Consider the following 56,233-nt stretch of genomic DNA (forward strand, 5'->3'; position numbering starts at 1 on the left):
ATGGATGCTTGGTCCCGTAGTCTCGAGCGCCTCGAAGCGGAGTTCCCGCCGGAAGACGTTCATACCTGGTTGAAGCCGCTGCAGGCCGATCTGCGCGTGGACAGCCTGGTGCTGTATGCACCGAATGCCTTCATCGTCGACCAGGTCCGCGAGCTGTACCTGGCCCGGATCCGCGAACTGCTGGCCCATTTCGCCGGTTTCAGCGACGTTTTTCTTGAAATCGGCTCGCGCCCGCGTCCCGTGGAGGCGCAGAACGCGCCGGTTTCCACGCCGTCGGCGCATGTGTCCAGCGAACCGCAGGTGCCGTTTGCCGGCAACCTGGACAATCACTACACGTTCGCCAACTTCGTCGAAGGCCGCAGCAACCAGCTGGGCCTGGCCGCCGCCTTCCAGGCAGCGCAGAAGCCGGGCGACCGCGCGCACAACCCGCTGCTGCTGTACGGAGGCACGGGCCTGGGCAAGACCCACCTGATGTTCGCCGCCGGCAATGCCATGCGCCAGGCCAATCCGGGTGCGAAGGTGCTGTACCTGCGTTCGGAACAGTTCTTCAGCGCGATGATCCGGGCTCTGCAGGAAAAGACCATGGATCAGTTCAAGCGCCAGTTCCAGCAGGTGGACGCGCTGCTGATCGATGACATCCAGTTCTTCGCCGGCAAGGACCGCACCCAGGAAGAGTTCTTCCACACCTTCAACGCGTTGTTCGATGGCAAGCAGCAGATCATCCTGACCTGCGACCGCTATCCGCGCGAGGTTGAAGGCCTGGAAGCACGCCTGAAGTCGCGGCTTGCCTGGGGCCTGTCGGTCGCGATCGAACCGCCGGACTTCGAGACCCGCGCTGCGATCGTGCTGGCCAAGGCACGCGAACGCGGTGCAGAGATTCCCGATGATGTTGCGTTCCTGATCGCCAAGAAGATGCGCTCCAACGTGCGCGACCTCGAAGGTGCGCTCAATACCCTGACCGCCCGCGCCAATTTCACCGGCCGCGCGATCACCACCGAATTCGCCCAGGAAACCCTGCGCGATCTGCTGCGCGCCCAGCAGCAGGCGATCAGCATTCCCAACATCCAGAAAACCGTTGCCGACTACTACGGCCTGCAGATCAAGGATCTGCTGTCGAAGCGTCGGACCCGCTCGCTGGCCCGCCCCCGCCAGGTCGCCATGGCCCTGACCAAGGAACTGACCGAGCACAGCCTGCCCGAGATCGGCGACGCCTTTGCCGGTCGCGACCACACCACGGTGCTGCATGCCTGCCGCCAGATCCGGACCCTGATGGAAACCGACGGCAAGCTCCGCGAGGACTGGGACAAGCTGATCCGGAAGCTGAGCGAATGATGCACGGATGCCGATGAGGCGTCATCGCACAAAACGGTGCAGAATCCGGTAGCAAGCGCGGGACACGTTGTGGATAAAAATGGCGTCTGAAATCGCGCTGGATTTATCCACAGCTTTCCCCACCCCCTGGGGGTCGGTAATACAGAGGGTTTCGAGGTCTGAAATTCCTTTATTTACAAAGACTTAGCGTTTTTTTCCAGCGATTCTGTCTCTACCAGCACCACCAAGCTTTTGATTTATTCCACATTTTTTAAAGCATAGGGGCACGGAACCACATGCGTTTCACACTGCAGCGCGAAGCCTTTCTCAAGCCGTTGGCACAGGTCGTCAACGTGGTCGAACGCCGCCAGACCCTTCCGGTTCTGGCCAATTTCCTGGTCCAGGTGCAGAACGGCCAGCTGTCGCTGACCGGTACCGACCTGGAAGTGGAGATGGTGTCGCGGATCGCGGTTGAAGATGCCCAGGACGGCGAAACCACCATCCCCGCCCGCAAGCTGTTCGAGATCATCCGCGCCCTGCCCGACGGCAGCCGGATCACCGTCTCGCAGACCGGTGACAAGATCACCGTGCAGGCCGGCCGCAGCCGCTTCACCCTGGCCACCCTGCCCTCCAACGACTTCCCGTCGGTTGACGAAGTGGAAGCCACCGAGCGCGTGGCCATCGGCGAAGCGACCCTGAAGGAACTGATCGAACGCACCGCGTTCGCGATGGCCCAGCAGGACGTGCGCTACTACCTCAACGGTCTGCTGTTCGATCTGCGCGGCGATGCGCTGCGTACCGTCGCCACCGACGGCCACCGCCTGGCGCTGTGTGAAACCGACCTGGCCAAGCCCAGTGGTTCCAAGCGCCAGATCATCGTGCCGCGCAAGGGCGTGACCGAACTGCAGCGCCTGCTGGAGAGCGGCGATCGCGAGATCGAGCTGGAAGTCGGCCGCAGCCACGTCCGCGTCAAGCGCGACGATGTCACCTTCACCTCCAAGCTGATCGACGGCCGTTTCCCGGATTACGAAGCGGTGATTCCGATCGGTGCCGACCGCGAAGTGAAGGTTGATCGCGAAGCACTGCGTGCCTCGCTGCAGCGTGCCGCAATCCTGTCCAACGAGAAGTACCGCGGCATCCGCGTGGAAGTCTCGCCGGGCAACCTGAAGATCAGCGCGCACAACCCGGAACAGGAAGAAGCCCAGGAAGAGATCGAAGCCGACACCACGGTCAGCGATCTGGCCATTGGCTTCAACGTGAACTACCTGCTGGATGCCCTGTCTGCCCTGCGCGACGAGGAAGTCATCATCCAGCTGCGCGACTCCAACTCCTCGGCGCTGGTGCGTGAATCCAGCAGCGAGAAGTCGCGCCATGTGGTGATGCCGCTGCGTCTCTGACAGCAGGCTGTTCCACGTGGAACCGAACGACGCCCGGGATCTTCCCGGGCGTTTTTTTTGCAGGTTCCACGTGGAGCATCGCGATGGCCGGATCTCCTGGTATGGGTGAATGGCTTCCTTGAGATTGCTGGTTGCCGATTGATCCTGGCTGCCCTTCCGATGCAATCGGTGCTGAGCGATTGGAATCAAGGTTGTGAGCGTGAGCGCTGTCCAGCCGCTTTCGATCGAGTATGTCGTTCTGGGTCTTCAGACTGATGCACGTTCCCCGAACTTGCCGGAGGGGTGAAGCAGATCGTGGGTCGCAGCGCTGCGGTTGCTTCATCTGCAGACGCCACTGTCCACAGGTCTCGTTGGGGTCGGATCGGGGCCGGCCTAGCTTCTAAATCTGGGTATAAATCTAAAGCATGGTGGTGATGGTAGGCCCAGATTTCGTGGAGAAATGCATTATCTATTTGATTTTGAAGAGATTTATGCACCTGAAACCCCCTGTATAGAGGCCCCTCAGGCTGGGGGGGAACCTGTGGATAGTTTCGCAGGTCGGGCAAAAGGGCTTTTTTATCCACAGCTTGCCCATACATTGTGTATAAGTCATACAGACCTGCTGTGGACAGCGTGAAACGGCGGGCTCGAATTCCTTGAAATCTGTGGAACCCTACAGGGCATCGCATCCCAGATTTCAAGAAATCTGCGCGGTGTTCGCGCAAACCACCGTCGGGGCACCTGGCGATGCTCGCGGAATGGGGCTGAAATCGCTGAAATCTGAGGGACGGTACCCTGCGCCGCCGCTCAGAATTCAAGGATTCCCGGGCGTATCCAGACCCAGGCGAGCCCAGATGAGGGAGCGCCACCACGTGGGACACGCGTAGGGTTGCCAGGCGGAGGCTTCAGCACAGTGGCGATGTCTGGCGCGGCACGGCTGGCTTGACCGATGCAGTAAGCTGATGGATTCCCTGCCCCTCTACCGCCTTGTGCGGATGGTCTTTCGCGCCCCATGCAGATCCGCCGCCTCGCCTTGCATCAACTGCGTCGTTTCAGTGCGGTGGACCTGTCGCCCCAGCCGGGATTGAACCTGCTGACCGGCGACAACGGTGCCGGCAAGACCAGCGTGCTCGAAGCCCTGCACTTGATGGCCTATGGCCGCAGCTTCCGTGGCCGGGTGCGCGACGGTCTGGTACGCCAGGGCCAGGAAGCTGTGGAAATCTTCGTGGAATGGGACGAACAGCGTGCCCATCACCCGCCCCACCGCCGAAAAGCCGGCCTGCGCCACAGTGGTCAGGACTGGAAGGGGCGACTGGACGGCGAGGATGTCGCACAGCTGGGTAATCTCTGCGCAGCGCTGGCCGTGGTGACGTTCGAGCCCGGGAGCCATGCACTGGTCAGTGGTGGTGGTGAACCCCGCCGCCGCTTCCTCGATTGGGGCTTGTTCCACGTGGAACCGGATTTTCTGTCCCTGTGGCGTCGCTACTCCCGGGCGCTGAAGCAGCGCAATGCCCTGCTCAAGCAGGGCGGGCCGTCGCGGATGCTCGATACCTGGGATCACGAGCTGGCCGAGGCAGGAGAACCACTGACCAGCCGCCGCCAGCACTACCTGGAGCGTCTGCAGCAGCGCACGGTCGCCTTGGCCGCCAGCCTCGCTCCACAGCTCGGTATCCAGGGATTGGAGCTGAGCCCCGGTTGGCGGCGGCACGAGCTTCCCTTGGCCGATGCCCTGCTTCTGGCCCGGGAACGTGACCGGCAGGCCGGGTATACCTCGGTGGGCCCGCACCGCGCGGACTGGAGTGTGGATTTCCACAGCATTCCAGGTCGTGATGCGCTGTCCCGCGGCCAGGCCAAGCTGACGGCGTTGGCGTGCCTGTTGGCACAGGCGGAGGACTATGCGGAACAGCGAGGCGAATGGCCGGTGATCGCATTGGACGATCTGGCCTCGGAGCTGGATCGCACCCATCAGGCGCGGGTACTGGAGCGCCTGCTCAATGGGCCGGCACAGATCTTCATCACCGCCACCGAAACCCCGGCGGCGCTGCAGGAACTGACCCACATCGCCCGGTTCCACGTGGAACATGCACAGATCGTGGCTGTGCCATAGTGGGCACACCAGGGCCGCTCGACCCCGGCTGGTATAATTCGGGTTGGAATCCTTTCATTCTCGGCGCATCGCCCCAAGCGGTGCCCGACCTGCGGAGCCTACGGCAAGCGCAATGAGCGACGAACAGAACACCCCGGCAAACAACGGCAATTACGACGCCAACAGCATTACCGCCCTGGAAGGCCTGGAGGCTGTCCGCAAGCGTCCCGGCATGTACATCGGCGACGTGCATGACGGTACCGGTCTGCACCACATGGTGTTCGAGGTCGTCGACAACTCGATCGACGAAGCGTTGGCCGGCCACGCCGACCACGTTGCAGTGACGATCCACGCCGACGGCTCGGTCTCGGTGTCCGACAACGGCCGTGGTATTCCGACCGGCAAGCACGAGCAGATGAGCGCCAAGCTCGGTCGCGAAGTGTCTGCGGCCGAAGTCGTCATGACCGTCCTGCACGCAGGCGGCAAGTTCGACGACAACAGCTACAAGGTTTCGGGCGGCCTGCACGGCGTCGGCGTCAGCGTGGTCAACGCGCTGTCGCAGAAGCTGCTGGTGGACGTGTTCCAGAATGGCTCCCACTACCAGCAGGAATTCAGCAACGGCGCAGCCGTGACTGCGCTGGCCAAGCTGGAAGCCACCACCAAGCGCGGTACCACCGTGCGCTTCTGGCCGTCGACCGTCGCCTTCCACGACAACGTGGAATTCCACTACGACATCCTGGCCCGCCGCCTGCGCGAGCTGTCGTTCCTGAACTCCGGCGTCAAGATCGTCCTTGCCGACGAGCGTGGCGATGGCCGTCGCGATGACTTCCACTACGAAGGCGGCATCCGCAGCTTCGTGGAGCATCTGGCCCAGCTGAAGACCCCGCTGCACCCGAACGTCATTTCAGTCACCGGCGAGCACAACGGCATCGTCGTCGACGTGGCGCTGCAGTGGACCGACTCCTACCAGGAGACGATGTACTGCTTCACCAACAACATTCCGCAGAAGGACGGCGGTACCCACCTGGCCGGTTTCCGCGGTGCGCTGACCCGTGTGCTCAACAACTACATCGAGCAGAACGGCATCGCCAAGCAGGCCAAGATCAACCTGACCGGCGATGACATGCGCGAAGGCATGATCGCAGTGCTGTCGGTGAAGGTGCCGGATCCGAGCTTCTCCAGCCAGACCAAGGAAAAGCTGGTCAGCTCCGACGTGCGCCCGGCGGTGGAAAACGCCTTCGGTGCGCGCCTGGAAGAGTTCCTGCAGGAAAACCCGAACGAAGCCAAGGCGATCGCCGGCAAGATCGTCGATGCCGCACGTGCACGTGAAGCCGCGCGCAAGGCCCGCGACCTGACCCGCCGCAAGGGCGCGCTGGACATCGCGGGCCTGCCGGGCAAGCTGGCCGACTGCCAGGAAAAGGATCCGGCGCTGTCCGAACTGTTCATCGTCGAGGGTGACTCGGCAGGTGGTTCGGCCAAGCAGGGCCGCAACCGCAAGAACCAGGCGGTGCTGCCGCTGCGCGGCAAGATCCTCAACGTGGAACGCGCGCGTTTCGATCGCATGCTGTCCTCCGACCAGGTGGGTACGCTGATCACCGCGCTGGGCACCGGCATCGGCCGTGACGAGTACAACCCGGACAAGCTGCGTTACCACAAGATCATCATCATGACCGACGCCGACGTCGACGGCGCCCACATCCGCACCCTGCTGCTGACGTTCTTCTACCGCCAGATGCCGGAGCTGATCGAGCGCGGTTACGTCTACATCGGCCTGCCGCCGCTGTACAAGATCAAGCAGGGCAAGCAGGAGCTGTACCTGAAGGACGACCCGGCGCTGGACAGCTACCTGGCCAGCAGCGCAGTGGAAAACGCTGCACTGGTGCCGGCCACCGGCGAGCCCGGCATCGAAGGCCTGGCGCTGGAGAAGCTGCTGCTGGCCTACGCGGCGGCGCTGGATTCGATCGAGCGCAACGCACACCGCTACGACCGCAACCTGCTTGAAGCGCTGGTCGACTTCGTCCCGATGGACCTGGAAAGCCTGCGCGCTGCCGGCGAAGGCGAGGGCCTGGATGCACTGGCCAAGCGTCTCAACCAGGGCAGCCTGGGCAGCCCGCGTTTCACGCTGGAACTGCAGGACGCCAACGATGAGCGCCCGGCCGCTGTGCTGGTGACCCGTCGCCACATGGGCGAACAGCACATCCAGGTGCTGCCGATGTCGGCCTTCGAAAGCGGCGAACTGCGCGCGATCCACCAGGCATCGAAGCTGCTGCACGGTCTGGTCCGCGAAGGCGCGACCATTTCCCGCGGTGCCAAGTCGATCGAAGTCGACAGCTTTGCCAAGGCACAGAACTGGCTGCTCGAGGAGGCCAAGCGCGGCCGCCAGATCCAGCGATTCAAGGGTCTGGGTGAAATGAATCCGGAGCAGTTGTGGGACACCACGGTGAATCCGGAAACCCGTCGACTGCTGCAGGTGCGCATCGAAGATGCTGTCGCTGCCGACCAGATTTTCAGCACGCTGATGGGCGATGTCGTCGAACCGCGTCGCGACTTCATCGAAGACAACGCGCTAAAGGTCGCAAACCTGGATATCTGACACAATCGGGACACGGCCGGTGCGCGGGGAGGCGCGCCGGCCTTCGACTCTTGAACGCAGGTACCTGATGTCCGCATCCGCCCCGGTTTCCGCTCCGCCCCCGGTTCCGCCGGCTTCTGCCGCGCCGCGTGCCGTTTCGCCGTTGGCGGGGTTTTTCATCGACCTGGGTATCGCCGCTGTCACCCTGTTTGGCCTGAGCCTGATCAGCGGCCTGCTATGGGGCCTGTACCGTGGCGTGGTGGTCGGTTACGCGAACGCGCAGGCCGGCGCTGGTGCCCCCGACGCCAGTTCGGTAGCGGCGTCACTGGGCCAGCCGGGCGCGCTTGCGCAGATTCTCATGGCGCTGTTTGCCACCGGCGGCGCCGCGCTGCTGCTGTACTTCTGGCGACGGCCGGCCAATGCCGCCGAGCGCCACGCGTCGCGCCAGGCGCTGCGCCGTCCCTCCACCTGGGGCTGGACCCTGCTGGTGGCGACCCTGATCGTGCTCGGCAGCAATGGCATCGCCTTCCTGGCCAAGCAGTTCGGCATCGAGCCGGTTCCCACCAATCTGGCGCTGATGCAGAGTGCGATCGCGCGCTTCCCGTTGTTCCTGGTGCTGTTCGCGGTGGTACTGGCACCGGCCTACGAGGAGCTGCTGTTCCGCCGCGTGCTGTTTGGCCGCCTGTGGAAGGCCGGGCGCCCGTGGCTGGGCGTGGTACTGAGCAGCCTTGCTTTCGCCCTGATCCATGAAATCCCTGGCACCAGTGCCAACGGCCCGGCCGAGATCGCGCAGCTGTGGCTGGTCTATGGCGGCATGGGTGCCGCGTTCTGCTGGCTGTACCAGCGCACCGGCACACTCTGGGCCGCGATCACCGCGCACGCGCTGAACAACGGCGTGGCGCTTGCCGCGCTTGTGTTCTTCGGGGCAACGTAACGCCGTGTCCGCTTGACGAAAGATTAAGCCGCTACGCTACACACTGCGCATATGAACACGGGGGTGGATCCATGAAACAACTGCTGCTGGCCCTTGTCATCACCACCCTGGTCAGTGCCTGCGCGACCACGACCTCTCCTACCGGCCGTCGGCAGATGGTGGGCGGGGTGTCGCAGGCGCAGCTGGACCAGCTCGGCGCACAGGCGTTCGCCGAAACCAAGCAGAAGGAAAAGATCAGCACCGACGGCCGCCAGAACGGTTACGTGCAGTGCGTGGTCAACGCCCTGGTCGCGCAGCTGCCGCCTCAATACCGTGGCGTACGGTGGGAGACGGCCGTGTTCGTCGACAAGGAGCCCAACGCCTTCGCCCTGCCCGGTGGCAAGGTCGGCGTGAACACCGGCATCTTCACCGTCGCCAAAAACCAGGATCAGCTGGCTGCCGTAATCGGCCATGAAATCGGCCACGTCATCGCCCGCCACCACGAAGAGCGCATCACCCGGCAGATGGGTGCGCAGACCGGGCTGGCCGTGCTTGGTGCGCTGGCCGGCGCGGCCTACGGAGAAGGCGCTGCCAGCACCGTCAACCAGCTCGGGGGCATGGGCGCGCAGACCGCCTTCCTGCTGCCCGGTTCACGCACCCAGGAAAGCGAGGCCGACGTGATCGGCCAGCGACTGATGGCCCAGGCCGGTTTCAACCCGGCGCAGGCGGTCGACCTGTGGCAGAACATGATGGCCGCCAGTGGCGGCCGCAGCCCGCAATGGCTGTCCACCCACCCCGATCCAGCCAACCGTATCCAGGAACTGCGACGCGATGCACCGGGACTGACGCCGGTCTATCAGCAGGCGCAGGCGGCCGGGCTGCGGCCAAAGTGCGGATGAGTGCGCAGTTCTATGCTGTATTGCAGCACATAAAACGATTTCTCACGCCATCTGTTTCTGATACGTTTGGCGGCTCAGATTTTTCTGACAGTCCGACTTTGCCGCTATCCGGCGGTTCGATCGAGGTGAACGATGATTTTCCGTAACCACAAAGCTGTGCTTTCCGTCCTCGTCGCGACCGCCCTGACCGGCGCCGTGGTCACCGATGCCTTCGCGCAGTCCTCGCGTTCCTCCGAGCGTGGCAACCGCGGCGGCAAGCAGGCCAAGGCCGAAGCGCTGTACCCGAACGCGACCCGCGAGGAGCCGACCGTCAAGGCATCGGCCAAGCTGGGCAGCAAGCTGCAGAAGATGATCGACAGCTACAACAAGGAAAAGTTCCCGGAGACGCGCACGCAGGCCGACGCGATCCTGGCTGACAGCGCCGCGAACGAGTACGACAAGTCGCTGGCCGCGCAGCTGGCCTCGCAGGCCGCCTACCAGACCGACGACACCCCGGCTGCCGTGGCCTACCTGAAGCAGGTCCTGCAGTTCAACGGCCTGGACAACAACGGGCACTTCCAGTCGATGCTGATGCTGGGCCAGCTGCAGCTGCAGGAAGACCAGACCGCCGAAGGCCTGGCGACCCTGGACAAGTACTTCGCCGAGAGCAAGTCGACCAAGCCGGAAGAGCTGATCGCCAAGGGCCAGGCGCTGTACCAGCTGGAGCGCTACCAGGAAGCGATCCCGGTGCTGAAGCAGGCCATCGCCGGTTCGACCGAACCGAAGGACAACTGGAACCAGCTGCTGATGGCGGCTCTGTCCGAAGCCGGCCAGTCCGGTGAAGCGGTCAAGGAAGCCGAGGCCCTGGCTGCCAAGAACCCGAACGACAAGAAGGCCCAGCTGAACCTGGCCAGCATGTACATGCAGGCCGACCAGATGGACAAGGCGGCTGCGGTGATGGACAAGCTGCGCAGCAGCGGCCAGCTCACCGAAGAGCGCGAGTACAAGCAGCTGTACTCGATCTATGCCAACACCGAACACAAGGAAAAGGACGTCATCGCGGTCATCAACGAAGGGTTGCAGAAGGGCATCCTGAAGCCGGATTACCAGGTCTACCTGGCGCTGGCCCAGTCCTACTACTACTCCGACCAGGTGCCGCAGGCGATCGATGCGTGGCAGAAGGCTGCCCCGCTGTCCAAGGACGGTGAGACCTACCTGAACCTGGCACGCGTCCTGCATGCCGAAGGTCGCATCCCGGAGGCCAAGCAGGCCGCCCAGCAGGCGCTGGCGAAGGGTGTGAAGAACCAGGCTGATGCAAAAAAAATCATCAACCTGAAGTAAGTAGGAATAACGCCTGAATGCCTGCTCAGTTGATGCGCAGGCGCTCAGGATTGGTATAAGCTTGGAGGTTCCTGCGGTGTCATGCACCGCTGATCAGGGATTCCGCCCCCGGCATCCCGGCCCCACTATTGAGCTCTTGGCGCATGACGGAACAACTAGTCGTTCACCGGTACGAACAACCCGATGACAAGGGGCTGAGCTGGCCTCGCATCGTCGGCATCGCGTTTGTAATTGCCCTGCATCTGGCCGCGTTCATGATGCTCCTGATCCCCGCCGTGGCTCCCAAGGCCGTGGCTGAGAAGGAGCGCAACGTCATGGTGACCATCGTCGACGCGCCGCCGCCGCCCCCACCGCCGCCGCCGCCGCCGCCGCCGCAGGATACTCCGCCACCGCCGGTGAAGAATCTGTCGCCGCCGAAGCCGTCGCCGGTCCCGCCGCCGCCGCAGGCGCCGGTCGTGGACGTGCCGGAACCGCGTCCGAACGATATCGTCACCCCGCCGTCGCCGCCCGCGCCGCCGGCTCCGCCGACCTCGATCGAGGCCAGCGTGGATATCTCCTCGAAGGCCATGAATCCGCCGCGTTACCCGCCGGCAGCCTTCCGCGCGGGTATCCAGGGCGAAGTGATCCTGATCATTGATGTCGATGCCAACGGCAACGTCACCAATGTCACGGTGGAAAAGTCCAGCCGTAACCGCGACCTGGACCGTGCTGCGATGGAAGCAGCTCGCAAGTGGCGCTTCAACGCCGCTGAATCTGGCGGTAAGAAGGCGGCAGGTCGCGTTCGCGTCCCGGTCAACTTTGCGCTGAACTGATGCGTCCGGGTGGCCACCTGGCCACCCCCGCTCCCAGTTCGATTGTTTAGCTTAGCTACACCCTTTATCACCACACACAACAAAGGTAAGCGTCATGCTGCAGGAAATTTTCATCGCCGCTGCTGCCGGGGGCAATCCGTCCAACGCCCTGTCGCAGATGGGCTTCGAGCACCTGATCCACGAAATGACCACCAAGCCGGGTGATTTCGCGGTTTCCTGGGTCGTGCTGCTGACCCTGGTCGTCATGTCGGCCATGTCCTGGTACTGGACCGTCATCAACATCTTCCGCGCCACCCGCCTGAAGAGCGCCGCTGATCGCGTCGTCAGCCTGTTCTGGGATACCCCGAACGCGCAGGACGCCATCCGTGCGATGGAAGAACAGCCGGCTTCCGAGCCGTTCTCCAAGATCGCCCTGGACGCTGCCCAGGCGGCTGCCCACCACCAGCGCGCTGAAGGCGGCGCCACCGGCGGCGTGGGTGAGAACCTGAGCCGTTCGGAGTTCGTCGACCGCGCTCTGCGTCAGGCCGTGACCCGCGAAAGCAACAAGCTGCAGTCGGGCATGACCCTGCTGGCCACCGTCGGCGCGACCGCTCCGTTCGTCGGTCTGCTGGGTACCGTGTGGGGCATCTACGGCGCGCTGATCAAGATCGGTGCCACCGGCTCCGCTTCGATCGACGCCGTTGCAGGCCCGGTGGGTGAAGCGCTGATCATGACCGCGATCGGTCTGTTCGTCGCGATCCCGGCCGTGTTCGCCTTCAACTTCTTCAGCAAGATCAACAGCGCGACCATCAGCAAGTTCGATACCTTCGCGCACGACCTGCACGACTTCTTCGCCACCGGCTCGCGCGTCCGCTAATTGCGGCGCGCGTCACCCAGCGACGAACGTAAGTAGTCACCAAGATCTAGACGGAGCCCGTTATGGCTTTCAGTAGTGGTAACAGCGGCGGCCCCATGGCCGACATCAACGTTACGCCCCTCGTGGACGTGATGCTGGTGCTGCTGATCATCTTCATCATCACGGCGCCCCTGATGTCCCACAAGGTCAAGGTGGATCTGCCGGAAGCCAACCTGATCCAGAAGCCGGAAGATGCTGAAAAGCGTTCCGGACCGATCACCCTGGCAGTCAAGGAAGACGGCTCGATCTACTGGAACGACGAAGAAATCAACAAGCAGACTCTCGAGTCGCGCTTGGCGACCGCCGCCCAGCAGACCCCGCAGCCGCCGCTGAACCTGCGTGGTGACCGCACCACCAAGATGCGCGTCATCAACGACCTGACCAAGGTCGCGCAGGAGCAGGGCATGCTGGACGTCGGCTTCGTCGCGACCAAAGAAAAGGGGCAATAAGCCATGGCATTCAGTAGTGGTGGTGGCAAGGGCCCCATGGCAGACATCAACGTCACGCCCCTCGTGGACGTGATGCTGGTTCTGCTGATCATCTTCATCGTGACCGCGCCGATCATGACGTACCCGATCGCCGTGGACCTGCCGCAGCGCGTGCTCAACCCACCGCCGCAGCTGGTCGAACCGCCGCCGCCGATCGAACTGAAGATCGACGCCAGCAACCAGGTCTCGTGGAACAACAGCCCGATCAATACCAGCGAGCTGCAGCAGCGGATGGAGCAGGAGGTCCAGCGTGACCCGACCAACCAGCCGGAACTGCGCATCGACGCCAGCCCGGATTCCGAGTACGACGTGATGGCCAAGGTTCTGGCCGCCGCGAAGAATGCTCAGATGAAGAAGATCGGTTTTGTGCAGCAGTAAACGCTACACCGCAACACAACAGTCATGACGCGACTGCAGACGCCCCTGGAAACAGGGGCGTCTTTTTTATGCCTGACGGTCTGGACCGTTATGATCGGCGGATGCTCGCCCTCTTCGACTCCCTGCGCCATTGGCTCGACGGCATCGCCCACCTTGGCACGATCCTGGCGGTCGCCTATCTGCTGTACCTGTTCGCGCTGGCGGGCTGGATCATGCTGCAGAAGCGCGAGCCGGTGGCCACGCTGAGCTGGATCCTGTCGCTGGCGCTGCTGCCCTACCTGGGTCTCTTCATCTACTACCTGCTGGGCCCGCAGAAGGTGAAGCGGCAGCGCCTGCGCCGTGGCCGTGCCCGCTCGGGGATGGAGCACTACAGCGATGTCTGCCCACCCGACGCCGACTGCACCGAGCTGGCCAAGATCGCGCAGGCCACCACGGGCCTGGCGCCGAGCAGCGCGACCGAAGTGACCTGGCTGGTGGATGGTGCCGCTACCTACGCCGCTCTGTTGGAAGCGGTGGCGCAGGCTCGCGATCACGTGCACCTGGAGTACTACATCTTCAATCCGGACCATGCCGGCACCGCCCTGCGCGACGCCCTGGTCGAGCGCGCCCGTGCCGGCGTGCAGGTGCGCCTGCTGCTGGATGCAGTGGGTTCTTCCGCCTTGCCTCGCCGCTTCCTGCAGCCGCTGATCGATGCCGGTGGCGAGGCGGTCTGGTTCCATCCGCGGCAGCTGCTGAAGCCGTTCAAGCGGCCGTGGTTGAACCTGCGTACGCACCGCAAGCTGGTGATCGTCGATGGCCGGCTGGCCTTCACCGGTGGCATCAATATCACCGACGATGAAGACGAGAGCCGCAAGCCGAACGCCTACCGCGACCTGCACATGCGCATCCGCGGCCACGTCGTGCGCAGCCTGCAGCTGGTGTTCGCCGAGGACTGGCTCTATGCCAGTGGCCAGGATCCCTCGCGCATGGACATTGCCCGTCTGTGGCCGGCTGACATGCCGCTGCGCGGCGATGGTGCGATCAACGCCCAGGTGCTGGTCTCCGGCCCGGACTCCGGGTGGGAAACGATCCACCGCCTGCACGTGGCGGCCATCCAGGAAGCACACGAGCGCGTGTGGCTGGTGACGCCCTACTTCGTGCCGGGCGAAGCGGCGCGGATGGCGCTGACTTCGGCGGCACTGGGTGGACTGGACGTGCGCCTGCTGGTGCCGAAGATGAGCGACTCCTGGTTTGTCACCCAGGCCGCGCGCTCCTATTTCGACGAACTGCTGCACGCCGGGGTGAAGATCTACGAGTACGGCCCGCGCATGCTGCATACCAAGGCTTTCATCGCCGACGACGATGTCTGCATCGTTGGCAGCGCCAACTTCGACCACCGCAGCTTCCGCCTGAACTTCGAGCTGTCGATGATGATCAGCGACCGTGACCGCGTCGCCGCTCTGGCCGGGCTGCTGCAGGGAGAGTTCGACCGCGCCACCCGCGTGCACGACCAGGCTGGCCGTTCGCTGTGGCTGCACCGCCTGCCCGAGGCCTTCGCCCGGCTGGCCTCGCCGCTGCTCTGACGCAGCGCTACACTGCGGCGATCATCCGGGGAGCCCGACTATGTACTGGTTGTACCTGCTGCTGGCGCTGGGCTGTTTCGCCTTCGCCCTGAAGACCCCCAGCGCCGCATTGATGACCCTGTGCCTGCTGGCCGCCCTCGCCTTCCTGCTGGCCTGGGTGCGCGGTCGCTACGTGGCCCGCTTCGGCGACCTTCAGCGGGACCCTGCCACCCTTGTCGATGCCGAGGAGCTGCGCCGCCTGCGCGAGCAGGCCCAGGCCCGCCGCGATGCCGACGCCAACGACCACGATCCGTCCCCTCTTTCCAAGTAGTTCCGTTCCATGACCCAGCTCAGCGTCAACGTCAACAAGATCGCCGTCCTGCGCAATTCGCGCGGCGGCGCCGAACCGGACGTGGTGCGCGCCGCCCAGGCCTGCCTGGATGCCGGTGCACATGGCATCACCGTGCACCCGCGGCCGGACCGCCGCCATATCACCGCCGAGGACGTGCTGGCGCTGTCCACGCTGACCCGCGCGCGTGGTGTCGAGTTCAACATCGAAGGCAACCCGTTCGCACCGCCGCGCGAGGGCTACCCAGGCCTGCTGCCGCTGTGCGCGCAGACCCGCCCGGCGCAGGCGACGCTGGTGCCGGATGGCGATGGACAGATCACCTCCGACCATGGCTTCGACTTCGAGCGGGATGCCGAGCGGCTGCGACCACTGGTCGCCGAACTGAAGGCGATGGGCTGCCGGGTCAGCCTGTTCGTCGATGCTGGCAACCCACTGCTGGAGCAGGCGGCCGAAGTCGGTGCAGATCGTGTCGAGCTGTATACCGGCCCCTACGCCGAAGCACACGCGGCCGGAGACGCTGCGGCGATGCTGGAACTGTTCGCCACTGCGGCGCGGCGGGCGCAGGCGGTGGGCCTCGGCGTCAACGCCGGGCACGACCTGTCGCAGGACAACCTGCGCGATTTCCTGGCTCACGTGCCAGACGTGCTGGAGGTGTCGATCGGCCACGCGCTGATCGGCGAGGCGCTGTACGACGGCCTGGATGCCACCGTGCGCGGGTACCTGGCGTTGCTCTGACCGCTCCCCTGTAGCGTTGAGCCATGCTCGACGCAGCACCGCGCTGAACCCTTCAGGCAGCCGTCGCAGCCATTGAGACGGCTGCGGCGTAACCTGCCGCAATGGGTATCGCGATCAAGGGCCGAGGTTCCACGTCCCACCTTGCCGGGCGCTTTGAAAGCACCGTCAGCGAGGCGGTGGACGACGGCTGGGCGGTCGATGAGAGCGAGGAATTCCTCGCCCCACGTCTGCGCACTGAAGTACGTGCCGAGACCGCACGCAGCATCATCAGCCGCAACACCTCACCGGACGTCGGCTTCAGCCAATCGGTGAATCCGTACCGCGGTTGTGAGCATGGCTGCTCCTACTGCTTCGCGCGCCCCTCGCACGCCTATCTGAACCTGTCGCCAGGCCTGGACTTCGAGACCAAGCTGTTCGCCAAGACCAATGCGCCGCAGCTGCTGCGCAAGGAGTTGTCGAAGCCGGGCTACGTTCCGCAACCGATCGCGCTGGGCATCAACACCGATGCGTACCAGCCGATCGAACGCAAGTTCAAGCTCACCCGCCAGCTGATCGAAGTGATGCTGGAAACCAAGCATCCGTTCTCGCTGATCACCAAGAACGCACTGGTCGAACGTGACATCGATCTGCTCGCACCGCTGGCGGCGGAGAACCTGGTCAGCGTGCATTTCTCGGTGACCTCGCTGGACCCGCATCTCTCCGCAAAGCTGGAGCCACGCGCGTCGGCGCCGCATGCACGGCTGCGTGCGATGAAGCGCCTGCATGAAGCGGGTATTCCGGTGGGTGTGATGGTGGCGCCGGTGATCCCGTGGATCAACGACAGCGAACTGGAAGCCGTGCTGGAGGCCGCGCACGATGCTGGCGCCAGCACCGCAGGCTACGTGCTGCTGCGCCTGCCGCTGGAAGTGGCCCCGCTGTTCCGCGATTGGTTGGACACCCATCATCCCGATCGCGCCGCGCACGTGATGAGCACCATCCAGCAGCTGCGCGGCGGCAAGGATTACGACAGCCAGTTCGGCACCCGCATGCGTGGCCAGGGCGTGTATGCCGATCTGTTGAACAACCGCTTCAAGCTGGCGCGAAAGCGTCTCGGCTTCAATGCGCAGAACAGCCATTGGCCGAAGCTGGATTGCAGCCGGTTCCAGAAGCCGCTGCCGCCGAAGAAGGATTCGCCGCAGGGAAGTCTGTTCTAGAACGCTGGACCGCTGCCCGGCTTACCGGCAACAATCTGCGCTTGGCCGGATGGCCTGCAAGCCAGGGAGGGATGCAGATGGATGACCCAGGATCCGTGACAGTGCGATGCCGTTCGCTTGACGACGAATCGGTTCGCACATGAAGCGCTCACATGCCTTCAGCTGTGGTGCGTTTCTGCTTTTCTGTGGTACCGATGCAGAGGCTGCCCGTGCGTTTGTGGTTGAAGACGCTGCCATGCGCGACCCCACCTGCCTTACGGTCGAGCCGCGCCAGCGGCTCTTCGCTTGTCACCAGATCGTTGCCGGGGACAGCCGAGTGATCGGGCTGAGACGATTCCGCTCGTCGTGGAGGACCGACCGTTCCACCTTCAGCAAGCTCACGATCCAGCTCCCCGCTGATGCGAAAGCAGGCGACCGGTTCTCTGTCCCAAATGATCGAGTACGGATGTTCCATAGCAGAGGGTCCAGCGCGTTTGCCGGAAAGACGGGCTGCTACGCAGTGCCGGTCGCAGGGCAGATTACCGTGGTTTCCGCAGGAGACTCCGGCATCGAGGTCCAGGTCGATGCAACGTTTCGCTCTGCAAGCCCACTGCAATGGCCGGGAGAGTGCGAGGCACCGACCACAGTGTCAGAGCATCTGAGAGCCCAGCCAGTGTCTCTGGAGCAGCTTGATGCATGGACGGGAGTGCATGATCCGGAGGCATCCCCCTTCGAACAGGCACACCCCTCCAGACGTTCGCGCAACTGAATCCGCACGAACGTGCTGTACATGATGAAACGCACTCACTGCTTCCACGCCAGTGGTCTCCTTCTCTACCTTGCGAGCGTGCAGGTGGAAGCTCGCTCCATTCAAGAATGCATCATCGTTCCGCAGGCCGCGATCGTCACTGACATGCCGGCTGGCCTGGACGAGTTCGAACAGCGTCTGTGGATGGCAGATACAGGTCAGAGGTGCGCAAGGGCACCGATACCCTCCTTCTGCTGCGCCTCTTCTCGGAGTCGCCAGGCGTGATCGACTCCCAGCAGTACATCAAGATCACAGGCAGCTTGAAGCGATACGCGCCCTCGTCGGAAGGGACGCCGGAGGTAGTGGATGCACGCCTCACCAGTGGCGGCGCGGGCTTTGTGCACAAGGGAGACAACTGGCTGTCCGATTCAGTCGACGTAGAACTACATCAGCCGCATGAGCGCGATAGTCGGATGGAAGTCAAAGTGACGGCTGTCGGGTGGAACAGTTATCGAAAAGAAGACCGTTCCTTCTATCTCCAGTTCACCTGTCAACTGAAGGAAGTCCCTGTCGAGAAGCTCAGTGCCTGGCAAGGAGGAAACGACGATCTCTGGGGATCCTTTGGTCCCACCCGATAGCCGGGTGGAACTGCCTGCGTGCAATCACTTCTGCGACGACTGGCAATGCTGAAAATAGAAATTTATTCCCTGAGGTTCTACTCACGACTGGACGAGGATGCGTTCTTCTCCAGGTTGAACCAGATTCCGGGCGTGGTGTCTGTCGAAAGGTTCCTCAGGACGATCAACGTCTGTGTTGATCCGTCGGCTGTGGATGACGAAGGTATGAGAGAGTTGATTTCGCTGTTCCAGCGCTATGGAATAGACATGCGCCAGCTGCGGAAACTGGAGACGGGAGAATTCAGCTCATGGATGCGGAACAGATCCGCCTACTGGTTCAAGTCGATGTATCCGGACCCGTGAGCACATGACATGAAGATCATCTACTGGCTGGGCATCGCGTTCCTGTGGATGCTTCCGTTGAACGTTCTGTTGCTGACGGGCGGCAAGCTGATCTCCGGCGACGCGCTTGGAGAAGAAGAGCTCGTTGGTTTCGGTGTGGCGGTGTTCGGCGCTGTGGCAGGCGGGATTCTCTATCGCCGTCGCCCGCGGTGGCGTCGAGCCCGCCCGACTCTATCTGGAGCGAAGTCGAGCAAGCTGGACTCTATTTGCCACGGCCGCTTGCAACAGCCAATCTGAGGCTGATGGCTTTCGGGTTCTGGAAGCTGCAACAGCTAGCATGGAAAGCTTGGAGTTACGCGTACTGGCACCGCGTTCTGAGGGAAAATGCTGCCTCTTCTGACATCGATTCTCGGCGGTAGTACCGCGGAGGCAAGAGCGGAAAGAGGAACCTCATGCCGGCAATTCGTACATGCAAGAAGATCATGATGCCGCAGATGTCGGGACAGAGAGTCTAGACGGCGAGTTGTCGAGCATGGGTCCATGCATTGCACACGGGGGAATGATGAAGTTTATACTTTGGGCACCTGTAGTCATATTTGCCCTGTTGTCGTTGAGAGCAACTGTCTTCGTCGTCTATCAAGGGGTAAGTGGATCTCCTTTCGGGGAAGAGGAAATCACTGTCGCTGGGGTTGGGTTGGTCTGCGGCTGGATTGCCTGGGTCATGTACAAAACCCTGATCAGACCGTGGAGGAAGCCGAAGCCCTAATGTAGAGCTGGAGTTGGTGGAGGTATCAACTATTCCCCCGGCGGTGGAACTTCCACTGAAATTGGTATTGGAATTGGCGGCGGTGCGTCACCGGGTGAGCTGTCTAAGAAGGATGGCGATTGGGGGAATGGTTGGTGAAGAAGCAATCATTGGCTCATTTGCTTCTATACGCTGTGATTGCGGCCCTGATAGGCGGTACCTATCTTTCAATGTTTGGATCCATCGGAGGTGGCGATTGGACCGGAAAGCCAACAGAAGCAGAACTGCGCGCTGCTACCGATACCTTTGAACTCCCTTCAGGGGTTCATCCCACGAGCGTTAAGTTCTTACCGAAGGTCACGTTCCTGGGGGCCGTCTTCGACGCCGAACTCGAATCTGATCCAGAGCAGATCGCCGCTTTCTTCATCAAACAAGCCGCAGAGAAGCGGTGGCGACTGCAGAAAGACAAACGGCAGCGCCATTACAGATTGATGGTCTTCTGCGAGGATCGCCTGGCGCGCTCGGTAGAGCTGACGACAAGAGGCAGTACGGTGAAGCTCTATGGAGGGACCTACTGGGAATCGGACAGGGGCGGCGACTACTACTGCTCTCCTGAGGCCCGGTAAACCACCGACGGCATAACGAACTTGCCTGGATATCGGCCCCAATCGGGAGGAGTACGATGACCTCACCCTCCTCCAAACAACTTCTGCGCGCTCTGGAACAGGATCCAACTCGTCGCGATGAACTTGTCCCCACCCTGTGGCCGATTGCCACGATGGGTATGAGTAAACGCAGTCGGCGCAATCAGCAGGCTGCCGGTGCGCGGCGCGATCTTCCGCCCCTGGAACAGGAATTCGGTCTCGCCTTCGTCGAAGTCGTCGTTGAGGTACAGCGTCCACAGCACGTGCCGGTGCAGGGTCTCGGCCTGCGCATCCTTCGGGTACAGCTCGCAATGCCAGTACGGGTAGCCGCCCTCGCCTGCCGCATACCACTGCAGGTTGATCGCACCCGGGCGCAGGCAGGTGCGGGCCAGATCGGCCAGCTGCTGCTGCGGCATGTCAGGGAAGTCCTCGGCAGACAGGCGTCGCGATTGGCCGTTGCTGTCCTGGATCTGCAACATCAGCGGCGCGATCAACGCCTGTGGATAACGGCGTAGATAAGTCAGCAGGCCATTGAACACCGCGATCTGCAGCTGCTGATCGACATCCTGCCAGCCGTCCAGGCCACTGATGCGCAGATCCTTGCTGTGCTTGAGTTCCGGGAACACGCCACTGCCCACCGCACCGGGCTGCAGGCCACGCGTAGCGCGCAGGCGCTCAACGATGGCCGCGCAGACCTCGCTGGGGACGGCGTTGTGGATGACTTCGATGAAATCGACCGGGCCCTGCTCGTGCATGCGTGCATTCCTTAGGCGGCAACGGCTTGATGGTGCCGTTTGCCGCCCTCGGTGTCACCCCACGGTCATGTCACCGAACTGCCATGACCGCTGTCAGGCGATAGGCCGTCAGCCCTGCGCGTCGTCGTGCGCGTGGTGGTAGCGCACGGCTTCAGCCACTTCCTCGCGCGAACCCAGGAACACCGGCACGCGCTGGTGCAGCTGGTCGGGCTGGATGTCGAGGATGCGCTCGCGGCCGGTCCAGGCAGCGCCACCGGCCTGTTCGACCAGCAGGCCCATCGGGTTGGCTTCGTACATCAGGCGCAGCTTGCCGGCCTTGGACGGATCCTTCTTGTCCCACGGGTAGATGAAGATGCCGCCGCGGGTCAGGATGCGATGCACGTCGGCGACCATGCTGGCGATCCAGCGCATGTTGAAGTTCTTGCCGCGCGCGCCTTCCTTGCCCGCCAGCAGATCACCAACATAGGCCTGCATCGGCGCTTCCCAGTGACGCTGGTTGGACATGTTGATGGCGAATTCCTGGGTGGCCGCCGGAATCTGCATGTTCTCGGTGGTCAGCACGAACTCGCCCTTCTCGCGGTCCAGGGTGAAGGCATGGGTACCGTGGCCGACGGTCAGCACCAGCTGGGTGCTGGGCCCGTAGATGCAGTAGCCGGCGGCGATCTGCTTGCTGCCCGGCTGCAGGAAGGCATCATCGCCCGGCAGTTCGACGTTGGTCGGGCAGCGCAGCACCGAGAAGATGGTGCCGACGGAGACGTTGACGTCGATGTTGGAGCTGCCATCGAGGGGATCGAACAGCAGCAGGAAATCACCGCGCGGATAAATGTCCGGCACCGGCTGGCTGTGGTCCATTTCCTCCGAGGCGCAGGCGGCGAGGTGGCCGCCCCAGGCGTTGGCTTCGAGCAGGATCTCGTTGCTGATCACATCCAGCTTCTTCTGCGCTTCGCCCTGCACGTTGCCGGTACCGGCGTCGCCGAGCACGCCACCGAGGGCGCCCTTGCTGACGGCGATGGAGATGCTGGTGCAGGCGCGGGCGACGACCGCGATCAGCTGGCGCAGGTCGGCATTGATGCGGCCGGCGTGCTGTTCCTGGATCAGGAAGCGGGTCAACGAAGTACGGGACATGGTCGGGCAGGTCTCGGCAGCGGGAAAACGCCTATTGTCGCCCGTATGGCGGGGCCGTGCGTGAGCGCGGGAAGGCGTAATCGTTTCCAGATGCGTTGCGCTCGTGGCGCCTTCCTTTTGTCGAGGCGCGTGGAAGGGGGAGGCGATGCAGGACACGCTGCAAGTACGTCCATGTAAGCTCGATGGCGCCTTGCTCGTGTGCGCTGTCCTGCGCACACGGCAAGACCGGGGTGGTGCGTCCTGCCCAACCCGCCCGAGGCATGCCTCGGGCCCATGGCGCCAACGGTCCTGCATCACCTCCCCCTCCCACGCGCTTCAGGGTTCGCCGCGAGCGCGGTGGGGATGGCAAAGGCAAGAGCAAAAGCAAAAAACAAAGGCGCCTTTCGGCGCCTTTGTCTTCAAACCACTGGAGCGTTGTTTCAGCCCTTGGCGACGGTGGCCACGGCCTTGGCGACGTATTCCAGGTTGTTCTGGTTCAGCGCGGCCACGCAGATGCGGCCGGTGCCGACGGCGTAGATGCCGAACTCGTCGCGCAGACGCTCGACCTGCTCACGGCTCAGGCCGGAGTAGGAGAACATGCCGGCCTGTTCGTTGATGAAGCCGAACTGCGGGGCACCGGCAGCGGCCAGCTTCTCCACCAGGCCCTGGCGCAGTGCGTGGATACGCTCGCGCATCTCGGTCAGCTCCTGCTCCCACATCGCGCGCAGTTCCGGGTTGGTCAGCACGCCGGCCACCAGCGCGGCACCGTGGGTGGACGGGCTGGAGTAGATGGTGCGGATCACGCGCTTGACCTGCGACTGCACGGCCTTGGCGTCAGCGGCGGTCGGCGCCACCATCGACAGCGCACCCACGCGCTCGCCGTACAGCGAGAACGACTTGGAGTACGAATTGGCGACGATGAAGCTGTCGATGCCGGCTTCGGCGATGATGCGCACGGCGGCGCCGTCCTGCTCGATGCCCTTGTCGAAGCCCTGGTAGGCCATGTCGATGAAGGGGAACAGCTGCTTTTCCTTCAGCAGCTGCGCGACCTGCTTCCACTGGGTGACCGTGAGGTCAGCGCCGGTGGGGTTGTGGCAGCAGGCATGCAGCAGCACCACGGTGCCGGCTTCCAGCTTGCCCAGGTCGGCCAGCAGGCCGTCGAAGTTGACGCCGTGGGTGGTCGGGTCGAAGTAGGTGTAATCCACCACTTCGAAGCCGGCCGCGCTGAACACGGCGCGGTGGTTTTCCCAGCTCGGGTTGCTCAGTGCAACGGTGGCGTGCGGCAGCAGCTTCTTCAGCACATCGGCGCCGACACGCAGCGCACCGCTGCCACCGACGGTCTGTGCGGTGGTGACGCGGCCGGCGGCCAGCAGCGGCGAGTCCTTGCCGAACACCAGCTCGCGCGTGGCCTGCGTGTACGCCGGCAGGCCATCGATCGGCAGGTAGCCGCGCGGTTTGGCTTCAGCGGCGAGCTGCTGCTCGATCTGCTTGACGGCGCGCAGCAGCGGAATGCGGCCGCTCTCGTCGTAGTAGATGCCCACACCCAGGTTGACCTTGGTCGGGCGGCTGTCGGCGTTGTACGCCTCGGTCAGGCCCAGGATCGGGTCGCCTGGGACCAGTTCCACGTTTGCAAAGAAGGACACGGCGGTACTCGTTCGGTAGACGGAAAGGGGGAGGAATTGCGCCACGCGGTCTGCGGCTTTTCGGCCGGAAACAGCCCATCGTAACAAAGCCTGCCGGGGCTGGCCGCCGCCATCGTCATCCGCGGCCCCGTACCATGGCGTGCGTTGCCGCCCGATCCATCAACCTGAATCATGAATCCTGCCGCACGACGCCGTTGCCTGCCGCTGTCCGCCCTGCTGCTGTCGCCACTGGCGGCCATGGCCGAGCCTGCGCCCACCGCCCTGCCCGCCGTGCAGGTGCAGGTGGCGCGGGTGCCGGGTATCGACCCGTTCGCGCTGCCGGCCAGCCTGGACACCGTCTGGATCGACGCCAGCCGCGCGGGCACCGGCGCGCAGCTGTCCGAGGCGTTGGCCGGCGTACCGGGACTACTGGCACGCGACCGGCAGAACTTCGCTCAGGATACGCAGCTGTCGATCCGTGGCTTCGGTGCGCGCTCGACCTTCGGTGTGCGCGGGGTGCGGGTGCTGATCGACGGGGTGCCGGCGACCATGCCCGATGGCCAGGGCCAGCTGTCGCACGCGAGCTTGTTGGGCGCCGAACGCATCGAGGTGCTGCGCGGGCCGTTCTCGGCGCTGTACGGCAATTCCTCCGGCGGCGTGCTGCAGGTCTGGAGCGCGCAGGGCCAGGCCGGCGACCCGTGGCGGCTGCGCGTGAACGCCGGCGCCGACAACACGCTCAGTGTCGGCGCGCAACTGAAGGGTGCCGGCCAAGCGCTGGACTACAACATCGCCGCCAATCACTTCCGCACCGATGGCTGGCGGGACCATAGCCGCGCGCGCCGTGAATCGCTCAACGCACGTATTGGTGGTGATCTGGGCGGTGGACGGCTCGAGCTGCTGCTCAACGCGCTCGATGCCCCCGATGCGCAGGATCCGCTGGGCCTGAGCCGTTCCCAGGTGGCGGCCGATCCGCGCCAGGCCACGGCAGTGGCTCACCAGTACAACACCCGCAAATCGGTGCGCCAGCAGCAGGCTGGGTTGCGTTGGACCCGGGAAACCGACACCCAGCGCTGGCAGCTGATGGGCTATGCCGGGCAGCGTGAGGTCACCCAGTACCTGCCGATTCCGCCGACCGCACAGGCCAACCCGTTGCATGCGGGCGGCGTGATCGATCTGGACGCGGGCTACGGCGGACTGGACGCGCGCTGGGGCTGGCACGGCGACCTCGCCGGCCGACCGCTGGATCTTGTGGCCGGGCTCAGCGCCGACCGCCAGCGCCAGCATCGCACCGGCTACGAGAACTTCATCGGCAGCACCCTGGGCGTGCGTGGGCGCCTGCGTCGTGACCAGATCGACGTCGTGCAGAACGTGGACCAGTTCGCCCAGGCCTGGTGGCAGTGGAGCCCGCGCTGGTCGTTGCTGGCCGGGCTGCGCCACAGCGCCGTGCGATTCGAATCGAATGACCGCTACATCACCGGGCGCAATCCGGACGACAGCGGCCACCGTCGCTATCAGGCAACCACGCCGGTGGCAGGTGTCAGCTTCGAGGCAAGCCCGCAGTGGCGGCTGCACGCCGCCGTGGGCCGGGGCTTCGAGACGCCTACCTTCAATGAGCTGGGGTATCGCGCCGACGGCCACGCGGGATTGGCACTGGATCTGGCGGCCGCGCGCAGCCGCAATCTGGAGATAGGCAGCAAATGGCACGCACAGGACGGAACCCAGCTTGATATCAGCCTGTTCCGCGCAGATACCGACGATGAGCTGGCAGTTGCGAGCAACTCTGGTGGGCGCAGCACCTATCGCAACATCGGCCGCACCCGCCGCCAGGGTGTGGAACTGCAGTACCGACAGCCGCTGGCCGAGCAGCTGGAACTGCAGCTGGCATGGACATGGCTGCAGGCGCAGGTGCGCTCGCCGTACCTGACCTCGAACAGCGTGGTCGCCGCGGGCAGCCGCCTGCCCGGTGTGCCGCAGCAGCAGGCCTTCGCCAGGCTGCAGTGGACCCCCGCCGACTGGCAATGGGCGCTGGAGGCGTCCGCCAGTAGCGATACCGTGGTCAACGACGTGGCGACCGAACGTGCGCCCGGTTTCGCCCTGCTGCATCTGGAAGGCGGGCGTCGCTGGAACCTGCCGGGTGGCGAGCTGCGGGCCTTCGCACGGTTGGAGAACGTGCTGGACCAGGCCTACATCGGCTCGGTGATCGTCAATGACGGCAATGGCCGCTTCTACGAGCCGGGACCGGGACGGCGGGCCAACGTCGGCCTGCAGTGGTCGTGGCGTTGAAGTGGTAGTGCCGGCCGCTGGCCAGAATCGCGCCGTGCAGGACGTCAGGAGGTTGCCGGCCAGCGGCCGGCACTACCCGTAAATCGGAGGCCGTGGCCGGCATCGCGCCGTGCAGGGCGCCAGGAGGTTGCCGGCCAGCGGCCGGCACTACCGGTCAGTCGGGGGCCCTGGCCGGCATCGCGCGGTGCAGGACGTCAGGAGGTTGCCTGCCAGCGGCCGGCGCTACCGTCAGTCGGGGGCCTTGGCCGGCACGAACGGCGAGGTCGGGTCGCTGGCCGGGAAGGTCTCCTCCAGCGCCTCATCCTGGTTGTCGCTGGCGCGCTGCTTGCGCTCACGCCGCTTGAGCGGGCTTTCCTGGCCGCCACGATGGCGGTCGCCGCCGTCCTTGCGGTCCAGCGCGGCCTGTTCAGACTCGTGCTTCACCGGCAGATGCTCTCCGGCATGCTCGGCATCGAAGAACGGTGCACCGGTGCCGCGGTAGTCGGCATTGTCGGCATCGCGCTTGCCGCGCTGCTCGCCGGGAATGGGCGGGTGGTTTTCGCGCAGCGGGTCTCGTGAGGTCTCTCGGCTCATGGTCTGGTACCTGCACTCGGGGGCTCCCACTACACCGCCCTGCAGGTAAAGCCGCCGCGAACCTGGCGTCATGAACATCTCGCTCACCCCCCGGTAACGGCACCGCGCGTATTCCTGCCCACCCGCCCCCGCTGCAGGAGCCGGCCATGCCCCGTCTTGAACGACCCGCACCGTCCGTGTTCAACGCCCTGCTCGATCCGCTCGGCCAGCGCACCGCGCAGCGCCGCACGCGCCGCCAGGAAGATCCGCAGGCGGTGGCGCAGGACTACCTGCAGTACATGCTCAGTGACTACGAAGAGCGCCGAGGCCAGAGCCACCGCAACTGGCGCGATCTGTGCCCGGTGTATGCCTTCGCGCTGACTACCCACGCTGCCGACTGGCCGCGCGGTGATGCCGCCGATACCTGCGAGGAACTGGCCGAGCATTGGGAGCAGATGCGCGGGCAGTCGCGGTTGAGCTGGTCGCAGGCGAGGCCGGTGGTGGAGGACGCCTGGCGCGCACTGGACCATATTCCGGCGGCGGCGGTGAGGCCGTTGCTGCAGTAGTGCCGGCCGCTGGCCGGCAACCCCAGGAAACTTCAGGCCGCGAGCCTCAGCCGGCCAGCGGCCGGCACTACCGCTTTCCGTAGAACCCACGTGCACGGCACGGACACGGCTGGTTTACGCCCTCCGGCCCACGCTGGGCACCCTGCCCCGCCAAAGGTGCGCCCATGGCCCGCCCGATCTGGACCGGCACGTTGTCGTTTGGCCTGCTCAACGTGCCGGTGTCACTGATGTCCGGCGAACGCAAGGTCGATCTGCAGTTCCGCATGCTCGACTCCCGCGATCGCAAGCCGATCCGTTTCGAACGGGTCAACGCCGACACCGGTGAGGAAGTGCCCTGGAAGGACATCGTCAAAGCCTATGAGTACGACAAGGGCAGTTATGTCGTGCTGGAGGAAGGTGATATCCGTTCGGCGGCGCCGGAAAGCCACGAAGCGGTGGAGGTGGAATCGTTCGTGGATGCGGCGCAGATCGACCCACGCTACTACGAGAAACCGTATCTGCTGGTGCCCGGCAAGAAGGCCGAAAAGGGCTATGTGCTGCTGCGCGAAACGCTGCGCAGTACCGGCAAGGTGGGCATCGCGCGGGTGGTGGTGCGCACGCGCGAATACCTGTGCGCGGTGATGCCGCATGAGGACGCGCTGGTGTTGATGATCCTGCGCTATCCGCAGGAGCTGGTGGATCCCGAGGACTACAAGCTGCCCACCGGAAAACTGTCCGACTATCGCATCACCAGCAAGGAAACGGCGATGGCCGAACAGCTGATCGAGTCAATGGCCGGTGACTGGGATCCTTCGGATTATCACGATGAGTTCCGCGAGCGTCTGCAGCTGGTACTGAACAAGCGCATCAAATCCAAGGGCGGCACTACCCGGGTGGAAGACGAGCCCGCACCACGTGAAGATGCCACCACCAATGTGGTGGATTTCATGGCGTTGCTTCAGAAGAGCCTGGACGCCAACAAGCGCACGCCGGCGAAGAAGCCGGCAATGCGCAAGGCACCGGCGAAGAAGGCTGCGAAGAAGGCCGCCAAAAGGGCCATAAAGAAGACCACGCGGCGCAAGGCAGGTTGAACCATGTCGCTGCACCAGTACCGGCGCAAGCGCAGACTGGGTGGTGGCGCCGGGCAGACGCCGGAGCCTGACGACACGCCCGCACGCGGCGATCCGAAGCGGCGGCCGACCTTCGTCATCCAGCTGCATCACGCAAGCTCGCGTCACTATGACTTCCGCCTTGAAATGGACGGCGTACTGAAGAGCTGGGCTGTGCCCAAGGGGCCTTCGCTGCGCGTTGGTGAGAAGCGGCTGGCCGTGGAGGTGGAAGATCACCCGTTGTCCTACGCCGGTTTCGAAGGAGACATTCCTGAAGGCCACTATGGCGCTGGCCACGTGGATGTCTTCGATCACGGCACCTGGGCCTGTGAAGGCGATCCACTGCAGGCGCTGGCGGCTGGAAAGATCGACTTCGTGCTGCACGGGCAACGCCTGGCCGGTGGCTGGAAGCTGGTGCGGACCGCGATGAAAGGCCGCCAGGTGCAGTGGCTGCTGATGAAGCGCGACGACGGCGAAGCGCGCGACGCGGAGGCGGATGACCTGCTGACGGCACCCACGCCGAAACGAGCATCTGCGGCGAAGAAGCGTTCCACAGCGAAGGCGGCGCGTGCTGCACCCGTCGCACGCACGACCACGCGCAAGGCCGATGCGCGTTGGCATGCACGCGCGCTGCAACTGCACGGCGCACGTGATACGCCCTTTCCCCTTGGGTTCAAACCGCAGTTGACCGATCATCGCGACAGTGCCCCCGACGGCGAGCGCTGGCTGCACGAGATCAAGTGGGACGGCTATCGTCTGCTGGCCGATCTGCACAATGGCGAGGTGAAACTCCGCTCGCGCAACGGCCTGGACTGGACGGCCGATTTTCCCGAGGTCGCGCAGGCCGTGCTGGCGCTGCCGGTGCGCGATGCGCGCCTGGATGGCGAGCTGGTGGTTCTGGACAAGGAAGGACGCAGCGATTTCGCAGCACTGCAGCGCGTGATCGATGGAAGCTCGAAGCAACCGTTGCGTTACATCGTGTTCGATCTTCCGGGTGTGGCCGGCGTGGACATCAGTCGTGCGCCGTTGCTGGAACGCAAGGCGCTGCTGAAGGATCTCATCGGGCCGGCGCCCGGCACACTGGCCTTCAGCGAACACGTGGTCGACCATGGGCCGCAGGTGTTCGATGCCAGCGGCGAGGCCGGCTTCGAAGGCATCGTCAGCAAGCAGGTGGATGCGCCGTACGTAAACACCCGCGCGCGCAGCTGGGTGAAGGTGAAGCACGAAGACACCGACGAGTTCGTGATCGTCGGCTATACGGCACCCAAGGGTTCCCGGGTGGGATTCGGCTCGCTGCTTCTGGCCACGCCGGACAAGGCCGGGCTGCGCTATGTGGGCCGCGTGGGTACCGGCTTCGACGACGAGCGCCTGCGCGCGCTGCTCAAGGCACTGCAGCCTTTGGCAGTGAAGACGCCGGTGCTGCAGCTGCCGGCGCATGTGCCGTTCCGCGCCGCCAGCGTACGCTGGGTGAAACCGGTGACGGTGGCGGAGGTGGCGTTCCGTGGCTGGGGCAAGGAAGGCCTGCTCCGCCAGGCCAGTTTCAAGCGGTTGCGCAGCGACAAGCAGGAGGAGGACCTGGGAATGAGCACCGCAGATGCCGAAGCCGGAGGTGAGGTCCAGATCACCCATCCTGAGCGGGTGGTGTTTCCAAAGCAGAAACTGAGCAAGGGCGACGTGGCCGACTACTACCAGCGCATGGCGCGCTGGATCCTGCCCGAAATCGCCGGACGTCCGCTGTCATTGCTGCGCTGTCCGGATGGCGTCGGCAAGGCCTGCTTCTTCCAGAAGCATCATGGCCCCGGCCTGGGCGATGCGGTGCATGCGGTGCCCCTCCTGCAGAAGAGCGGCCGCGAGGATTACGTCTACATCGACGATGCGCGGGGCCTGCTGCAACTGGTGCAGATGAACACGCTGGAGCTGCATCCCTGGGGTGCGACCGTGGCCGACCCGGAGCATCCGGATCGACTGGTGTTCGATCTCGACCCTGGTGACGGCGTCAGCTGGGCACAGGTGAAAGCCGGTGCACGCGATGTGCGTGACCGCCTCCAGCAGGTGGGTCTGGAGAGCGTCGTACGCCTGTCTGGCGGCAAGGGGGTGCACGTGGTGGTACCACTGCAGCCCAAGGCAGGCTGGGGCGAAGCCAAGGCATTCTGCGAGGCGTTCGCACAGGCGATGGCGGAGCAGGCGCCGGACCGCTACGTGGCGACGATGAGCAAGGCGAAGCGCAATGGCGTCATCTTCATCGACTGGCTGCGCAACACCCGAGGCGCCACCAGCGTGTGCTCGTGGTCGCTGCGTGCACGCGATTCTGGCGGCGTGGCGGTGCCGCTGCGCTGGGAAGAACTGGCGCGGGTGAGCGCGGCCGACGCGTTTCCGATGGCCAAGGCGCTGGCGCGTGCCAAGCGGCTGAAGGGTGACCCATGGCAGGGCATCGCGCGATTGAAGCAGACGCTGCCGTCGCTGAAGCGGTAGTGCCGGCCGCTGGCCGGCACCTGTAGGATGGGCGAGGTTGCCGGCCAGCGGCCGGCACTACCTGGATGCGCTCAGCGCGGATCGCGCGACGCGCGGCGACCGAACCACCAGCCGGCCAGCAGCTGCAGCGGCAGTGACGCCAGCAGCGAAATGACGAACCAGAGCGGGAAATCCGCGCCTGCGGTCCACATTGCGTAGGCGCAGCCGAGCGCGATCAGCGACCAGATCGAGAACCCATGCGAACGCGGCCAGCACGGCGCGTAGTAGGTGGCGAAGGAAATGCCGGCGATGCCGCCCAGTACGCTGAAGGCCAGGTCCCACCCCAGCTGCACGCTGTTGTTGTCCGGCGACATGCCCACCAGCGGGGGCAGCCAGCTGGCGACGCTGCTGACCAGCGCAAGCGACAGCACGCCGCCGATCAGGGCGACGAGGGACAGGAACAGGGTCTTGAGCAGGTCGGGCATGCGCGCATTGTACGGCGGCGCGAAATGCCTGGGGTTTGCCGGCCAACGGCCGGCACCACCGGGGGATAGGCATGGCCGCCGCGTCCGTGGGAGAGGGGGACGGAGCGACGGCGGCCATGCACAGGCGGTCAGGCGGCGAAGTCGAGCACCACGCGGCCTTCGATCGTGCCCGCATGCATGCGCGCGAACACGTCGTTGATGTTTTCCAGGCGGTCGGTGCTGACCGTGGCCGCGACCTTGCCTTCGGCGGCGAACTGCAGCGACTCCTGCAGGTCCAGCCGGGTGCCGACGATCGAGCCACGCACGGTGATGCCGTTGAGCACCATGCCGAAGATGTCCAGCGGGAAATTACCGGGCGGCAGTCCGTTGAGCGAGACGGTGCCGCCACGGCGGACCATGCCCAGCGCCTGCTCGAACGCCTTCGGCGACACCGCGGTGACCAGCGCGCCGTGCGCGCCGCCGATTTCCTTCTTCAGGAAGGCGGCGGGATCGGTGGTACGCGCGTTCACGGTGATCTGCGCGCCGAGCTGCCGGGCCAATGCCAGCTTGTTGTCGTCCACATCCACCGCAGCCACGTTCAGACCCATCGCGCGGGCGTACTGCACCGCCATGTGGCCCAGGCCACCGATGCCGGAAATCGCCACCCAGTCACCGGGTTTGGTGTCGGTGACCTTCAGGCCCTTGTAGACGGTCACGCCGGCGCACAGCACCGGCGCGATCTCGACGAAGCCCACGTCCTTCGGAAGCAGGCCGACATAGTTGGCATCGGCCAGTGCGTACTCGGCGAAGCCGCCGTTGACCGAGTAACCGGTGTTGCGCTGTGTCTCGCACAGCGTTTCCCAGCCACCCAGGCAGTGTTCGCAATGGCCACACGCCGAGTACAACCAGGGGATGCCGACCCTGTCGCCTTCCTTGACGTGCCCTACCCCGCCTCCCACGGCCACGACGTGCCCCACGCCCTCGTGGCCGGGGATGAACGGCGGGTTCGGTTTCACCGGCCAGTCGCCCTCGGCGGCGTGCAGGTCGGTGTGGCAGACGCCACAGGCCTCGATCTTGACCAGTACTTCGCCCGCCCCCGGGCGCGGTACCTGGACTTCCTCGATCACCAGTGGCTTGCCGAACTCACGCACGACAGCGGCCTTCATGGTCGAATTCATGTTCGGATCTCCGTAGTGCGCTTGCCCACAGAATGACGCCGGCTCGAGGCCGGCGCTTTGATCACGATCAAACCTTTGACGATTCGTGCAGCGGTTCAGCCGGCCAGTACCGAGGCCTCGCGGGCCAGACGCTCGATCGCATCCCAGTCGCGGGTCTGCAGCAGCGCCGGGGTGGTCAGCCACGAGCCGCCCACGCACAGCACGTTGGGCAGGTGCAGGAACTGCGGCGCGGTCTGCGCGCTGATGCCGCCGGTCGGGCAGAAGCGCATATCGGCGAACGGGCCGTGCCAGGCCGCCAGCAACGCAGCGCCACCGGCCTGCACCGCCGGGAAGAACTTGAAGGTGTCGTGGCCGTGCTCCAGGCCCAGGATCAGGTCGGAGGCAGTGGCGGCACCAGGCAGGTACGGCAGGTCGGCATCACGCGCGGCGGCATACAGCGTCGGCGTGGCACCGGGGGACACCGCGAAACGCGCACCGGCCTGCTTGGCTGCCTGCATCTGCGCGGCGTTGAGCACGGTGCCGGCACCGATTACCGCATCGGGCACGGCCTCGACCATCGCCTTGATCGCATCCAGCGCCTGCGGCGTGCGCAGCGTCACTTCGATCACCGGCAGGCCGCCGCGGAACAGCGCCTGGGCCACTTCGACCGCTTCATTCACATCTTCGGGGGTGTACACCGGAATCACCGGTGCCAGCTTCAACAGCGCGCGCAGGCGCGGATCAGCGCTGGACATCGTCTTGCTCCTTGCCCGACCGGGCATCGCGGATCGCCGCCGGGTCCGGCAGCGCAGCGGCGCATGATGCCACGTGGCTCACGACGGTGCTGGTGGTGCCCCGCCCTGCCCCCGGCTCAGGCCGGGTCGGCCTGCAATGCCTGGATGCGGCGTTGGTACCAGTCACCACCGAGTGGATCGAACACCGCCGAGCGCTCCATCTGCGCCTCGTACACGTGAACCGAGATCGCCAGCGCTTCGTTGCTGGCGTTGCGCAGGGTGTGGTACTCGTGCGGCGGAATCAGGCTGCCGGCACTGCCGCAGCCCCCGCGCAGCACGGCGTGGCGGCGGAAGCGGCAGCGCTCACCGTTGCGCTCCAGCAGTTCATAGCGGGTGATCTCCAGCTCGCCTGACCACACTCCCTCCACACACCACATGGCATCGTGGTCGTGCAGCGGCGTGCCCTGCCCTGGGCCCCAGCTCATGGCAATCACGCTGTAGCCGTGTTCGCGGCTGTGGTACAGCGGGCGTCGCGCGTAATGATCACTGACCGGACGGTGTACGCACTCGGGCAATTCGATGCGGCTGTCCGCGATGGCTTCCTGCAGCGCCAGCTGCAGGTCGGCGGTGATGCGCTCGGCATCACCGGAGGTCATCGCTGCGTCGACCGCAGCGATCAACCTGTCGCGGCCACGGAACACCGGAAACGGAGAAGTCTGCAGGTCCATGCCCCGACTGTAGCGGAGCGTGGTTAAGGGAATGTTGGCGTTCGCACGCGTCGCGCCCGCATTCAAGGTGAACACGCGCGGAAGAACGGTTCAGATGGACATCAAGTAGAGCGATCACAATGGAACCTCGCGCAGCAGAAGCGGTCGAACACGACGCGATCCATCTTCGCTGCGACATTCCGCAACTTCGCGCCCCACGGGCGCAAGGCTAGAATTCTCCGACTTACCTGGTTCTATACATGTCAGTGCGAATTATTAGCGATGCCGCGTTGCCGGCATCGAAGGGCAAGGCTGCCACGATCAACGACATCGCACGACTGTCGGGAGTTTCCAAGAAAACGGTTTCAAGAATCATCAACAACTCGCCGCTGGTGCGCAAAGACACCCGCGACAAGGTCGAGGCGTTGATGCGCGAGGTCGGTTACGTGCCCGACCCCCTGGCGCGCGGCCTCGCGTTCCGCCGCTCCTTCCTGATCGGCCTGGTGTATGACGACCCGGGCGCCCAATGCATCGTCGACCTGCAGCACGGCGCGCTGGAAGCGCTGCGCGGCACCGGCTATGAACTGGTCGTGCATCCCTGCGACAGCCTGGCTCCGGACTGTGCGTACGGCGTGCGGCGCTTCGTGCAGCAGCAGAAGCTGCACGGCGTGATCCTGGGCCCGCGTGCCTCCGAGTCGGCTGCGTTGACGGAGATGCTCGACGGCATTGAATGCCGCTACGTCCGCATCAACGCGCATGTGTCGGATGACGAGGCACAGGCCGTGGTCACCCATGATCGCGACGGTGCAGCCGCGGCAGCGGGCTACCTGCTCTCGCTCGGCCACCGCGATATCGCGGTGATTGCCGGTCCAGGCGACCGCCGTACCGCACGCGAGCGCACCCATGGCTTCCTCGACCGGCTGGCGCAGGTGGGCCTGACCCTGCCGGGTGAACGCGTGCTGGAAGCGGGCGATACGTTCGAGTCGGGCGTGCATGCCGCCGAACGGCTGCTGATGGGCGGACAACGGCCCAGTGCGATCTTTGCCGGCAACGACGAAATGGCTGCCGGCGTGTATCAGGTGGCGTTGCGTGCGGGCATCGCGGTGCCGCAGCAGTTGTCGATCGTCAGCTACGACGACAGCCCGCTGGCGTCGCGGCTGTGGCCGCCGCTGACCTCGGTGCGCCGCCATGTGTCCGACATCGGGCGCATGGCAGCGGCGATGCTGGTGCAGGCCGACGTGCCGGATGCGCCGACCGCAACCAGCGTGCATCCGCAGCTGATGGTGCGCGGTTCCTGCCGGGCCGTGGACGCCTGATCGCCCTGCCCTCGCCTGCACTGCCGTGACGGTGCAGGCAGGCAGCAACGAAAACGGCGCATCCAGGTGCGCCGTTTTCTTTTCAATGCGAAGAGGTGGGCGCCGTGCGCTTACACGTCGCCACCGTCGGCCCAGCCTTCGCCGGTGCCCTTCTGGAACACGCGGTCATCGGCCTGCACATCGCCCGCCGGCAGATGCGCCTGATCAGACAGCGCCGCGTAGATCGGGGTGAAGTCCGGCGACGTCGCCTGCATCAGCTGTTCGAAGCTGTCGATGACGAAGTAGGTCTTCTGGAAGGTGTCGATGCGGTACTTCGTGCGCATGATCCGCTGCAGGTCGAAACCGATGCGGTTGGGCGCAGCCGACTCCAGCGAGTACAGCGATTCGCCCTTCGACGACACGATGCCGGCGCCGTAGATGCGCAGGCCGTCGGGCGTATCGATCAGGCCGAACTCCACCGTGTACCAGTACAGGCGGGTCAGGTTCTGCAGTGCATCCGGGCCGATCGCGTGGGCTTTGACGCCGCCACGGCCGTACGCCTCCATATAGTCGGCGAACACCGGGTTCATCAGCAGCGGCACATGGCCGAACAGATCGTGGAACAGGTCCGGCTCGGCGATGTAATCAATCTGGTCCGGGCGACGGATCCACCAGGTCACCGGGAAACGACGGTTGGCCAGGTGGTCGAAGAAGTCCAGTTCCGGCAGCAGGCCTTCCACGCCGACCAGGGTCCAGCCGGTGGCGGCGCCGAGCACTTCGTTGAGCTGGTCGAAGCGCGGAATCATGTGCGCGCTCATGCCCATCTCGTCCTGTGCATCCAGGAATTCCTGGCAGGCGCGGCCGACCAGCAGTTCGCGCTGGCGCTGGTACAGCGTGCTCCAGGTGGCGTGGTCGTCGGCGCTGTAGGTGTCCCACGGCTGCTCGACGAGCGCGGTGGTATACACCGGCACGTAGCCCTTGTCGGTCTGCTGGTGTTCGACGCGGCGGGGCTGGGCGAGGTCCATGTGGCACTCCGGGATGAGATACCCACGATGCTAGGGCAGGGCGCGCGCAACAGGGTTGCAAAAGTTGCGCCGATTGGCCTTGTTGGCGCAATATCCTTGCGTACTCACCATGTTGCGGGGCAACAATGGCCGGAGAAGTCCAGTTCGATCGCACGGATATACGTCTGCTGGCTGAAATCCAGCGGGATGGGCGCGCCACCAACGCCGAGCTGGCGACGCGGGTGAACCTCTCGCCCTCTGCCTGCCTGCGTCGCCTGCAGCGGTTGGAAAGCGAGGGCGTGATCGTCGGCTATGGCGCGCGGCTGGAGCCACGGCAGCTGCGGCTGGGCCTGCAGGCCTTCGTGCGCGTGCAGCTGGAAAAGCACGACCAGGCCGCCATCGGCCACTTCGTGGACAGCGTGCAGGGCTGGGATGAAGTGGTGGCCTGCCATGCACTGACCGGCGACATGGACTACCTGCTGCACGTCTACGTGCGCGACCTGGAGCACTTCTCGCACTTCCTGCTTGACCGGCTGCTCAACGCCGGTGGCGTGGCCGATGCCAATTCCAGCTTCGTGCTGCGCACGGTGAAGGGCTTCCAGGCATTGCCGCTTTCGCAGCTGGAATGAACGCGCCGCTGCGATTTGACGGCGCCGGGCGGGTAGCCGAGCATCTCCGCCCTGCGCGCGTCGCAGCGTTCCTTTCCGGTTCCACGCATGTCCGAACTCCAGCACCCGCTGCCCACCACCACGTTCCTGCCGCTGCAGCGCAAGTCGCTGGCGCGCTACGTTGCCCATGGCACGCCACCGCAGACCGCAGTGGAGCAGGCCGGCCTGATGGCCGCGCAGCTGTGCCGGACGCGCCTGCATCCGGCGGCCGAGATCGAGCGCCTGCTGCATGATGCCTGCGCGTTGTTTGCTGGCAACGAAGGCGCGGCTGCACAGCTGGCCGGGCCCGGTGGCGGTGGCCAACCGGAGCTGGATGCCTGGCTGACCGCATTGGCTGCCCACGGCGTGCTGCTGGCGCCGGCGGAGATCCTGCAGGACGTCATCGCGCAGTCGCCACGGGAGTACCCGGGCCTGGCCCTGCAGCAGGCCTGCCAGGAAACCCTGGTCGAACATGAGATCCGCTTTCCCGCCACCTTTTCCAGTGACGACGACGAGGCCACGCAGGATGACGTCGCCGCCGCGGACGCGCGGTCGGTCGAGCACCATGGCCTGTACACCTCCGAGCAGGCCCGCGTGCTGCGCGCCATCGCCGCCAACCCCGATGAGCTGATCGACCTCGATGGCTATGCCGGCACCGGCAAGGGCCACCTGGTGCTGGCGCTGATGGATGCGCGGCCGGGCCGCTACACCTACGTGGCGCCCTCGCGTGGGCAGGTGGAAGCCTTCCGCGCCCGCGTGCCGGCCAGCACTGCGGTGCGCCTGCTGACCCAGATCGAGTTCGCCAACCGCGTGGCCCAGCACGCCGCGCGCAGCGGCCAGACCGGTGGCTTCGTTGCCAGCTACCGGCGCAGCACCCGTACGCCGCGCGAGATTGCCGGCCGCATCGGACTGCAGGGCATCGGTGGGCGCAGCCCGGAGCAGGTGCTGCTGACCGCGTTCGAGGCCATCAACCGTTGGTGCGCCTCGTCCGCGCCGCGCATGGCCTTCCAGCATTTCGACCGTTCGGTGCCTGCCGCGATGCTCGATGTGTCACCGTACATGGCGGCCGCCGAGCACGTCTGGCGCTGCATGTTCGACGCCGAGCTGCAGCGGGGCACGCTGCTGAGCCTCAGCCCGGCGCACATCGGCAAGTGGTTGGCCCTGCGCGGCGTCACCCCGCCGCTGGACATGGGCATGCTGCTGGTGGACGAGGCGCATGACCTGAGCCCGTCGTGGAAGCAGTTGCTGGCCGGCCATGCGCCTGGCGTGGTCAGCCTGGGTGATCCGCACCAGTGCCTGACCGGTACGGTGCCGCGCTGGGCCGCGTCGAAGGTGCTGGAAATGCACCAGTCGGTGCGCCAGGGCAACCAGGTCGAGGGCCTGGTCAACCAGACCCTGGCACTGGATGGACTGGGCCAGGAAAGTGGGCCGTTCGTCGGTGCCACCGACCGCGCCACCGGTGTGCTGCATTACCGCGACTGGGCGCAGGTGCCGAGCGAGGGCCTGCGCATCCATGGCAGCGTCGCCGATCTGGCCCTGGACGCGGCACAGCTGCACGCACTCGGGCTGCGGCCCTACCTGCATCCGGCATCGCTGCGCGCGCTGCGCAGCGTGCTGCAGCGGCCACTGGATGCGTGGCGCCGGCGCCGCGACAGCGCATCGGACCAGGAATGGGAGCGCTTCCTGGCCACGCAGGCCGACGAAGGGCAGGGCGCGCTGGTCGAACTGTTTGCGTCTGCCGATCGGGTGCAGTCACTGCTGCAAGCGCTTGATGACCAGGACACGCCCGCTGAAGGGCGGGTGGCGCTGTGCCTGGCCGAACACGCGAAGAACCTGCAGTTCGACGTGGTCTCGCTGTCGCCCGGTTGCTTCAGTGCGGGGCAGGGCGGGCGCATCTGGCACAACCCGGTGCGCGCGGTCTATCTGGCGCTGACCCGTGCGCGACGCCAGCTGCACGTACCGGCCGATGGCATGGAACAGCTGCAGCACACGGCGACACTGCAGGAGCAGGCGCGCCAGAAGCGCAGGCGCGAGCGACAGCAGGCCAGCGGCTACCGGCCCACGCGCTAGCACGCGCGTCGCAGTCTGGCAGCGACACACCGGCTCAGATCAGCACTTGCCCTTGCGGCCCATCAGCTTGCCCAGGCGCGAGGCTTCCTCGCACTTCGGCGCGGCCACCGGTGCCGGTGCGGCTGCGGCGGCACGTGCACGCTGCAGCTGCTGGATCTTGGCGCGGATCTGCGGCATGGCTGCCATCGCGGCCTTTTCGCCTTCCAGGATTGCGGTGCCACGCTGGCTGAAATCGGCGGCGCCGATGTCCAGCACCTTCGGGCGGATGACGATGTCGGCGCGTGCCAGTTCCTGTTCGCCCAGGCGCTGGCCCATGATCGAGATGGACTGGTTGACGATGCCCAGCATGTCGGTCGGCGCCTTGCCGCTGGCCTTGCTGGAGATGTCCACGGCGATCACGAAGTCGGCGCCGAGCTGGCGCGCGGCATCCACCGGCACCGGGCTGACCACGCCGCCATCGATGTAGTTGCGGCCGCCGATCTTCACCGGTTCGAACACACCGGGAATGCTGCTGGACGCGCGCACCGCCTGGCCGACGTTGCCGCGCACGAAGATCGAGCGCTCGCCGGTTTCGAGCTGGGTGGCGACGGCGGCGAACGGCTTCTTCAGGCGCTCGGCAGGACGGTTGGCAACCTGCTCGTTGACGTAGTCCTGCAGCTTCTGGCCCTGCACCAGGCCGCCGGAGAACAGGCGCACGTCGCGGATGCTGGCTTCGTCCAGCGCGACCGCCTTGCTCTGCATCTGGAACGCGTCCATGCCGCTGGCGTACAGCGCACCGACCACGCTGCCGGCGCTGGTGCCGGACACCACGGCCGGTTCGAAGCCGTTGGCCTCCAGCATCTTGATCACGCCGATGTGCGCGAAGCCCTTGGCTGCGCCGCCACCGAGGGCGATGCCGATCTTCACCGGCTTGGCCTGCGGCACCACGGTCGGCGCCGGCGGCGGTGTGGGGCGGACCGGGTCGCCACCGCAGCCGGCCAGCAGGCCGATCAGGGCGACGGACAGCAGCATGCGGGGGCGGAACAGGCTCATCGGCAGTGCGCTCGCGGCGCCGGATTCAGGAAAGGGCGCCAGCATACCGAAGCCGTGGCGGGGCGGGCAGGGTAGGAAACATCGCCCATTCATAAAGGTAGTGCCGGCCGCTGGCCGGCAATCATTGGGAACCTGGCAACGGTTCATGAGGCTGCCGGCCAGCGGCCGGCACTACCGGGACGCTCGCCAAGGTCCATGAGGCTGCCGGCCAGCGGCCGGCACTACCGGGATGCGCGCCAAGGTCCATGAGGCTGCCGGCCAGCGGCCGGCACTACCGGGAGGCTCGCCAAGGTCCATGAGGCTGCCGGCCAGCGGCCGGCACTACCGGGATGCGCGCCAAGGTTCATGGGGCTGCCGGCCAGCGGGCGGCACTACCGGGACGCTCGCCAAGGTTCATGAGGCTGCCGGCCAGCGGCCGGCACTACCGGGATGCGCGCCAAGGTCCATGAGGTTGCGGGCCAGCGGCCGGCACGACCGGGGGCGGTCAGAACCGGTTGTCGCCGTCCAGCATCCGGCCCAGGCCGCCCAGCACCGAGCCTTCGCCGCGGTTCTGGCCACCGCCCTGCGGCGCGGCCATCCACATGCGGCCGGCCAGGCGTGAGAACGGCAGCGACTGCAGCCAGACCTTGCCCGGGCCGGTCAGCGTGGCCAGGAACACGCCTTCGCCGCCGAACAGCATGCTCTTGATGCCGGCCACCCGGCGCACGTCCATGTCTACGGTCGGGTGGTAGGCCACCACGCAGCCGGTATCCACATCCAGCCGCTCGCCCGCGGCCAGCTCGCGCTCCACCACGCAACCGCCGGCATGGATGAACACCCAGCCGTCGCCTTCCAGCTTCTGCATGATGAAACCTTCGCCGCCGAACAGGCCGGTCATGATCTTGCGCTGGAACTGCACGCCGATCTGCACGCCGCGCGCGCCGGCCAGGAAGCTGTCCTTCTGGCAGATCAGGCGGCCGCCATGCTGGTCCAGCTTCATTGCCAGCACGGTGCCGGGGTAGGGCGCGGCGAAGGCGACCTTGCCCTTGCCGTGGCCGCTCTGGGTGTAGACGGTGGCGAACAGGCTCTCGCCGGTCAGCACGCGCTTGCCGGCGGCCATCACCTTGCCCATGAAGCCGCCGCCCTGGTCGCCGTTGGCGGCGCCGAACACCGTGTCCATCTGCACGGTGGCATCCTTGAACATCAATGCGCCGGCCTCGGCAATGGCGCTCTCACCGGGGTCGAGCTCGATCTCCACGAACTGCATTTCATGGCCGACGATGCGGAATTCGATGTCGTCGGCGCGGCCGCTGGCCGCGGCGGGGACCGGCGGCGGGGTGTTCGGCATGCCCGGGGCCGCGGACTGCAGTTCGGGCACCTCGGCAATCGAGGTCCACCCGCTCATGCCCTGGCACCAGGCCAGGGCGCGCGGGTTGGCCTGCGCATAACGGCGCGCGGCCTCGTCATCAAGCGGGCCGATACGCTCGGCCTGGGCGGAGGCATGGAAGTACCACTGGGTCATCGCGGCGGCTCTGCAGGGCTGGAAAACCCCGAGTCTAGCGAGGGCGCGGGGGCCGGAGCGACGCGGCCATGAACGGCAGGCATTTGCGGGGCAGGTGCTGTATTGCAACAATTATCTGGTAGCGCCGTTTTACCACCCCTCCAAACACAGCCTACCGCCATGTCTCCGACCCGCACTTCCCGTGGCCGCCTTCCGGTCGCGCGCCCCCTCGTTGCCGCTCTTTCCGCCCTGTTGCCGCTGGTAGCAGCCGCCCAGGAAACTCCCGCTGCCAAGGATCCGGTTGCCCTTGATGCCCTGCAGGTGACCGCGCAGCGCCGCGTCGAGAACGCCAAGGACGTGCCGGTCGCGATCAGCGCGATCCAGGGCGAGAAGCTCGATGTGCTGGGTTCGGCGGGCGATGACATCCGCTTCCTGGCCGCGCGCGTGCCCAGCCTCAACATCGAGTCGTCCTACGGCCGTGCCTTCCCGCGCTTCTACATCCGTGGCCTGGGCAACACCGACTTCGACCTCAATGCGTCGCAGCCGGTGTCGCTGGTGTACGACGACGTGGTGCAGGAAAGCCCGCTGCTGAAGGGCTTCCCGCTGTTCGACCTGGCCAACGTGGAAGTGCTGCGCGGTCCGCAGGGCACGCTGTTCGGCCGCAATACCCCGGCCGGCGTGGTCAAGTTCGATTCGGCGCGCCCGTCGCAGGATGCCGACGGCTACGTGCGCGTGGGCTATGGCAGCTACAACAGCTGGAACGTGCAGGGCGCCTATGGCGGCCCGCTGACCGACCGCTGGTCGGCACGCGTCTCGGCCATCTACCAGCGCCGTGACGACTGGGTCGACAACACCCGCGCCGGTGCGCCCAACAGCGGTTTCGAAGGTTATGACGAAGCCGCCGGCCGCGTGCAGTTCCTGTACGAAGGCGACGACTTCGAAGCACTGTTCAACCTGCACAAGCGCAAGCTCAACGGTACCGCGCGCCTGTTCCGCGCCAACATCATCGAAAAGGGTGGCAATTCGCTGGTCGAGAACTTCGACCGCGACAAGGTGGCCAACGACGGCGTCAACTTCTCCGACCTGGAGACCTGGGGCGGCAGCGCGCGCCTGCAGTGGAACCTCGGCTCGGTGACCCTGCACTCGATCACCGGTTATGAAACCGCCGAATCGCTCAATCGTGGTGACATCGACGGTGGCTACGGCGACGCATCGCTGGGCGCTGGCAACTATGGGCCGGGCTTCATCCCGTTCTCGTCGGAGTCGGCCGACGGCCTGCCGCACCATCGCCAGTGGACGCAGGAGTTCCGCGTCGAATCCAACGAATGGGGCCGCTTCGACTGGCAGGCCGGCGTCTTCTATTTCGACGAAGACGTGACCATCAACAACTTCAACTACAACTCGTTGAAGCCGGGCAACCCGCAGACCGGCCATGTGGTGCAGAACCAGCGCAACAAGGCATGGGCGGTGTTCGCCTCGGGTGACTTCGATGTCACCGACCGCTTCAAGCTGCGCGCCGGCGTGCGCTACACCCAGGACAAGAAGGACTTCAACGCCAGCGTGCTGCAGGCCGTCCTTCCGTTCGGCACCCCGGTCAGTGGCCCGTACCTGGCCAACACCGACGTCAACGACGTCAGCTGGGATGTCAGCGGCGTGTACAAGCTGACCGACAACGTGAATGCCTACGCCCGCGTGGCCAAGGGCTTCCGTGCGCCGTCGATCCAGGGCCGCCTGGCCTTCGCGCCGGGCCTGTCGCAGGCCGATTCGGAGAAGGTGATCTCGTACGAAGCCGGCATCAAGGCCGACCTGTTCGAGCGCCGTGCGCGCCTGGGCCTGAGCGTGTTCCGCTACAACGTTGACGGCCAGCAGCTGATCGCCGTGGGCGGCACCAACAACACCGCCACCCTGCTCAACGCCGACAAGACCATCGGCCAGGGCGTGGAGCTGGACCTGGAAGCCTATCTGGCTGACAACGTGCTGCTGACCTTCGGCAGCAGCTACAACGACACCGAGATCAAGGACAAGGATCTGGCGGTAGCGATCTGCGGCGGTGGCTGCACCATCAACGACCCGACCACCGTCATCAACGGTGGCACCTACGCACTGGTCAACGGCAATCCGCTGCCGCAGGCGCCGAAGTGGATCCACAACGCGACCCTGCGTGTCGGCTTCCCGCTCAGCGATGGCAGCGAGCTGTATGCCTACACCGACTGGGCCTACCGCAGCGCGGTGAACTTCTTCATCTACGAGTCGCCGGAATTCCGCGGCCGTAGTTCGCTGGAAGGCGGCCTGCGCCTGGGCTACAACTGGGATTACGGCCAGTACGACGTGGCCGTGTTCGGCCGCAACCTGACCAACCAGACCCGCGTGGTCGGCGCGATCGACTTCAACAACCTGACCGGCTTCCTCAACGAGCCGCGTACCTGGGGCGTGGAGTTCACCGCGAAGTTCTGATGTGGTGGCTGCGTTGATGGAATGAAGAAGGGCCGGCGCAATGCCGGCCCTTCTGCTTTACACCCATCGGTAGTGCCGGCCGCTGGCCGGCAACAATTGAACCGCCAGGCGCTTACAGCGCGCTCTGCGGGCGCACCTTCAGCACCGCTTCCTCGGCCGCGCAGTCGCGGCTGGAGTGCAGGCCGGCCTTGCGCGCGGCAGCGATCTCCTTGCGTGCGGCCAGCAGGTCCTTGTTGAACGCGGCGTTGTCATGCAGGCGGGCCACGGCGGCGGCGCCCATGAAGCGGCCTTCGAGGATGTCGCTCTGCCAGTGCACGTTGCACACCAGGCGGCTCTCGCCGTAGTTGCGGCCGCGCGCCTGGATGGCATCGGCGCGATCCGGTGCGATCTCCGACAGGATCAGGGCCCAGGCCCAGCCGATCGAGGTGTGGCCGGACGGGTACGAGCCGTTCTTGCGCAGGCCTTCTTCGTCCTTCGGCGAGCAGGTCGGTTCACCATTGACCATGAACGGGCGCGGGCGCTGGTAGTGGTTCTTGGCGGCCTTGGTGGCGGCGCTGGCGTCGATCCGGCTGCGCTCCAGCAGGCGGTACAGCGCCGGGGTCTTCACCGCATCGACGTCGATGTCGGCGGCGCAGGAGAAGTGGTTGGCGCCTTCGGGGAAGCCGAGTTCCGCATCGACACCGGCCTGGGCGAAGCGCGGGCTGCCACGCAGCGCGCGGGCTTCACGGCTGACCTGTTCGTCGAGGGCGAGGGCGGCCGAACCGGCCACCGGCGGTGCTGGCACCAGGTCGAGGCTGGCCGGTACCGCGCTCTTGTCCAGATAGCCCACCGCCTTGGTGGTGATGTTGGCTTCGACGGCGGTCGGCTTGGCGGCGGTGGCGGCACAACCGGCCAGGGCCGCGATGACGGCAAGGCCGAGCAGCGGGCGGGCAGGGTGGGAAATCAGCGACATGGACAGGCTCCGGAGGAAAAACATCGCGCCATGATCGCAGCCCGTATACGACACCGCAGTGGCCATCGGTCATACGGCCAGACCCGGCATGGTCATCCCGGCGATATGAAAAGCGTCATCGAGTGACGTCAGTCTCCTGAATCCGGGCGCAGCGCACGGACTTTCACGCGGCCGCGCCGCGAGCATCGGCACAACGGCAAGCACCAGGGGCCGTCCAGTTCCAGCCGGGTCGAGGGGATCCGTTGACAGAGGGAGAGAAGCGATGCGCAGCACCGCAACAGGAAGTACCGTCCTGGCCCTGCTCCTCGGGCTGGCAGCCGCGCCGGCTCAGGCGGCCGACGTGGTCGGCGTGGCCTTCGTGCATGGCACCGGCGCACAGACCAACGCCACCCAGGACTACTGGCAGCCGGCGATCATCGACACCGTGCGCCAAGGCCTGCCGAACAGCAGCAACTACGTCGTCATCAACTGTGACTTCACCCAGTACATGTGGAAGCCGGAAGCGGCCGGCTGCCTGGCCAATCAGCTGACCGGCTTCATCGACAGCCGTGGCATCACCCAGCTGGTGGTGATCACCCACTCCAACGGCGGCAACGTGATGCGCTGGATCCTGTCCAACCCGACCTATGACAGCCGCTATCCGAAGATCATCCGCACGGTGCGCAAGGTCAACGCGCTGGCACCGTCTTCGGCCGGCACGCCGTTGGCCGATGCGGTGCTCAACGGCAACACCTTTGAAACCTCGCTGGGCTGGCTGCTGGGCTACAAGAACGACGCCGTGCGCCAGCAGCAGGTGGCGAGCATGGCCACCTACAACGCGCAGAACCTGTACGGCACCGCCGGCCGTCCCGCCCTGCCCAAACCGTTCCGCGCGGTGGTGGGCAGCGATGTGGAATCGGCGGTGTGGGACAGCAACAGCTACTGCGGTGGCTATGCCGCCAACGTCGGCCTGGAGTTCACCCAGAACTGGCTGTCGTCCTGCTCCGATGGCTTCCTGGAGTGCAGCAGCCAGAAGGCCGCCGGCACCACCTGGTTCACCGACAAGGCGCGTACCCAGGGTGCAGAACCGCTCAGCCACAACCAGAGCCGCCGCGAGTGCTTCGGCCTCGGCACCCTGCTGCGCAACGACCTGACCCAGTGAGGGAGACGACCATGACGATTCAATCCACCCTGCTGGCCGGCGCCACCCTGGCAGTGCTGTCCCTTTCCGCAGCGCAGGCCGCGCAGCCGCTGCAGGGCGCCCGTGCGGGCGATCAGGTGCCTGCCGCCCTGGTAGCCGCGCCGCTTCCCACCGATGAGAGCGAACACGCGCCACTGGCCTTTGCCTGGGCGCTGGACCCCGCACAACCGCTGCAGGCGGCCACGCCGTATGCCTCGGTCAGCCGCAGCTACTGGCAGCAGGTTGATGGCACGCAGCTGCAACGCGGCCTGGACCTGCCACTGACGGCGCCGGATGCGGTGATCCAGCTGAGCCCGGCCGACGGTGCCCGCGTGCTGCCGGCCAACACGCTACAGGTGCGCGACCCGGCCGGCCGCAGCAGCGTGGCGCGCAGTGTCGATGCGCGCGCGCTGCAGGACGCCGGCATGCCGGTCAGCGATGGCAGCAGCATGCTGCGTACCGGCGCGACCAGTGCCGTCGGTGCCTACACGCTGCAGAGCGCGCAGGCCCAGGGCCGCTACGTGGTGCAGGTGCTGGAGCCGAACAGCCCGCTGCGGCTGGAGGTGCAGGCCAACCAGGCGCAGGTGCTGGCCGGCGGCAACATGCAGCTGCAGGCACGCCTGCTGGAAGACGGCGCCACCACCGCGCAGCTGGCATCGCGCCGTGGCGGCCTCGGCGGAGAAGCCCTGCTGGTCGCGCCGGATGGCCGCAGCTGGCCGCAGCGCCTGCTGCGCACTACCGATGGCAGCCTGCGCGCGCAGGTGCGCATCCCGGCCGATGTCGGTACTGCACAGGGGCTGTGGGAATTGCAGGTGTTCGCCCAGGCCGACGGTGTGCTGCGCGATGGCAAGGTCGCCTTTGCGGTGGCACGGCCGACTGCCCGCTTCAGTGGCCAGGCGGCACCGGATCCGTCCAATCGCCAGGTGGCACTGCCATTGCAGGTGGCCGCCGCAGGCCGCTATGAGGCACGGGGCACGCTGTATGCCACGGCCCGCGATGGCCAGTTGAAGCCGGTCGCACAGGCACATGCGGCCGCGTGGTTCGATGGCCCGGGCGCAGGCCAGCTGGTGCTGCCGTTCGACCAGGCCGCATTGCCGGCCGGCTTCGGCGCACCGTACGAGCTGCGCGACCTGCAGCTGCAGGACCAGAGCCGGATGGCACCGATCGAGTCGCGCGCACTGGCGTTGCGGTTCTGAGCAAAGCGGTGGCGGGCCGGAACATCCGGCCCGCTGCCCCGCCTTCTGTAGAGCCGAGCCATGCTCGGCTGCTTCTGCTCGCGGCGAACGGCAGTCGAGCATGGCTCGACTCTACAGACGGTTACGGAGAGCGATGCATCTGTCTATCCCGCGTACGCGGTCAGTCGGCCTTCCTGTTCGACCACCGTGATCGCGCCGCCGAACACCGCCGACAGCGGTTCGTTGCGCAGCAGCTCGGCGCGGGTGCCATCGGCCAGTACGCGGCCGTCGCGCAGCAGCACCACCCGCTCGATCTCGGGAATGATCTCTTCGATGTGATGGGTCACCAGCACCAGGGTGATGCCCTGCTGTGCCAGCACCCGCATGGTTGCCACCAGCTGTTCGCGGGCAACCAGGTCCAGCCCGGTGGAAGGTTCGTCCAGCAGGAGTGCCTGCGGCCGATTGACCAGCGCGCGGGCGATCAGCACGCGGCGGGTCTCGCCGGCCGACAACTCGGCGTAGGCGCGGTCGCGCAGCGACAGCGCGCCGGTCATCGCCAGTGTCTCGCCGACGCGTGCACGCATGTCGGCGGTCACCTCGCGGAAGGCCGGTACCACGTAGCTGGCGAAGAAGCCGGACAGCACCGCCTGTTCCACGGTCAGCCCGGGCATGTCGGCCAGGTTGCTGCTGAGGTCGCCGGTGACGATGCCCAGCTGCGAGCGCAGCCGGTCCACCTGCCAGCGGTTCTGGCCCAGCACCTTCACCGCCACCGCGCCGTCGCCCTGGGCCAGCGGGTACAGCTCGCGGGTGATCAGCTTGATGAAGGTGGACTTGCCGCAGCCGTTGGGGCCGAGCAGGGCGGTGTGCTGGCCCTGCGCGATGCGCAGGCTGAGCCCGTGCAGCACCTTCACCTGGCCGCGTACCACGGTGGCGCGGTCCAGTTCGATCAACGGGGGCGGCTCCGCGATGGGCGGGGCCGCAGTCATGGTGCTGGCGCGTGGATCAAGGCTCGACAACTCAGGTCCCCAACTGTGAACGGTGCCACGGATGGCGATGCGAAGCACCGCCGCAGGGATGCAGTTTGCAACGCAAGCGCCCATCATGTCTGCCATCCCCGCGTCGATCCGGAGCGCTGCCATGCCTGATGCCCTAATGTCCCTGTTGACCGGTGGTGTGCTCGGCCTGGGCTGGTGGGCGATGCTGGCGGTGCTGCTGGTCTTCACCCAGATCACCATCTTCTCGGTGACCCTGTACCTGCATCGCAGCCAGGCCCATCGCGGGGTCGACTTCCACCCGGCGCTGGCCCATGTATTCCGCTTCTGGCTGTGGCTGACCACCTCGATGATCACCCGCGAATGGGTGGCCATCCACCGCAAGCACCACGCCAAGGTGGAGACCGAGGACGACCCGCACAGCCCGGTCACCCGTGGCATCGGCAAGGTGTTCTGGCATGGCGTGGAGCTGTACCGCGAAGCGCGCGGCCAGCGCGCGGACATCGAGCAGTACGGGCGCGGCACCCCGGATGATGCGATCGAGCGCCGCCTGTATACCCCGCATGCCACGCTGGGGCCGGTGCTGTTGTTCGCGATCAATACCGTGTTGTTTGGCCTGCCCGGCGTGGCCCTGTGGGCGGTCCAGATGGCGTGGATCCCGTTCTGGGCAGCCGGCGTGGTCAATGGCCTGGGCCACTGGTGGGGCTACCGCAACTACGAGTCCGCCGATACCTCCACGAACCTGACGCCGTGGGGGTTCTGGATCGGTGGCGAGGAGCTGCACAACAATCACCATGCCTTCCCCAGCTCGGCGCGCTTCGCGATGCGGCGCTGGGAGTTCGATATCGGCTGGAGTGCGATCCGCCTGCTGCAGGCGCTGCGCCTGGCCAAGGTGCTGCGGGTGGCGCCGGCCATGGATGTGCGCCCGAACATCGCCGTGCCCGATGCCGAAACCCTGAAGGCGCTGCTGTCGCACCGCTTCCAGGCGATGACCGATTACCAGCGCAATGTGTTCATGCCGGCCCTGCGCGAGGAAGCCGTGCAGGCCGGGGCCAAGCTGCGCCGCCTGCTGCCACGCCGGCTGCGCCGTGGCCTGGTCAACGATGGCCGCTGGCTGAAGCCGGACAGTCGTGCCCAGCTCAGCGAATGGGTGGCGCAGCGCCCGCGCATCCGCACCCTGGTCGAGTACCGCGCGCGGCTGGCGGCGCTGCTCGAGGCCCGCGGCCACGATGCCGCCGAGCGCCTGCATCAGTTGCAGGCGTGGTGCCGTGAGGCCGAGGAAAGCGGGATCGCCGCGCTGCAGGCCTATGCCGCACGGTTGAAGGGCTACAGCCTGGTGGGCGCGTGAGGGCTGGGTATGGGCTTGCGTTGGCGATGCTGCTGCCGGGCGCGGCGCTGGCCCAGGTCACCGACACCACCAGCTACCTGCAGCGGATGGACAGCGATGGCGACGGCCGGGTGAGTGAATCCGAGTACGTGCAGTGGATGCTGTATGCCTTCGACCGCATGGACCGCAATGGCGATGGCGTGCTGAGCGCCGATGAGCTGCCGGGCGGCAAGGGCCGGGCGATCAGCCGCGAGCAGCAGCGGCAGGTGATCGTGCAGCGTTTCCACAAGCAGGATGCCAACGGTGATGGCGTCCTGGATGCCCGTGAACTGGCGGCACCGCCACGCTGAGCGGGCGTAGAATCGGTTCATGCCTGAACTGCCCGAAGTCGAAACCACCCGCCGCGGCCTGGCGCCGCACCTGCAGGGCCGCCGCGTGCATGGCGTGATCCTGCGCCGCGCCGACCTGCGCTGGCCGATTCCGCCGGAAGTGGCCGAGCTGCTGCCGGGGCAGCGCATCGAGGAGATCCGCCGGCGCGCCAAGTACCTGCTGCTGGATACCGCCATCGGCAGCGCGGTGCTGCACCTGGGCATGTCCGGCAGCCTGCGTGTGCTGCCCGGTGATACGCCGGTACGCGCCCACGACCACGTCGACATCAGCCTGGACAACGGCCGCCTGCTGCGCTTCAACGACCCGCGCCGCTTCGGCAGCCTGCTCTGGCAGCCCGCCGGTGAGGTCCATCCGCTGCTGCAGGGGCTGGGCCCGGAGCCGCTGGACGACGCGTTCGACGGCGACTACCTGTTCGCCCGCAGCCGCGGCCGCAGCGCGCCGGTGAAGACCTTCCTGATGGACCAGGCGGTGGTGGTGGGCGTGGGCAACATCTACGCCGCCGAGAGCCTGTTCAAGGCCGGCATCAGCCCGCTGCGCGAGGCCGGCAAGATCTCGCGCGGGCGCTATCAGCGGCTGGCCGACGCGGTGAAGGAAATCCTCGGCTACGCCATCACCCGTGGCGGCACCACGCTGCGCGATTTCATCAGCCCTGACGGCGCACCGGGCTACTTCGAACAGGAACTGCTGGTGTACGGCCGCGATGGGCTGCCCTGCCCGAACTGTGGCCGCGCGCTGAAGCACGCCACCATCGGCCAGCGCGCCAGCGTCTGGTGCAGCCACTGCCAGCGCTGAGGCGGGCGGCCAGCGGCAGCTGAACGGGCAGGGTACGTCTCCGCTGCCCGTTAACGTTTGTCTGCCTATGATGGCCGACCTTCCCTCTGTGCCTGACGCGCCTGCATGCAACGACGCGACTTCATCCGCAATGCCTCCCTCGCCCTGGCTGCATTCGGCCTGCCGTCCCTGCCCGCGTGCGCGGCCAGCAAGAGCGGCCAGATGGGCCTGCGCCGCCTCGGCCAGCCGCAGCCGTTCGACTTCGCCACCCTGAAGGGCCAGGCGCGCGCGCTGGCACAGGCACCCTATAAGAGCCACAAGCGGGTGCTGCCGGGCCGCCTGGAAGGCCTGGACTGGGACCAGTACCAGTCGATCGGCTACCGCCAGGACCATGCGCTGTGGGCTGACCAGCCGGGCAAGTTCCAGGCCAAGTTCTTCCACCTGGGCCTGTACTTCCATTCGCCGGTGCGCATGTTCGACGTGGTCGACGGCAAGGCGCAGGAGCTGGCCTATGACGGCGCGGCGTTCAACTACGGCAAGAGCGGCATCAAGGACGGCGAGCTGCCGGCCGATCTGGGCTTCGCCGGCTTCCGCCTGAACACCCGCAAGGACACCGACCGCGACTTCGCGGCCTTCCTCGGCGCCAGCTACTTCCGCGCGGTCGGCAAGGAAGGCCAGTACGGCCAGTCCGCGCGCGGCCTGGCGATCGACACCGGCATGGGCAAGCCGGAGGAATTCCCGGACTTCATCGCCTACTACCTGGAGCAGCCGTCGGCCGATTCGGAGACGATCGTGGTCTACGGCCTGCTGGATTCGCCCAGCGTGGCCGGTGCGTACCGCTTCGCCATCACCAACGGCGACGTGCTGCTGATGGATATCGACAGCGCGCTGTACCCGCGCAAGGCGATCGAGCGGCTGGGCATCGCCCCGTGCACCAGCATGTACCAGGTGGGCGAGAACGACCGCCGCATGGCATGGGACTGGCGCCCGGAGATCCACGACACCGACGGCCTGTCGCTGTGGACCGGTGCCGGCGAATGGATCTGGCGACCGCTGCTGAATCCGCGCAACCTGCGCTTCAACATGTTCGTCGACCGCAACCCGCGTGGTTTCGGCCTGCTGCAGCGCGACCGCAACTTCGACCACTACCAGGACGACGGCGTGTTCTACGAGAAGCGCCCCTGCCTGTGGGTGGAGCCGAAGGGCGAATGGGGCGAGGGCTCGGTGCAGCTGGTGGAGATTCCCACCGTGGACGAGACCTTCGACAACATCGTGGCGTTCTGGAACCCGAAGGAAAAGCCGCAGCCGGGCCAGGAGCTGCTGGTCGGCTACCGCCTGTACTGGGGCGCCGAGCCGCCGGCACGGCCGCCGCTGGCGCACTGCGTGGCCAGCCGCACCGGTCTGGGCGGCGTGGTCGGCAAGAAGCGCGAGTATTTCAGCTGGCGCTTCGCGGTGGACTTCGAAGGCGGCGAACTGGCCAGGCTGATCGACAAGGGTGAGGTCGAGGCCGTGGTGGAAGCCAGCCGTGGCCGGGTCGAGATCGTGTCGGCGCGCCCGCTGCGCGAGATCAACGGCTACCGCGCGATGTTCGACCTGGTGCCGCCGGAAGGCAGCACCGAGCAGATCGACATCCGCCTGTTCCTGCGCAGTGGCGGCAAGACCCTCACCGAGACCTGGCTGTACCAGTACACCCCGCCGCCGGCAGGTGCGCCGGAGCGCACGCTGTACTGAATGGATGCGGCCCGGTGCCGGCTACACGCCGGCACCGTTGTTTCAAGGCTTGCTGTCGGTGGCGTGCGACTGGGTCGGCACACCCACTTCCACCGTGCCCCGGCGGATCTTCATCCAGGTTTCGTCCTGCCAGCGTTCGTACTGCTTCGGGTCCCAGTACTTCGGGTCGTAGAGGCGATCGGCCTTGATGGTGCGGGAGATTCCGCCGTCCATGTACACGATGTCGACGTTGTTGGACATCGAGCCGACGCGGCTGCCGGTCATCTCGCGGCGCCCCTTTCTGAGCACTTCGGCCATGCGTGGGCGCGCGACTTCGTCACCATACTCGGCGCGCAGCGCGCTTGCCTGCGCGCGCGCCGCATCATGCTGCTCCAGCGGCAGCGTGGCCCAGTACTCGTTGCGCAGCTCGACGAACAACGGATAGCCACGTTCGGCCGCCACCTCCATCCAGGCATAGGCCATGACCGGATTGCGCGGCTGCTCTACCCCGTACCAGTACATCTCGCCGAGGTAGCCCTGGGCAGGCTTGTCCGCATACCGCGCGGCCAGCCGGAAGTTGTCCATCGCGCCGTTGACATCGTTGCGACGCAGCGCGTTGACGCCCCATTGCCGGTACATCATGTCCGGGTGGCTGTCCATGAAACCGGCGCCGATCACTGCCGCATCGTCTTCACCTGACGGGCGCTCGGCCGCGGTGGCCAGCAGGGGCAGCAACAGCAGCGGCAGCAGCAGGAGGGCAGAGCGCATGTCGGACGTCCAGTTCGGCAGCAGGGGAGCCGCAGCCTAGGCGCGACAGCGCTTGCTTGTAAACCGCTGGAGGTCATGGCGCACCGGCGCGCCTGCTACAGCGGCAGCGGCGCCTGCGCCGGATCGATCCGTCCTTCACCGCGGGTGATCTTCTTGAACTCGGCGCGGCTGACCGACACGTAGCGGTCGTTGCCGCCGATCTCCACCTGCGGGCCGTCCTGCACCGCGTGGCCATGCTCGTCCACACGCACCGTCATCGTCGCCTTCTTGCCGCTGTGGCAGATGGTCTTGATCTCCTGCATCTCATCGGCCCAGGCCAGCAGGTACTGGCTGCCTTCGAACAGCTCGCCGCGGAAGTCGGTGCGCAGACCGTAGCACAGCACCGGAATGCGCAGCTGGTCGACCACTTCGCTGAGCTGCCAGACCTGGGCGCGGGTCAGGAACTGCGCCTCGTCCACCAGCACGCAGCCCATCGGGCCGTTGGCTGCCAGATCCTGTTCAACCCAGCGCTGCAGGTCGGTATCGCGGTCGAAGGCCATGCCGTCCGCACGCAGGCCGATCCGCGAGGCGACCACGCCGGCGCCGGCACGATCGTCCAGGCGCGGGGTCAGGATCGCCACCCGCATGCCGCGCTCGCGGTAGTTGTGGGCGCTCTGCAGCAGGGTGGTGGTCTTGCCGGCGTTCATCGCCGAATAGTAGAAGTAAAGCTTGGCCATCGACGGATTGTACGCCGCGGCCCCGCTTCGCCGAAGCCGTTCAGCAACCCCACCGGCGGCCCGCTGTGGTCGTCACCCGGCCCCGCTACAATCCCCATCCCATGCACGGTCTCAATCCCCCCCAAGCCGCCGCCGTCCTGCACATCGAAGGTCCATTGCTGGTGCTCGCCGGCGCGGGCAGCGGCAAGACGCGTGTGATCGTGGAAAAGATCGCCCACCTGATCGGCTGCGGCCGCTATCCGGCGCGCCGCATCGCGGCGATCACCTTCACCAACAAGTCGGCCAAGGAAATGCGCGAGCGCGTGGCCAAGCGCCTGCGCGAGCAGGACGCCGACGAGGTGACCATCTGCACCTTCCATGCGCTGGGCCTGAAGTTCCTGCAGATCGAACATGCCGCCGTTGGCCTGAAGCGCGGCTTCTCGATCTTCGATGCAGACGATGCCGCTGCGCAGATCAAGGACCTGATGTACGGGGCCAAGCCTGATGACATCGAGGACATGAAGAACCTGGTGTCGCGCGCGAAGAACGCCGGCCTGTCGCCCGAGCAGGCGATGGCCGCCGCGCGCAGCAATCGCGAGAAGGAAGCGGCCAGCGTCTACGAGCGCTACCAGCTGCGCCTGACGGCGTTCAATGCGGTCGACTTCGATGACCTGATCCGTCTCCCGGTGCAGATCCTGGAAGAAAATCCGGAGATCGCGCTGGCCTGGCGCGAGCGCATCGGCTACCTGCTGGTGGACGAATGCCAGGACACCAACGACGCGCAGTACCGGCTGCTCAAGCAGCTGGCCGGTGACAAGGGCAACTTCACCTGCGTGGGTGACGATGACCAGTCGATCTATGCCTGGCGCGGCGCCAATCCGGAAAACCTGCAGCAGATGGGGCGCGACTATCCCAAGCTGGAGATCATCAAGCTGGAGCAGAACTACCGCTGTTCCAACCGCGTGCTGCGCGCGGCCAATGCGCTGATCGCCAACAACCCGCACGAGCACCTGAAGAAGCTGTGGAGTGACCAGGCCGACGGCGAACGCATCCGCGTGTGGGAATGCCGCAACAGCGAACATGAGGCGGAAAAGGTTGCCGCCGAGATCGCCTTCGTGGCGCAGTCGCGCAACGTGCCGTGGAGCGACTTCTGCATCCTGTTCCGCGGCAACTTCCAGTCGCGCCCGCTGGAAAAGGCGATGCAGCTGCTGCGCATCCCCTACCACCTGACCGGCGGCACCATGTTCCTGGAGCGCCAGGAAGTGAAGGACACGCTGGCCTGGCTGCGCCTGCTGGTGAACCCGGACGACGACACCGCGTTCATGCGTGCGGTGCAGTCACCCAAGCGCGACGTCGGTGCCGGCACGCTGGCCAAGCTGGCCGAACTGGCGCAGGAAAAGGACATGCCGATGGCGCAGGCTGCCGAGGCGATCGGTGCCCTGCAGCAACTGCCCCCGCGCGCGGCCAACAGCCTGGCGCGCTTCACCGACATCCTGCGTGACCTGCGTGCACAGACCCGGCAGGTCACTTCCGGCGACATGATCCGCAAGGTCGCCAAGGAATCCGGCCTGCTCAGCGAACTGCGCCAGCAGGCCAAGGAAGAGGCAAGTTACCAGCGCCGTGCCAACAACATCGAGGAACTGGCGCAGTGGTTCGAGGGGGGCCCGCGCGGTGCCACTGCCGCCGACCTGGCCGGCCAGCTGGCGCTGCTGTCGCGCAGCGACAAGGACGAGGGCGGCAACCAGGTGCGCATGATGACCATGCACGCTTCCAAGGGCCTGGAGTTCCCGTACGTGTTCATCGTTGGCTGCGAGGACGGCGTGCTGCCGCACCAGGTCAGCCTGGACGAGGGCAATCTGCAGGAAGAGCGTCGCCTGCTTTACGTGGGCATCACCCGCGCCAAGATCCAGCTGTGGATGAGTTACAGCAAGCTGACCCGCAAGTTCGGTGAGCACGTGCGGTTGAAGCCGAGCCGGTTCTTCGAGGAGATTCCGGCGGAGGAGATCCAGCGCGATGGTGCTGATCCGGTGGCCGATGCGGTGCGCAAGAAGGAACGGGCGAGTGCGGGGTTGGCGGCGATCGAGGCGCTGTTCGATTGACCGGCGAACGGCGCAGCCCCTCGTGGCTGGCGTCGTCCGCAGTGCATTCGTGAGCGTGCCAGGCGGGTGGGCTGGGCGGGACACGCCGTAAACCCGTCCTTGGGGGCTCGGCCGCGGCATCCATGCCGCGGACGGTCCCGCCCAGCCCACCCGCCCGGCCTCTGACAGGTTCCGTGCGCGCCAGCCACGGAAAAGAAAAAAGAAAATCAAAAGCAACAGCAGCAGCCGGGGGCTGAGGCAGAATCGGGGTTTCGGCTGGAGGTCTGCGCGTGCATCCCATCGAAAGTGAACGCCTGCGCCTGCGTGCGATTGAACCTGATCGCGATGCGGCGCCGATGCTGGCGCTGTTGAATGATCCGGGCTTCGTGCGCTTCATTGGTGACCGCAATGTGCGCAGTGAAGAACAGGCGCGTGAGTACATCGCGCTGCGGGTGCTGCACAGCTACGCGTTGAACGGGTTCGGCATGTATGCCATCGAGCGCTTGGCCGACGGGGCGTGGCTGGGCAATGCCGGGCTGGTGCGCCGAGATGGCCTGCCGGGGCCGGACATCGGCTACGCGGTGCTGTCTGAATTCGCCGGGCAGGGTTATGCCGGTGAGGCGGCGCGGGCGGTGTTCGCGCATGCGCGCGCTGAGCTGGGCCTGCAGGATCTGTACGGCATCACCGATCTGGACAACGTGGTGTCCGGGAAGATCCTGCTGGGTCTGGGCATGCAGGAGCGCGGGGTGATCCAGTTGCCGGGCATCGAAACGCCCAGCCGGCTGTACGCCACCTTGGGTGCGGCTGA

Annotated in this window: 51 protein-coding genes (1 of these 51 cut by a window edge); 35 read left to right on the forward strand and 16 right to left on the reverse strand. The window is 65.9% G+C overall.

Annotation, left to right across the window (positions count from 1 at the left end; translation table 11 throughout):
- The 15 genes from dnaA to ACSYAO_RS00075 all read left to right on the forward strand — a co-directional run bounded on the left by dnaA (position 1) and on the right by ACSYAO_RS00075 (position 16,868).
- A complete protein-coding gene (gene dnaA, locus ACSYAO_RS00005) occupies positions 1–1,332 on the forward strand; it encodes a chromosomal replication initiator protein DnaA (protein ID WP_005411730.1) in 1,332 nt (443 codons plus the stop codon).
- 275 nt (positions 1,333–1,607) lie between these two features.
- The gene (gene dnaN / locus ACSYAO_RS00010) at positions 1,608–2,708 is read left to right on the forward strand and encodes a DNA polymerase III subunit beta (RefSeq protein ID WP_005411731.1); all 1,101 of its coding nucleotides are present in this window, start codon (positions 1,608–1,610) and stop codon (positions 2,706–2,708) included.
- Positions 2,709–3,699: 991 nt separating this feature from the next.
- Positions 3,700–4,794, forward strand: a complete 1,095-nt coding sequence (gene recF, locus ACSYAO_RS00015) for a DNA replication/repair protein RecF (protein WP_049462892.1) — start codon at positions 3,700–3,702, stop codon at positions 4,792–4,794.
- Positions 4,795–4,906: 112 nt separating this feature from the next.
- The gene (gyrB, locus tag ACSYAO_RS00020; protein WP_032128508.1) at positions 4,907–7,366 is read left to right on the forward strand and encodes a DNA topoisomerase (ATP-hydrolyzing) subunit B; all 2,460 of its coding nucleotides are present in this window, start codon (positions 4,907–4,909) and stop codon (positions 7,364–7,366) included.
- Between the two features lie 67 nt (positions 7,367–7,433).
- Positions 7,434–8,279, forward strand: a complete 846-nt coding sequence (locus ACSYAO_RS00025; protein ID WP_049399023.1) for a CPBP family intramembrane glutamic endopeptidase — start codon at positions 7,434–7,436, stop codon at positions 8,277–8,279.
- 71 nt (positions 8,280–8,350) lie between these two features.
- Positions 8,351–9,157: a M48 family metallopeptidase gene (locus ACSYAO_RS00030; protein ID WP_032128510.1), complete on the forward strand. Its 807-nt coding sequence runs from the start codon at positions 8,351–8,353 to the stop codon at positions 9,155–9,157.
- Between the two features lie 132 nt (positions 9,158–9,289).
- The gene (locus tag ACSYAO_RS00035) at positions 9,290–10,477 is read left to right on the forward strand and encodes a tetratricopeptide repeat protein (protein ID WP_049462891.1); all 1,188 of its coding nucleotides are present in this window, start codon (positions 9,290–9,292) and stop codon (positions 10,475–10,477) included.
- 143 nt (positions 10,478–10,620) lie between these two features.
- Positions 10,621–11,289, forward strand: a complete 669-nt coding sequence (locus ACSYAO_RS00040) for an energy transducer TonB (RefSeq protein ID WP_049420917.1) — start codon at positions 10,621–10,623, stop codon at positions 11,287–11,289.
- A 94-nt stretch (positions 11,290–11,383) separates the two neighbouring features.
- Positions 11,384–12,145, forward strand: coding sequence for a TonB-system energizer ExbB (gene exbB, locus ACSYAO_RS00045; protein ID WP_004132614.1), 762 nt, complete (start codon positions 11,384–11,386; stop codon positions 12,143–12,145).
- Between the two features lie 62 nt (positions 12,146–12,207).
- Entirely contained in the window at positions 12,208–12,633 is a 426-nt protein-coding gene (locus ACSYAO_RS00050) for an ExbD/TolR family protein (protein ID WP_005411739.1), read from the forward strand.
- A gap of 3 nt (positions 12,634–12,636) precedes the next feature.
- Entirely contained in the window at positions 12,637–13,050 is a 414-nt protein-coding gene (locus ACSYAO_RS00055; protein WP_005411740.1) for an ExbD/TolR family protein, read from the forward strand.
- 101 nt (positions 13,051–13,151) lie between these two features.
- A complete protein-coding gene (cls, locus tag ACSYAO_RS00060; protein ID WP_049462463.1) occupies positions 13,152–14,612 on the forward strand; it encodes a cardiolipin synthase in 1,461 nt (486 codons plus the stop codon).
- 40 nt (positions 14,613–14,652) lie between these two features.
- Positions 14,653–14,922: a hypothetical protein gene (locus ACSYAO_RS00065; protein WP_049462457.1), complete on the forward strand. Its 270-nt coding sequence runs from the start codon at positions 14,653–14,655 to the stop codon at positions 14,920–14,922.
- A 9-nt stretch (positions 14,923–14,931) separates the two neighbouring features.
- Positions 14,932–15,675, forward strand: coding sequence for a pyridoxine 5'-phosphate synthase (locus ACSYAO_RS00070; RefSeq protein ID WP_005411743.1), 744 nt, complete (start codon positions 14,932–14,934; stop codon positions 15,673–15,675).
- Between the two features lie 101 nt (positions 15,676–15,776).
- Positions 15,777–16,868, forward strand: coding sequence for a PA0069 family radical SAM protein (locus tag ACSYAO_RS00075; protein ID WP_024958794.1), 1,092 nt, complete (start codon positions 15,777–15,779; stop codon positions 16,866–16,868).
- A 148-nt stretch (positions 16,869–17,016) separates the two neighbouring features.
- On the opposite strand, the gene ACSYAO_RS00080 is transcribed toward ACSYAO_RS00075, so the two are convergent.
- The gene (locus ACSYAO_RS00080; RefSeq protein WP_138970112.1) at positions 17,017–17,322 is read right to left on the reverse strand and encodes a hypothetical protein; all 306 of its coding nucleotides are present in this window, start codon (positions 17,320–17,322) and stop codon (positions 17,017–17,019) included.
- Between the two features lie 497 nt (positions 17,323–17,819).
- Between ACSYAO_RS00080 and ACSYAO_RS00085 the strand changes: the two genes are divergently transcribed.
- The 4 genes from ACSYAO_RS00085 (at position 17,820) to ACSYAO_RS00100 (ending at position 19,925) form a co-directional block, all read left to right on the forward strand.
- The gene (locus tag ACSYAO_RS00085; protein WP_223224687.1) at positions 17,820–18,233 is read left to right on the forward strand and encodes a hypothetical protein; all 414 of its coding nucleotides are present in this window, start codon (positions 17,820–17,822) and stop codon (positions 18,231–18,233) included.
- An 18-nt stretch (positions 18,234–18,251) separates the two neighbouring features.
- A complete protein-coding gene (locus ACSYAO_RS00090; RefSeq protein WP_149908947.1) occupies positions 18,252–18,575 on the forward strand; it encodes a hypothetical protein in 324 nt (107 codons plus the stop codon).
- A gap of 9 nt (positions 18,576–18,584) precedes the next feature.
- Positions 18,585–18,851: a hypothetical protein gene (locus tag ACSYAO_RS00095; RefSeq protein ID WP_049462453.1), complete on the forward strand. Its 267-nt coding sequence runs from the start codon at positions 18,585–18,587 to the stop codon at positions 18,849–18,851.
- A gap of 603 nt (positions 18,852–19,454) precedes the next feature.
- Positions 19,455–19,925 carry a hypothetical protein gene (locus ACSYAO_RS00100; protein ID WP_223224689.1) on the forward strand — a complete coding sequence of 157 codons (471 nt, stop codon included), beginning with the start codon at positions 19,455–19,457 and terminating at the stop codon, positions 19,923–19,925.
- 62 nt (positions 19,926–19,987) lie between these two features.
- Here ACSYAO_RS00100 and ACSYAO_RS00105 read toward each other — a convergent pair whose 3' ends face one another.
- The 3 genes from ACSYAO_RS00105 to ACSYAO_RS00115 form a co-directional block, all read right to left on the reverse strand.
- A complete protein-coding gene (locus ACSYAO_RS00105) occupies positions 19,988–20,698 on the reverse strand; it encodes a 2OG-Fe(II) oxygenase (RefSeq protein WP_049462451.1) in 711 nt (236 codons plus the stop codon).
- Between the two features lie 108 nt (positions 20,699–20,806).
- On the reverse strand, positions 20,807–21,823 hold the full coding sequence (locus tag ACSYAO_RS00110; RefSeq protein ID WP_014035428.1) for a class 1 fructose-bisphosphatase: 1,017 nt from the start codon (positions 21,821–21,823) through the stop codon (positions 20,807–20,809).
- Positions 21,824–22,242: 419 nt separating this feature from the next.
- The gene (locus ACSYAO_RS00115; RefSeq protein ID WP_049462449.1) at positions 22,243–23,445 is read right to left on the reverse strand and encodes an amino acid aminotransferase; all 1,203 of its coding nucleotides are present in this window, start codon (positions 23,443–23,445) and stop codon (positions 22,243–22,245) included.
- A gap of 171 nt (positions 23,446–23,616) precedes the next feature.
- Here ACSYAO_RS00115 and ACSYAO_RS00120 point away from each other — a divergent pair, with 171 nt between their 5' ends.
- Positions 23,617–25,707, forward strand: a complete 2,091-nt coding sequence (locus tag ACSYAO_RS00120; protein WP_049462447.1) for a TonB-dependent receptor family protein — start codon at positions 23,617–23,619, stop codon at positions 25,705–25,707.
- A 228-nt stretch (positions 25,708–25,935) separates the two neighbouring features.
- Here ACSYAO_RS00120 and ACSYAO_RS00125 read toward each other — a convergent pair whose 3' ends face one another.
- Positions 25,936–26,280 (reverse strand): hypothetical protein, encoded by a 345-nt coding sequence (locus ACSYAO_RS00125; protein ID WP_032129273.1) that lies wholly within the window; start codon positions 26,278–26,280, stop codon positions 25,936–25,938.
- Positions 26,281–26,426: 146 nt separating this feature from the next.
- Here ACSYAO_RS00125 and ACSYAO_RS00130 point away from each other — a divergent pair, with 146 nt between their 5' ends.
- The 3 genes from ACSYAO_RS00130 to ligD all read left to right on the forward strand — a co-directional run bounded on the left by ACSYAO_RS00130 (position 26,427) and on the right by ligD (position 30,385).
- Positions 26,427–26,825: a hypothetical protein gene (locus tag ACSYAO_RS00130; RefSeq protein ID WP_010487387.1), complete on the forward strand. Its 399-nt coding sequence runs from the start codon at positions 26,427–26,429 to the stop codon at positions 26,823–26,825.
- A 164-nt stretch (positions 26,826–26,989) separates the two neighbouring features.
- Positions 26,990–27,895, forward strand: coding sequence for a non-homologous end joining protein Ku (gene ku / locus ACSYAO_RS00135; protein WP_049462444.1), 906 nt, complete (start codon positions 26,990–26,992; stop codon positions 27,893–27,895).
- Between the two features lie 3 nt (positions 27,896–27,898).
- The gene (ligD, locus tag ACSYAO_RS00140) at positions 27,899–30,385 is read left to right on the forward strand and encodes a DNA ligase D (protein WP_049462442.1); all 2,487 of its coding nucleotides are present in this window, start codon (positions 27,899–27,901) and stop codon (positions 30,383–30,385) included.
- A gap of 71 nt (positions 30,386–30,456) precedes the next feature.
- On the opposite strand, the gene ACSYAO_RS00145 is transcribed toward ligD, so the two are convergent.
- The 4 genes from ACSYAO_RS00145 to ACSYAO_RS00160 form a co-directional block, all read right to left on the reverse strand.
- A complete protein-coding gene (locus ACSYAO_RS00145; protein WP_049462440.1) occupies positions 30,457–30,849 on the reverse strand; it encodes a hypothetical protein in 393 nt (130 codons plus the stop codon).
- 128 nt (positions 30,850–30,977) lie between these two features.
- Positions 30,978–32,006, reverse strand: coding sequence for an alcohol dehydrogenase AdhP (gene adhP, locus ACSYAO_RS00150; RefSeq protein ID WP_049462439.1), 1,029 nt, complete (start codon positions 32,004–32,006; stop codon positions 30,978–30,980).
- Between the two features lie 95 nt (positions 32,007–32,101).
- The gene (gene eda, locus ACSYAO_RS00155) at positions 32,102–32,740 is read right to left on the reverse strand and encodes a bifunctional 4-hydroxy-2-oxoglutarate aldolase/2-dehydro-3-deoxy-phosphogluconate aldolase (protein WP_049462437.1); all 639 of its coding nucleotides are present in this window, start codon (positions 32,738–32,740) and stop codon (positions 32,102–32,104) included.
- Between the two features lie 116 nt (positions 32,741–32,856).
- A complete protein-coding gene (locus ACSYAO_RS00160; RefSeq protein WP_049399007.1) occupies positions 32,857–33,447 on the reverse strand; it encodes a cysteine dioxygenase family protein in 591 nt (196 codons plus the stop codon).
- A gap of 239 nt (positions 33,448–33,686) precedes the next feature.
- On the opposite strand from ACSYAO_RS00160, the gene ACSYAO_RS00165 reads away from it, so the two are divergent.
- Positions 33,687–34,742 carry a LacI family DNA-binding transcriptional regulator gene (locus ACSYAO_RS00165; protein ID WP_032129266.1) on the forward strand — a complete coding sequence of 352 codons (1,056 nt, stop codon included), beginning with the start codon at positions 33,687–33,689 and terminating at the stop codon, positions 34,740–34,742.
- A 110-nt stretch (positions 34,743–34,852) separates the two neighbouring features.
- On the opposite strand, the gene phhA is transcribed toward ACSYAO_RS00165, so the two are convergent.
- A complete protein-coding gene (gene phhA / locus ACSYAO_RS00170) occupies positions 34,853–35,746 on the reverse strand; it encodes a phenylalanine 4-monooxygenase (protein WP_049462434.1) in 894 nt (297 codons plus the stop codon).
- Between the two features lie 125 nt (positions 35,747–35,871).
- Here phhA and ACSYAO_RS00175 point away from each other — a divergent pair, with 125 nt between their 5' ends.
- Positions 35,872–36,354: an Lrp/AsnC family transcriptional regulator gene (locus ACSYAO_RS00175; protein WP_004153377.1), complete on the forward strand. Its 483-nt coding sequence runs from the start codon at positions 35,872–35,874 to the stop codon at positions 36,352–36,354.
- A gap of 87 nt (positions 36,355–36,441) precedes the next feature.
- Complete coding sequence (locus ACSYAO_RS00180; RefSeq protein WP_049462432.1) at positions 36,442–38,442, forward strand: hypothetical protein; 2,001 nt, start codon at positions 36,442–36,444, stop codon at positions 38,440–38,442.
- A 39-nt stretch (positions 38,443–38,481) separates the two neighbouring features.
- On the opposite strand, the gene ACSYAO_RS00185 is transcribed toward ACSYAO_RS00180, so the two are convergent.
- Both ACSYAO_RS00185 and ACSYAO_RS00190 read right to left on the reverse strand, forming a co-directional pair.
- Positions 38,482–39,474, reverse strand: a complete 993-nt coding sequence (locus ACSYAO_RS00185) for a patatin-like phospholipase family protein (protein WP_049462459.1) — start codon at positions 39,472–39,474, stop codon at positions 38,482–38,484.
- A 484-nt stretch (positions 39,475–39,958) separates the two neighbouring features.
- A complete protein-coding gene (locus tag ACSYAO_RS00190) occupies positions 39,959–40,975 on the reverse strand; it encodes a TIGR00266 family protein (protein WP_032129262.1) in 1,017 nt (338 codons plus the stop codon).
- A 159-nt stretch (positions 40,976–41,134) separates the two neighbouring features.
- On the opposite strand from ACSYAO_RS00190, the gene ACSYAO_RS00195 reads away from it, so the two are divergent.
- The gene (locus ACSYAO_RS00195) at positions 41,135–43,408 is read left to right on the forward strand and encodes a TonB-dependent receptor (protein WP_049462417.1); all 2,274 of its coding nucleotides are present in this window, start codon (positions 41,135–41,137) and stop codon (positions 43,406–43,408) included.
- 112 nt (positions 43,409–43,520) lie between these two features.
- Here ACSYAO_RS00195 and ACSYAO_RS00200 read toward each other — a convergent pair whose 3' ends face one another.
- Positions 43,521–44,360, reverse strand: a complete 840-nt coding sequence (locus ACSYAO_RS00200) for an acid phosphatase (RefSeq protein ID WP_049399001.1) — start codon at positions 44,358–44,360, stop codon at positions 43,521–43,523.
- Between the two features lie 262 nt (positions 44,361–44,622).
- On the opposite strand from ACSYAO_RS00200, the gene ACSYAO_RS00205 reads away from it, so the two are divergent.
- Both ACSYAO_RS00205 and ACSYAO_RS00210 read left to right on the forward strand, forming a co-directional pair.
- Positions 44,623–45,501 carry a hypothetical protein gene (locus ACSYAO_RS00205; protein WP_049399000.1) on the forward strand — a complete coding sequence of 293 codons (879 nt, stop codon included), beginning with the start codon at positions 44,623–44,625 and terminating at the stop codon, positions 45,499–45,501.
- Between the two features lie 11 nt (positions 45,502–45,512).
- Positions 45,513–46,715 (forward strand): DUF4785 domain-containing protein, encoded by a 1,203-nt coding sequence (locus ACSYAO_RS00210; RefSeq protein WP_049462415.1) that lies wholly within the window; start codon positions 45,513–45,515, stop codon positions 46,713–46,715.
- A 143-nt stretch (positions 46,716–46,858) separates the two neighbouring features.
- Here the strand turns inward: ACSYAO_RS00210 and ACSYAO_RS00215 are convergent, their stop codons facing one another.
- Entirely contained in the window at positions 46,859–47,680 is an 822-nt protein-coding gene (locus ACSYAO_RS00215) for an ABC transporter ATP-binding protein (RefSeq protein ID WP_049462413.1), read from the reverse strand.
- Between the two features lie 151 nt (positions 47,681–47,831).
- Between ACSYAO_RS00215 and ACSYAO_RS00220 the strand changes: the two genes are divergently transcribed.
- The 4 genes from ACSYAO_RS00220 (at position 47,832) to ACSYAO_RS00235 (ending at position 51,905) form a co-directional block, all read left to right on the forward strand.
- Complete coding sequence (locus tag ACSYAO_RS00220; RefSeq protein WP_049462412.1) at positions 47,832–49,034, forward strand: DesA family fatty acid desaturase; 1,203 nt, start codon at positions 47,832–47,834, stop codon at positions 49,032–49,034.
- Positions 49,031–49,363, forward strand: coding sequence for an EF-hand domain-containing protein (locus ACSYAO_RS00225; RefSeq protein ID WP_049462410.1), 333 nt, complete (start codon positions 49,031–49,033; stop codon positions 49,361–49,363). Before ACSYAO_RS00220 ends, ACSYAO_RS00225 begins: the two co-directional genes overlap by 4 nt.
- A 19-nt stretch (positions 49,364–49,382) precedes the next feature.
- A complete protein-coding gene (gene mutM, locus ACSYAO_RS00230; RefSeq protein ID WP_032128679.1) occupies positions 49,383–50,195 on the forward strand; it encodes a bifunctional DNA-formamidopyrimidine glycosylase/DNA-(apurinic or apyrimidinic site) lyase in 813 nt (270 codons plus the stop codon).
- 105 nt (positions 50,196–50,300) lie between these two features.
- On the forward strand, positions 50,301–51,905 hold the full coding sequence (locus ACSYAO_RS00235) for a glucan biosynthesis protein (RefSeq protein ID WP_012509627.1): 1,605 nt from the start codon (positions 50,301–50,303) through the stop codon (positions 51,903–51,905).
- 42 nt (positions 51,906–51,947) lie between these two features.
- On the opposite strand, the gene ACSYAO_RS00240 is transcribed toward ACSYAO_RS00235, so the two are convergent.
- Entirely contained in the window at positions 51,948–52,652 is a 705-nt protein-coding gene (locus ACSYAO_RS00240) for a sel1 repeat family protein (RefSeq protein WP_032128680.1), read from the reverse strand.
- Between the two features lie 95 nt (positions 52,653–52,747).
- Positions 52,748–53,368, reverse strand: a complete 621-nt coding sequence (locus ACSYAO_RS00245) for a thymidine kinase (protein WP_008264720.1) — start codon at positions 53,366–53,368, stop codon at positions 52,748–52,750.
- Between the two features lie 101 nt (positions 53,369–53,469).
- Between ACSYAO_RS00245 and ACSYAO_RS00250 the strand changes: the two genes are divergently transcribed.
- Together ACSYAO_RS00250 and ACSYAO_RS00255 are read left to right on the forward strand one after the other, a co-directional pair.
- The gene (locus ACSYAO_RS00250; RefSeq protein ID WP_032128682.1) at positions 53,470–55,446 is read left to right on the forward strand and encodes a UvrD-helicase domain-containing protein; all 1,977 of its coding nucleotides are present in this window, start codon (positions 53,470–53,472) and stop codon (positions 55,444–55,446) included.
- Between the two features lie 269 nt (positions 55,447–55,715).
- Positions 55,716–56,233, forward strand: partial view of a GNAT family N-acetyltransferase gene (locus ACSYAO_RS00255; protein ID WP_049461550.1) — the 5' portion only. Its footprint extends 10 nt past the window's final position; the window shows 518 of its 528 coding nt (coding positions 1–518); it begins with the start codon at positions 55,716–55,718; the stop codon falls past the right edge of the window.

Source organism: Stenotrophomonas sp. STK16_22 (genome assembly GCF_051984505.1).
Taxonomy (GTDB): domain Bacteria; phylum Pseudomonadota; class Gammaproteobacteria; order Xanthomonadales; family Xanthomonadaceae; genus Stenotrophomonas; species Stenotrophomonas maltophilia_A.

Coding starts and splice junctions, on each gene's coding strand:
- dnaA (WP_005411730.1), top strand. CDS start 1: ATGGATGCTTGGTCCCGTAGTCTCGAGCGCCTCGAAGCGGAGTTCCCG.
- dnaN (WP_005411731.1), top strand. CDS start 1,608: ATGCGTTTCACACTGCAGCGCGAAGCCTTTCTCAAGCCGTTGGCACAG.
- recF (WP_049462892.1), top strand. CDS start 3,700: ATGCAGATCCGCCGCCTCGCCTTGCATCAACTGCGTCGTTTCAGTGCG.
- gyrB (WP_032128508.1), top strand. CDS start 4,907: ATGAGCGACGAACAGAACACCCCGGCAAACAACGGCAATTACGACGCC.
- ACSYAO_RS00025 (WP_049399023.1), top strand. CDS start 7,434: ATGTCCGCATCCGCCCCGGTTTCCGCTCCGCCCCCGGTTCCGCCGGCT.
- ACSYAO_RS00030 (WP_032128510.1), top strand. CDS start 8,351: ATGAAACAACTGCTGCTGGCCCTTGTCATCACCACCCTGGTCAGTGCC.
- ACSYAO_RS00035 (WP_049462891.1), top strand. CDS start 9,290: ATGATTTTCCGTAACCACAAAGCTGTGCTTTCCGTCCTCGTCGCGACC.
- ACSYAO_RS00040 (WP_049420917.1), top strand. CDS start 10,621: ATGACGGAACAACTAGTCGTTCACCGGTACGAACAACCCGATGACAAG.
- exbB (WP_004132614.1), top strand. CDS start 11,384: ATGCTGCAGGAAATTTTCATCGCCGCTGCTGCCGGGGGCAATCCGTCC.
- ACSYAO_RS00050 (WP_005411739.1), top strand. CDS start 12,208: ATGGCTTTCAGTAGTGGTAACAGCGGCGGCCCCATGGCCGACATCAAC.
- ACSYAO_RS00055 (WP_005411740.1), top strand. CDS start 12,637: ATGGCATTCAGTAGTGGTGGTGGCAAGGGCCCCATGGCAGACATCAAC.
- cls (WP_049462463.1), top strand. CDS start 13,152: ATGCTCGCCCTCTTCGACTCCCTGCGCCATTGGCTCGACGGCATCGCC.
- ACSYAO_RS00065 (WP_049462457.1), top strand. CDS start 14,653: ATGTACTGGTTGTACCTGCTGCTGGCGCTGGGCTGTTTCGCCTTCGCC.
- ACSYAO_RS00070 (WP_005411743.1), top strand. CDS start 14,932: ATGACCCAGCTCAGCGTCAACGTCAACAAGATCGCCGTCCTGCGCAAT.
- ACSYAO_RS00075 (WP_024958794.1), top strand. CDS start 15,777: ATGGGTATCGCGATCAAGGGCCGAGGTTCCACGTCCCACCTTGCCGGG.
- ACSYAO_RS00080 (WP_138970112.1), bottom strand. CDS start 17,322: ATGGAACATCCGTACTCGATCATTTGGGACAGAGAACCGGTCGCCTGC.
- ACSYAO_RS00095 (WP_049462453.1), top strand. CDS start 18,585: ATGAAGATCATCTACTGGCTGGGCATCGCGTTCCTGTGGATGCTTCCG.
- ACSYAO_RS00105 (WP_049462451.1), bottom strand. CDS start 20,698: ATGCACGAGCAGGGCCCGGTCGATTTCATCGAAGTCATCCACAACGCC.
- ACSYAO_RS00110 (WP_014035428.1), bottom strand. CDS start 21,823: ATGTCCCGTACTTCGTTGACCCGCTTCCTGATCCAGGAACAGCACGCC.
- ACSYAO_RS00120 (WP_049462447.1), top strand. CDS start 23,617: ATGAATCCTGCCGCACGACGCCGTTGCCTGCCGCTGTCCGCCCTGCTG.
- ACSYAO_RS00125 (WP_032129273.1), bottom strand. CDS start 26,280: ATGAGCCGAGAGACCTCACGAGACCCGCTGCGCGAAAACCACCCGCCC.
- ACSYAO_RS00130 (WP_010487387.1), top strand. CDS start 26,427: ATGCCCCGTCTTGAACGACCCGCACCGTCCGTGTTCAACGCCCTGCTC.
- ku (WP_049462444.1), top strand. CDS start 26,990: ATGGCCCGCCCGATCTGGACCGGCACGTTGTCGTTTGGCCTGCTCAAC.
- ligD (WP_049462442.1), top strand. CDS start 27,899: ATGTCGCTGCACCAGTACCGGCGCAAGCGCAGACTGGGTGGTGGCGCC.
- ACSYAO_RS00145 (WP_049462440.1), bottom strand. CDS start 30,849: ATGCCCGACCTGCTCAAGACCCTGTTCCTGTCCCTCGTCGCCCTGATC.
- adhP (WP_049462439.1), bottom strand. CDS start 32,006: ATGAATTCGACCATGAAGGCCGCTGTCGTGCGTGAGTTCGGCAAGCCA.
- eda (WP_049462437.1), bottom strand. CDS start 32,740: ATGTCCAGCGCTGATCCGCGCCTGCGCGCGCTGTTGAAGCTGGCACCG.
- ACSYAO_RS00160 (WP_049399007.1), bottom strand. CDS start 33,447: ATGGACCTGCAGACTTCTCCGTTTCCGGTGTTCCGTGGCCGCGACAGG.
- ACSYAO_RS00165 (WP_032129266.1), top strand. CDS start 33,687: ATGTCAGTGCGAATTATTAGCGATGCCGCGTTGCCGGCATCGAAGGGC.
- phhA (WP_049462434.1), bottom strand. CDS start 35,746: ATGGACCTCGCCCAGCCCCGCCGCGTCGAACACCAGCAGACCGACAAG.
- ACSYAO_RS00175 (WP_004153377.1), top strand. CDS start 35,872: ATGGCCGGAGAAGTCCAGTTCGATCGCACGGATATACGTCTGCTGGCT.
- ACSYAO_RS00180 (WP_049462432.1), top strand. CDS start 36,442: ATGTCCGAACTCCAGCACCCGCTGCCCACCACCACGTTCCTGCCGCTG.
- ACSYAO_RS00185 (WP_049462459.1), bottom strand. CDS start 39,474: ATGAGCCTGTTCCGCCCCCGCATGCTGCTGTCCGTCGCCCTGATCGGC.
- ACSYAO_RS00190 (WP_032129262.1), bottom strand. CDS start 40,975: ATGACCCAGTGGTACTTCCATGCCTCCGCCCAGGCCGAGCGTATCGGC.
- ACSYAO_RS00195 (WP_049462417.1), top strand. CDS start 41,135: ATGTCTCCGACCCGCACTTCCCGTGGCCGCCTTCCGGTCGCGCGCCCC.
- ACSYAO_RS00200 (WP_049399001.1), bottom strand. CDS start 44,360: ATGTCGCTGATTTCCCACCCTGCCCGCCCGCTGCTCGGCCTTGCCGTC.
- ACSYAO_RS00205 (WP_049399000.1), top strand. CDS start 44,623: ATGCGCAGCACCGCAACAGGAAGTACCGTCCTGGCCCTGCTCCTCGGG.
- ACSYAO_RS00210 (WP_049462415.1), top strand. CDS start 45,513: ATGACGATTCAATCCACCCTGCTGGCCGGCGCCACCCTGGCAGTGCTG.
- ACSYAO_RS00215 (WP_049462413.1), bottom strand. CDS start 47,680: ATGACTGCGGCCCCGCCCATCGCGGAGCCGCCCCCGTTGATCGAACTG.
- ACSYAO_RS00220 (WP_049462412.1), top strand. CDS start 47,832: ATGCCTGATGCCCTAATGTCCCTGTTGACCGGTGGTGTGCTCGGCCTG.
- mutM (WP_032128679.1), top strand. CDS start 49,383: ATGCCTGAACTGCCCGAAGTCGAAACCACCCGCCGCGGCCTGGCGCCG.
- ACSYAO_RS00235 (WP_012509627.1), top strand. CDS start 50,301: ATGCAACGACGCGACTTCATCCGCAATGCCTCCCTCGCCCTGGCTGCA.
- ACSYAO_RS00240 (WP_032128680.1), bottom strand. CDS start 52,652: ATGCGCTCTGCCCTCCTGCTGCTGCCGCTGCTGTTGCTGCCCCTGCTG.
- ACSYAO_RS00245 (WP_008264720.1), bottom strand. CDS start 53,368: ATGGCCAAGCTTTACTTCTACTATTCGGCGATGAACGCCGGCAAGACC.
- ACSYAO_RS00250 (WP_032128682.1), top strand. CDS start 53,470: ATGCACGGTCTCAATCCCCCCCAAGCCGCCGCCGTCCTGCACATCGAA.